Annotated in this window: 42 protein-coding genes and 1 pseudogene (1 of these 43 running past the window's edge); 19 read left to right on the forward strand and 24 right to left on the reverse strand. The window is 48.8% G+C overall.

Annotated elements, in window-relative coordinates; translation table 11 throughout:
- Nucleotides 1–581 precede the first annotated feature (581 nt).
- From Q5866_RS08865 to Q5866_RS08885, 5 genes are all read left to right on the forward strand, one after another.
- The gene (locus Q5866_RS08865; RefSeq protein ID WP_270543225.1) at nucleotides 582–1052 is read left to right on the forward strand and encodes a hypothetical protein; all 471 of its coding nucleotides are present in this window, start codon (nucleotides 582–584) and stop codon (nucleotides 1050–1052) included.
- A 516-nt stretch (nucleotides 1053–1568) separates the two neighbouring features.
- Nucleotides 1569–1703 (forward strand): hypothetical protein, encoded by a 135-nt coding sequence (locus Q5866_RS08870; RefSeq protein ID WP_255302031.1) that lies wholly within the window; start codon nucleotides 1569–1571, stop codon nucleotides 1701–1703.
- Between the two features lie 604 nt (nucleotides 1704–2307).
- A complete protein-coding gene (locus Q5866_RS08875; RefSeq protein ID WP_303179866.1) occupies nucleotides 2308–2922 on the forward strand; it encodes a DUF6266 family protein in 615 nt (204 codons plus the stop codon).
- Entirely contained in the window at nucleotides 2919–3350 is a 432-nt protein-coding gene (locus tag Q5866_RS08880; protein ID WP_303179867.1) for a hypothetical protein, read from the forward strand. The genes Q5866_RS08875 and Q5866_RS08880 overlap by 4 nt, the downstream gene beginning before the upstream one ends.
- A gap of 29 nt (nucleotides 3351–3379) precedes the next feature.
- Nucleotides 3380–4027: a hypothetical protein gene (locus Q5866_RS08885; RefSeq protein ID WP_303179868.1), complete on the forward strand. Its 648-nt coding sequence runs from the start codon at nucleotides 3380–3382 to the stop codon at nucleotides 4025–4027.
- A gap of 265 nt (nucleotides 4028–4292) precedes the next feature.
- On the opposite strand, the gene Q5866_RS08890 is transcribed toward Q5866_RS08885, so the two are convergent.
- From Q5866_RS08890 to Q5866_RS08900, 3 genes are all read right to left on the reverse strand, one after another.
- Complete coding sequence (locus Q5866_RS08890; RefSeq protein ID WP_303179908.1) at nucleotides 4293–4826, reverse strand: hypothetical protein; 534 nt, start codon at nucleotides 4824–4826, stop codon at nucleotides 4293–4295.
- 11 nt (nucleotides 4827–4837) lie between these two features.
- Complete coding sequence (locus tag Q5866_RS08895) at nucleotides 4838–5152, reverse strand: TIGR04076 family protein (RefSeq protein WP_099292564.1); 315 nt, start codon at nucleotides 5150–5152, stop codon at nucleotides 4838–4840.
- 212 nt (nucleotides 5153–5364) lie between these two features.
- Nucleotides 5365–6093, reverse strand: coding sequence for a hypothetical protein (locus tag Q5866_RS08900; protein WP_186975450.1), 729 nt, complete (start codon nucleotides 6091–6093; stop codon nucleotides 5365–5367).
- Nucleotides 6094–6539: 446 nt separating this feature from the next.
- On the opposite strand from Q5866_RS08900, the pseudogene Q5866_RS08905 reads away from it, so the two are divergent.
- The 4 genes and pseudogenes from Q5866_RS08905 to Q5866_RS08920 all read left to right on the forward strand — a co-directional run.
- A pseudogene (locus Q5866_RS08905) lies at nucleotides 6540–6653 on the forward strand (transcriptional regulator); the annotation flags it as partial.
- Between the two features lie 114 nt (nucleotides 6654–6767).
- Entirely contained in the window at nucleotides 6768–8141 is a 1374-nt protein-coding gene (locus tag Q5866_RS08910; protein ID WP_186975451.1) for an ATP-binding protein, read from the forward strand.
- A gap of 27 nt (nucleotides 8142–8168) precedes the next feature.
- Entirely contained in the window at nucleotides 8169–10052 is a 1884-nt protein-coding gene (locus Q5866_RS08915; RefSeq protein WP_303179869.1) for an AAA family ATPase, read from the forward strand.
- Nucleotides 10053–10135: 83 nt separating this feature from the next.
- Entirely contained in the window at nucleotides 10136–10267 is a 132-nt protein-coding gene (locus Q5866_RS08920) for a hypothetical protein (protein WP_303179870.1), read from the forward strand.
- Nucleotides 10268–10624: 357 nt separating this feature from the next.
- Here Q5866_RS08920 and mnmE read toward each other — a convergent pair whose 3' ends face one another.
- Entirely contained in the window at nucleotides 10625–12019 is a 1395-nt protein-coding gene (gene mnmE / locus Q5866_RS08925) for a tRNA uridine-5-carboxymethylaminomethyl(34) synthesis GTPase MnmE (RefSeq protein ID WP_303179871.1), read from the reverse strand.
- A 93-nt stretch (nucleotides 12020–12112) separates the two neighbouring features.
- A complete protein-coding gene (locus Q5866_RS08930) occupies nucleotides 12113–13021 on the reverse strand; it encodes a DUF5996 family protein (RefSeq protein WP_186975552.1) in 909 nt (302 codons plus the stop codon).
- Nucleotides 13022–13229: 208 nt separating this feature from the next.
- Here Q5866_RS08930 and Q5866_RS08935 point away from each other — a divergent pair, with 208 nt between their 5' ends.
- From Q5866_RS08935 to Q5866_RS08950, 4 genes are read left to right on the forward strand one after another with little or no spacing between them, the layout of a single operon-like run.
- Nucleotides 13230–14366, forward strand: coding sequence for a hypothetical protein (locus Q5866_RS08935; RefSeq protein ID WP_222621157.1), 1137 nt, complete (start codon nucleotides 13230–13232; stop codon nucleotides 14364–14366).
- An 18-nt stretch (nucleotides 14367–14384) separates the two neighbouring features.
- Entirely contained in the window at nucleotides 14385–15026 is a 642-nt protein-coding gene (locus Q5866_RS08940; RefSeq protein WP_186975553.1) for an ABC transporter permease, read from the forward strand.
- A complete protein-coding gene (locus tag Q5866_RS08945) occupies nucleotides 15023–15934 on the forward strand; it encodes a glycine betaine ABC transporter substrate-binding protein (RefSeq protein ID WP_303179872.1) in 912 nt (303 codons plus the stop codon). The genes Q5866_RS08940 and Q5866_RS08945 overlap by 4 nt, the downstream gene beginning before the upstream one ends.
- On the forward strand, nucleotides 15924–16655 hold the full coding sequence (locus Q5866_RS08950) for an ABC transporter ATP-binding protein (RefSeq protein WP_099292584.1): 732 nt from the start codon (nucleotides 15924–15926) through the stop codon (nucleotides 16653–16655). The genes Q5866_RS08945 and Q5866_RS08950 overlap by 11 nt, the downstream gene beginning before the upstream one ends.
- Nucleotides 16656–16658: 3 nt before the next feature.
- On the opposite strand, the gene Q5866_RS08955 is transcribed toward Q5866_RS08950, so the two are convergent.
- Nucleotides 16659–16808 (reverse strand): hypothetical protein, encoded by a 150-nt coding sequence (locus Q5866_RS08955; protein WP_176555077.1) that lies wholly within the window; start codon nucleotides 16806–16808, stop codon nucleotides 16659–16661.
- A 134-nt stretch (nucleotides 16809–16942) separates the two neighbouring features.
- Here Q5866_RS08955 and Q5866_RS08960 point away from each other — a divergent pair, with 134 nt between their 5' ends.
- Both Q5866_RS08960 and Q5866_RS08965 read left to right on the forward strand, forming a co-directional pair.
- On the forward strand, nucleotides 16943–18616 hold the full coding sequence (locus tag Q5866_RS08960) for a hypothetical protein (protein WP_292270347.1): 1674 nt from the start codon (nucleotides 16943–16945) through the stop codon (nucleotides 18614–18616).
- 11 nt (nucleotides 18617–18627) lie between these two features.
- Nucleotides 18628–19110: an N-acetyltransferase gene (locus tag Q5866_RS08965; protein WP_292270345.1), complete on the forward strand. Its 483-nt coding sequence runs from the start codon at nucleotides 18628–18630 to the stop codon at nucleotides 19108–19110.
- Between the two features lie 2 nt (nucleotides 19111–19112).
- Here the strand turns inward: Q5866_RS08965 and Q5866_RS08970 are convergent, their stop codons facing one another.
- The 14 genes from Q5866_RS08970 to Q5866_RS09035 all read right to left on the reverse strand — a co-directional run bounded on the left by Q5866_RS08970 (nucleotide 19113) and on the right by Q5866_RS09035 (nucleotide 45480).
- Complete coding sequence (locus Q5866_RS08970; protein ID WP_292270343.1) at nucleotides 19113–20381, reverse strand: DNA cytosine methyltransferase; 1269 nt, start codon at nucleotides 20379–20381, stop codon at nucleotides 19113–19115.
- 125 nt (nucleotides 20382–20506) lie between these two features.
- Entirely contained in the window at nucleotides 20507–20665 is a 159-nt protein-coding gene (locus tag Q5866_RS08975) for a hypothetical protein (protein ID WP_176555078.1), read from the reverse strand.
- 149 nt (nucleotides 20666–20814) lie between these two features.
- Nucleotides 20815–21372 (reverse strand): sigma-70 family RNA polymerase sigma factor, encoded by a 558-nt coding sequence (locus Q5866_RS08980; protein WP_099292588.1) that lies wholly within the window; start codon nucleotides 21370–21372, stop codon nucleotides 20815–20817.
- Nucleotides 21373–21780: 408 nt separating this feature from the next.
- Nucleotides 21781–24381, reverse strand: a complete 2601-nt coding sequence (locus Q5866_RS08985) for a zinc-dependent metalloprotease (protein ID WP_303179873.1) — start codon at nucleotides 24379–24381, stop codon at nucleotides 21781–21783.
- A 17-nt stretch (nucleotides 24382–24398) separates the two neighbouring features.
- Nucleotides 24399–27005 (reverse strand): zinc-dependent metalloprotease, encoded by a 2607-nt coding sequence (locus Q5866_RS08990; protein ID WP_303179874.1) that lies wholly within the window; start codon nucleotides 27003–27005, stop codon nucleotides 24399–24401.
- A gap of 20 nt (nucleotides 27006–27025) precedes the next feature.
- On the reverse strand, nucleotides 27026–29632 hold the full coding sequence (locus Q5866_RS08995; RefSeq protein ID WP_303179875.1) for a zinc-dependent metalloprotease: 2607 nt from the start codon (nucleotides 29630–29632) through the stop codon (nucleotides 27026–27028).
- A 20-nt stretch (nucleotides 29633–29652) separates the two neighbouring features.
- Nucleotides 29653–32268 (reverse strand): zinc-dependent metalloprotease, encoded by a 2616-nt coding sequence (locus tag Q5866_RS09000; RefSeq protein WP_303179876.1) that lies wholly within the window; start codon nucleotides 32266–32268, stop codon nucleotides 29653–29655.
- An 18-nt stretch (nucleotides 32269–32286) separates the two neighbouring features.
- The gene (locus Q5866_RS09005) at nucleotides 32287–34905 is read right to left on the reverse strand and encodes a zinc-dependent metalloprotease (protein WP_303179877.1); all 2619 of its coding nucleotides are present in this window, start codon (nucleotides 34903–34905) and stop codon (nucleotides 32287–32289) included.
- A 179-nt stretch (nucleotides 34906–35084) separates the two neighbouring features.
- Nucleotides 35085–36704 carry a PKD-like family lipoprotein gene (locus Q5866_RS09010; protein WP_303179878.1) on the reverse strand — a complete coding sequence of 540 codons (1620 nt, stop codon included), beginning with the start codon at nucleotides 36702–36704 and terminating at the stop codon, nucleotides 35085–35087.
- A 15-nt stretch (nucleotides 36705–36719) separates the two neighbouring features.
- On the reverse strand, nucleotides 36720–37409 hold the full coding sequence (locus Q5866_RS09015) for a DUF4843 domain-containing protein (protein ID WP_186975564.1): 690 nt from the start codon (nucleotides 37407–37409) through the stop codon (nucleotides 36720–36722).
- A 3-nt stretch (nucleotides 37410–37412) separates the two neighbouring features.
- Nucleotides 37413–38891, reverse strand: a complete 1479-nt coding sequence (locus tag Q5866_RS09020) for a RagB/SusD family nutrient uptake outer membrane protein (protein ID WP_186975565.1) — start codon at nucleotides 38889–38891, stop codon at nucleotides 37413–37415.
- Nucleotides 38892–38911: 20 nt separating this feature from the next.
- Nucleotides 38912–42274 (reverse strand): SusC/RagA family TonB-linked outer membrane protein, encoded by a 3363-nt coding sequence (locus tag Q5866_RS09025; RefSeq protein WP_186975566.1) that lies wholly within the window; start codon nucleotides 42272–42274, stop codon nucleotides 38912–38914.
- 203 nt (nucleotides 42275–42477) lie between these two features.
- Nucleotides 42478–43695: a FecR family protein gene (locus Q5866_RS09030; protein WP_186975567.1), complete on the reverse strand. Its 1218-nt coding sequence runs from the start codon at nucleotides 43693–43695 to the stop codon at nucleotides 42478–42480.
- Nucleotides 43696–44106: 411 nt separating this feature from the next.
- Entirely contained in the window at nucleotides 44107–45480 is a 1374-nt protein-coding gene (locus tag Q5866_RS09035; protein WP_303179879.1) for a hypothetical protein, read from the reverse strand.
- 697 nt (nucleotides 45481–46177) lie between these two features.
- Here Q5866_RS09035 and Q5866_RS09040 point away from each other — a divergent pair.
- The 3 genes from Q5866_RS09040 (at nucleotide 46178) to Q5866_RS09050 (ending at nucleotide 51414) form a co-directional block, all read left to right on the forward strand.
- Entirely contained in the window at nucleotides 46178–46846 is a 669-nt protein-coding gene (locus Q5866_RS09040; RefSeq protein WP_303179880.1) for a hypothetical protein, read from the forward strand.
- A gap of 178 nt (nucleotides 46847–47024) precedes the next feature.
- The gene (locus Q5866_RS09045; RefSeq protein ID WP_303179881.1) at nucleotides 47025–49973 is read left to right on the forward strand and encodes a PEP/pyruvate-binding domain-containing protein; all 2949 of its coding nucleotides are present in this window, start codon (nucleotides 47025–47027) and stop codon (nucleotides 49971–49973) included.
- A gap of 205 nt (nucleotides 49974–50178) precedes the next feature.
- Nucleotides 50179–51414 carry a mechanosensitive ion channel family protein gene (locus tag Q5866_RS09050; RefSeq protein WP_303179882.1) on the forward strand — a complete coding sequence of 412 codons (1236 nt, stop codon included), beginning with the start codon at nucleotides 50179–50181 and terminating at the stop codon, nucleotides 51412–51414.
- 233 nt (nucleotides 51415–51647) lie between these two features.
- Here Q5866_RS09050 and Q5866_RS09055 read toward each other — a convergent pair whose 3' ends face one another.
- On the reverse strand, nucleotides 51648–52658 hold the full coding sequence (locus tag Q5866_RS09055; protein WP_303179883.1) for a YwqG family protein: 1011 nt from the start codon (nucleotides 52656–52658) through the stop codon (nucleotides 51648–51650).
- Nucleotides 52659–52850: 192 nt separating this feature from the next.
- On the opposite strand from Q5866_RS09055, the gene Q5866_RS09060 reads away from it, so the two are divergent.
- Nucleotides 52851–54395: an ATP-binding protein gene (locus Q5866_RS09060; protein WP_303179884.1), complete on the forward strand. Its 1545-nt coding sequence runs from the start codon at nucleotides 52851–52853 to the stop codon at nucleotides 54393–54395.
- 9 nt (nucleotides 54396–54404) lie between these two features.
- Here the strand turns inward: Q5866_RS09060 and Q5866_RS09065 are convergent, their stop codons facing one another.
- The 3 genes in view from Q5866_RS09065 to Q5866_RS09075 are tightly spaced (at most 30 nt apart) and all read right to left on the reverse strand, a layout consistent with a single transcriptional unit that may run on beyond the window.
- Nucleotides 54405–55274, reverse strand: a complete 870-nt coding sequence (locus Q5866_RS09065) for a GNAT family N-acetyltransferase (protein WP_303179885.1) — start codon at nucleotides 55272–55274, stop codon at nucleotides 54405–54407.
- A complete protein-coding gene (locus Q5866_RS09070) occupies nucleotides 55271–56392 on the reverse strand; it encodes a VWA domain-containing protein (protein WP_099292602.1) in 1122 nt (373 codons plus the stop codon). Before Q5866_RS09070 ends, Q5866_RS09065 begins: the two co-directional genes overlap by 4 nt.
- Before the next feature lie 30 nt (nucleotides 56393–56422).
- Nucleotides 56423–57671, reverse strand: the 3' portion of a protein-coding gene (locus Q5866_RS09075; protein ID WP_303179886.1) for a DUF5682 family protein. The gene runs 1010 nt beyond the window's last position; only the last 1249 of its 2259 coding nucleotides appear in the window; its start codon lies beyond the right edge, outside the window; its stop codon occupies nucleotides 56423–56425.

Below are 57671 nucleotides of genomic sequence, written 5' to 3' on the forward strand. Positions count from 1 at the left end.
ACTTTTCTAGAAGAATTGAAAGATGCAAAAGTGTTTGGTGACAGGAAGTGCTACACAAGGCTAAAGAAGAAAATTATTGAAGTGGCAAACAAGGCAAGCGTTTCTATATCCGATGAAGATATAAAGGAACTTGATGATGAGATTAAGAATGTTGGAGCATACGTGTAAATTACAAGACCCTTATAATAAGTTGTATGTTGTTACCAAAAATTGGTAACAGGTAGAGACCCCAAGTGCAAGTTTTAGTGTATATCCCTAAAATTATAAAATGTCCTATATGGTTATGTAGTATTCTACAATAATACAGATTCAGCCCTTTTTCTTTGTCCTTTATTGACTTATACTTATCTTTGCCGTGTAAAATTTGGAAATATTAGCGTTAGCTATTATTCAATGGAGTAAAAAACGACCAATAAAAATTACAGACCGTTGAGTAATGAGTGAACGCCCGTGCTATGCGTGGGCTGTACTTATTATTGGTCTGTGGGTTACTTGGTCGTACCTTTACTCCGATAACGTGCAAGCCCACGTTATTTTTTACATGGTCTGTATTACGATTATCAATAAAAAACATACAGATTATGAGAAAGATTCTATTTTTATTCATAGTAGTAGTTTTCTTCTATGGATGTAGCAAGGACAATGAAGATAAATCAAATGATGCTTATCAAATTGAGTTTGTTAATGGAAAGGAATATACTCAAACTTTCTATTTTGGGAACCATTTTATTTATAGTGAAAATAATAAAGCAGGAACCGGGTGTAATATCATTTCTTCTTGTAATAGACTATCTTTCACAATCAAAGATAATGAAGTTGGTTTTTACGAGATTTGCCCTCCGGTTGATTTGAGAAATGAGGAAATAAAATTAAACGAAAACTTGGATAGTCAAAATTTTAGATATTACCTTATTGCAGATATACACTTTTCATATCCCATAACATCCACTTTAAATATGCAACTTAAAAGCCAATGGAAAATAGTGATTGGAAGGATGGAAGAATATGTTTATAATGGACAGATTTATAATCGTTTAATCATTGTAGAATAAGACTTTGTTTTTGAACACTAATAGAGGTTGGACATTTTTAATTAGGCTGTTTAATTTAGATTCAGTATATTTGTATCAGAAAAGCCCACAAGCCCAATAAAAAGGCTATTTTGTTACTGATTTGTTACCCACTTTCAAAACAAAGTGGGCTTTTTGTTTAAATATCAATCAATTACAGCAAAAACTATTGGTAATCGCCAAACACCTTTGCAGAAATAAACAGCTACCCCACGCTAAACCAAATATAGAGTAGATTTCTATATGGCAAGCATGAACGTTTGTACTGTTTACCCTTCTGCTTCGTAAATTGGCGATTTTCAAAACAAGGATAAAACTAAACGCTTCAAATATTTCACATTTTCATTACCCGGGTATTATCCCGAATAATTATACAAATGTAATCAATTTTCAGATTCCATCAAACGCTCATTGGGGTAGCCGTGTAACAAAAGTAGTAATTTATTGCAAAACCGCTGTCCTAGATGAACTTTCCGGTACTGTTTATAACGTTTCTAAGTGGAAGGACATAAAGAGAGCGTGAAACTGCTGACTCTTCCTACATTGCAAGGCTCTGGTAAACCTCTCACTACGAAAGCGAAAACAGTCCACGCCCAAACGGGGGTGGAACGTGATTCGGCTTATTATTCGTAGTAATTGAAAATGTACCAGATTTTGCAATGTAAAATAATATCCTGTTCGTTCTACTATATTTTCAAATTCAAATGTCTGTTTCTTCCTTCTTGACGTTTTGGTTTGACTTATTTATTAACGACACAATATTAGGAAAAATCCGGGATATTCCCAAATCAATCACGCGTATAATTCCCCGGAAAAACTCTTTACCACGATACGGACTTCGATGCACGTAATCAAATACTTCGACCTACTAGAAGGGAAATTGGAAAATTTATTTTTAAAATAATACCAGATTTTCTTTGCAATGTGATTATTTTTATTGATCTTTGCCACGTTGAAAAATACTCCATCAACATTGATTCATATTATTGAGTCAATACAAAATGCCCTTTTGCCTTTAGCAAAATACTTGGCGATTTACTACTGAAGACGATAACTGCTTATTGCGTGATATTAAAACGGTTTTTACTTTGTGCCGTTTGCTTGTCTTCAAAATTACTTAAATGGCGTTGAGGCTGTTTATCGTGAAAACAGTTTATCCGCTCTAAAGGAAATGAGTTATCACGGTAGTATTAATAGCTAAAATTTATTTATTATAGCTAAAATATTCACAGACCTTTTGGGTGCCATTATTGGCTCCGTAGGTAAAGTATCGTATTATATGCGATACAGCGATAATATCGCGAGAAGAAAAGGTGCGGAGAGGAAAAGTTCCGATTCTCCTGCCGCCGTTGAACAACGGAAAAGGTTCGGAATGTTAGTAGAATTAACACAAAATCTGCAACCGGCAATCGTTATCGGTTTTCCGCAGCGCAAAAGGGGACTTTTAGCGAGAAATGCATTCCATCACCTGAACAAGGACATTTGTACGGTGGAAGGCGATATAATCACGGTTGAGTACGAACACCTGCTCTGCGCAAATGGACAACTCGTGGTTCCGGATGTGACAGTTAGCTACCAAGCCGCGAATAGCAAACTTGCCTTCGTGCAAACAGCCATGGAGGAAGAGGTAAATTGCAACGCGAATGACCTCGTGTATGCTGTATTACTGGAGAAAGAAAAAGGTTTTTGCCGATTGGTGCAGCTTCGCGTTCGAGGTGAAGGTGGTTCCACTTCTGCAGCGTTACCGCAAGGGTGGAAGAAAGAAAACCTGATCGTGTACACGTTCGCGCTGAGTGCAAACAAAAAGAAAGCTTCCAAGTCACAGTTTTTAGAATTGGAGGAAGAAGCATGACGAATGTTGAAAAGGGAGTTCCGGAAACGGGACTCCCCTTCTCGTTCACGAATGTACTCCGGCAATCGGACGAGGATACGGTTATGGCTGACTACAAACGCCTGCTTCGCACGAATGGAACATTAGCAGTTCCGAATGTGACGCTTAGCTACAACAGCATGACAAACAAGCTTGTTTTCACGCAAACAGGAATGGAAGACGAGGAAAATGCTTACGCGGATGACTTGGTGTACGGCGTGTTGTTGGAAAAAGAATCAGGTGATTGGCAATTAATACAGCTTCGTAACCGGAAGGAATACGGTTCCGTGTTCATGACACTGCAATATGGGGTGAAGCGAGAAGACTTAGTCGTGTACACGTTCGCGACGAAGGCGGATAAAACGGAAGTTTCTCAAGCACAGTACTTGGAACCGGAGGAGGAAATATGAAGACAACTAACAAAATCAAGTATCTTATTATGAAAATATTCGATTTTTTTAACGGCAAAATCCGTGGCAGAAGAGGCAACATGATTTATTACACATGGAATGGCGAAACGCACGTCAAACGATATGCCATTCCCGGGAAAAAAAGGAAATGGGAAGTGGAAGGACACACGCCCAAGCAACAGGAGATAATCACCCGTTTCAAGGCAGTACAACTGTTTTACAAGGAATACATGAAACAGGTATCCCCTACCGTGTGGCGTACTGCCGCCAAGGCACAAGGGAAAATAGCCCCCAATTTGTTCAACTCGACCAATTTCCGTTGTTTTGACGGAACAGGCGAAATCACGGACTTCGAGGGATTCGTGTTCACCGTGGGGAAACTGGCATTGCCCCGTGATTTACAAATAAAGCAGGAAGGTAATCGTTTCCTCGTGACATGGGAAGAAGAAAGAGAGTGGAAAACCGCGGCGGCAACGGACAAAATGCAAGTCGGCGTCTTGTACGACAACTTGACACGATCACCCCGATTAGCCCCGGAAGTGAATGGCTGCCGGGGAGATTTGCAAGGGGAATTCACTCTTGACGAGTCTATCGGCTGCACGGCACACGTGTATATCTTTTTTGCCGGGGAAAATCAACTTGATTTTTCCGGTAGTTGGTACACGCACGTGGAGTGATTCGGTGATTTTACCACACTCGTTTACATTATAAATAAAGTCACTGAATGTCAGTGACTTTATTCTAGTTAGTTATATTCTTGTAAATTTATCGACTTAAATTGAGCTGACTTTGTCAAATTTTACTTGCATTTGAGCCGAAAAGGTTATCAATACTGATAACAGAACTATAATTAAGCACAAAAGCAATGAATGATATGTTCGTTCTTGAAAACGTTCCCTGATGACAATCACAAGATAATTAGCTTACTAACAAATTGCTCAATCAGAAAGTTTGCAAACTTTTCCCTCTCCCCATCGCTTTCAGCACATTCTTTCGAACAGTTCGCATAGATGGTAATGTATCAACTTCCATTATCGTAAGTGCCATTTTTAATTCTTGCATCAATTCAGGAATTGAAAGACATAATTCATAAGCCAATTTCATACAAAGCGATCTTACCCCCGGCAATTCCTGACACGACATCATTTTTTCCAAACAGAAATCAAGAAAATCCACCCTTGGCGGATTCATTAGTGGCATCTGATAGAGCAAACAAAGAATTACCCTCCGTTTTCCCCCATGTTTACAAGCTAATACTTCATCTATCAATTCATCCTGTTTCCCGTACAACCACTTTCTGTTTTCCGGTGAAAAATGAGTAAAAACCCACGCCGCATGGTAACCGATAACCCCATCATCACTGATAATCAAGTCATACAATCTCTGCTTTTGACCGTCATCACTCTCGACAAGAAAAAGAATCTCACGAATATCATCCATTCCGACACGCCGAGATAGTTTAGTTTTGAAATCCATTTGAATACCCCTCATTCGGCCTCTTCTTCCAATGCCTCAATCAAAAAACTAACAGGACGAAAACCGTCATTGCACGATATCATGGCTGATTTCTCATTTTTCATCCACCCGTTATAAAAATTACCTCCGCCATGCGCTAAAGTCATTACAAAAGAAGACATGCTCTCCCAAGCACTATCGCACATACCTTCGGGCTTCTTCCAACCATTAGCTATGAAAATTTGTCCTTCTTTCATATCACAAGCATGTTCCATAGGATTCTCATACTTTGCCATCAAATCTTGATAGCAAGCTATTCTCATAACGGTAATTTTACACTTTTTCATAACTGTAATATTTATGGTGATCGTTAATAATACGGGGTTATTTCCCGACGCAGCATTATATATATTGATTATCAATAGTTTACAATTTAAAAGATAGACGCTTCAAAAATTTACTTATTTTTTCGTCAAAAATCAAAGATTTAACGTTTTTAACCTTAGTTTATCTTCAAACGGAGGGGAAAAGAGAAAAATCGCCCTCTTTTCTCCCTCTGTTAGCATTTGAGTGATAAACAGTATTCACATCGTATTCGCTCTAACTCAGTTTTTAGATCATTTATTGATAAAACTGTTAGATAAACATTATCTAAATCTGTTATTTCATGTATTTGTGATAGTGAATATAATGGCTTTAAAAACTTTTTCACTTTCATTCGTTCTTTTCTTGCAGAATTAGTAGATTCTTTACACTTGGTTTCTCTCAGTAGTTGAGACGTTAAATCTTCGTCAGACCTATTGCCAAAATTGACAATAGCAATTATCTTAATATAATCTTTTGTGTCTTGAATACTTTTACTTGCCTTTATATGTCGAGATGATTCTAACCGTAATTTTCTAGCATCTTCAAGAATTGCATTGATTTGTGCAGCACCAAATTTTTTGTTGTGAATTAGAGAATTACATTTGACTTCTACTAATATTTTTACAGGAGAGTCAATTCTTATATCGAACCCATTCGTGTTTGGCTTTTGGTTATCAATAACATTAAATACCCGCTTTCTATCTTCATTTTTAAATGATAATATGTCTGATATCTTTGTCGCAATAGAACGAGTTGATATTAATGTCATGATGTTATTAATATCAGACAGTATTGATTTTAGTTCTATTAATTTATCTAGTGTAAGATTGTTCTCAATATCCTTGGTGTTAATAGACTTGATAAACTGTGTGTACTTATCTAATAAATTAATTGTTCTATTGTATGTTTTTGATGTTTCCATAATTTGTTTCTTTAGAGGACGAAAATATGAATAAAAGTTCATATATGAAATTTTGTCAGTCTTGTGAGTTGGAATTTCGGATTCTTTTGTAGCCAAAAGAGAAGGCTCAGGTATAGTTCGACTCGGGGTTAGCGAAGCCATCTCTTTCCCTCCCTCTGTTAGGTTTACTTTAATACTCGTACATATGAATATGGAGATAAAGTAAAGTTGCTTTTCATTTGAATAGCCAAACTAATCTTGAATATATGCTGTAAGGAGAAATTGTTTGCGCCCATATAACAAAATAACATATTGTTTGTTATACGGGTATATATGGTACTTACGAATAATATGATAGCTTTTGCATTTATCCAAAGCAAAATCACCTTGTTTTCCGCACTTTTCCAAATGCTTATTGATTTTAGCCACCTCTTCTAATTTTGAGATTTTCCCTTTTAATACATCATTATGCTTTACAGCTTGACGATGATATTCTGTGGCTGGCAAAAGAAGACAAGTTGGGAAAAGCTTTGCAAGATTTGAGTTTAAAAACAAGGAAAAGAGACTCGAAAAAAGGATAAAACTCATGTTTCCTACACATAAGTCGAGGGCTCTATTAGGATAAAAAACACAGCTTAAAATTTTGTGTTATGCGATAAAAACATTATGTTTGTATTGCATAATAAATAAGATACATGAAATTCGTTGATAGAATAGATGAAGCTGCACGGCTACAAGATGCTCTTGCGCGAGAGAAGTCCTCATTAGTCGTAATGTATGGTCGCAGACGATTGGGTAAGTCAACGCTTATCAAAAGGGTGTTGTCGGACACGGATGTTTATTTCCTTGCCGACCGTTCTGAAGGCCAACTCCAGAGGATATTGCTTGCAAAAGTAATTGCACAAGTGTTTCCGGATTTTGATAAGTTGACATATCCGGATTGGGAATCTATATTTCGTGCGGTCAATTATCGAACAGACAGATGTTTTACTCTATGCTTGGATGAATTTCCGTATCTTGTGGAGCAATCTCCAGAATTGCCGTCTGTATTACAGAAACTTGTTGACGAGAAGCAGTTGAAGTATAACCTTGTGCTTTGTGGTTCGTCGCAAAATATGATGTATGGGCTGTTCCTTGATTCTACTGCACCCCTCTATGGCCGTGCTGATGAGATAATGCGACTTACACCAATACGTTTACCGTATATTCAGGAGGCTTTGAACCTTGATGCGATGAGTGCCATTGAAGAGTATGCCGTATGGGGTGGTGTACCGCGTTATTGGGAACTGAGGGAAAACAGAAACTCGCTTGATGATGCCTTGTGGCACAATATCCTTTCTGTAAATGGAACTCTTTATGAAGAGCCGATAAAACTGTTTCAGGATGACGTTAAAGATATTGTCAAGACTTCAACGATAATGTCTTATATCGGTACTGGTGCAAATCGGCTTTCCGAGATTGCAGCACGATGTAATGAGCCGGCAACTAATCTGTCGCGTCCATTGAAGAAGCTTGTCGATCTCGGATTCTTGAAAAAAGATGTTCCATTCGGTATTGATGAAAAGAATGCGAAAAAGAGCCTCTACAAGATAGCCGATCCGTTTATAGCATTTTACTATCAGTTTGTTGTTCCTAATCGTTCGTTTATTGAGCTTGGCCGTCATTTACCCATAGAACAGGCTTTGACTGCTCATTTCTCTGAGTATGTGAGTATGCAATGGGAAAAACTGTGTCGGGATGCTGTCACAGGAAATCTTGTTAATGGAGTAGTTTATGGCAAGGCAAAACGCTGGTGGGGTTCTGTTCTCAATGAGGATAAAAAGCCGGAACAGGTCGAGTTCGATGTAATGGCCGAATCGCTTGATAAAAAGTATCTGTTAGTTGGCGAATGCAAATGGACAACTCAGGAGAATGGCAAACAGTTAACAGCCGAACTTCTCCGTAAAGCTAATCTGTTACCATTTGCCAAGAATTACACCATCGTTCCAATGCTGTTCCTTAAGAACGCTCCGAAAGATGATGTTGGGGATGCAATGCTTCCTGAAAATGTTGTCGAGTTGATAAGATAAGTTATCTCTGATAAGAGTGTGATATATATGGACAAGAAAGAGTTATTGGATTTGATTGATCAAGATTTGGCTTTCATGAAAGCGTTTCTAGATGAGTATAGACAAGATGGTGTTAATTTTGGTGCAGAAGATCGTTTGATGAACCTATTTGTTGATATGAAACAAAGTGTTGTGGAAGATCAGATACCGGAATCTTTATTTGACCGCTTAGCAAATTTAATACGAACTTTAGAAGTGGAGAAGCTGAGAACGCATCAAAATAAACTTCAGAAATTACACAACTTTGAGAAATACCGTGATTTGGCAGAGAACGTATTCGTTAAGAGCTTTTTTGTGAGTAAAACATTTTATTTACTTAAAGCGATTGGTTTTACAAGTTCTAATGTGGTTCTTATAGGAGCGAATGGCAGTGGAAAGACTACATTTGCAAATTCAATAAGAGAACAATTAGAAAAAACAGATAATGGTATTGTTATTCCAGCTCAAAAATTACTAGTGTTTCCGACATACAATAGTATTCCGACATATAAATCAGCTTTTGCTGATTATGAGAGTCGTCAGAAAGTTTGTTTAGATGATAAGCAAACTTTTAAGGCAGAAAAAAATGATGATTATCCTTATTCTTTATCAAAGCAATATAGTGAAGAACTAAGAATACTTGTTTCTGCATTAATTTCTGAGAGATTAGAAAGAAGAAATAATTTTTGTTCAAATGCGCAAGAAGGAGATATTATACATCTTAATGATTTTAAAAGTAATATAGATGAGGTTATTGAAATTTGGAACCATCTTATAGAACATAGAACTTTATTATGTGATAATTTAGGTAATCTTCAGATAGAGTGTGGAGACGAAAAATATCCTGCATATAAAATGAGCGATGGAGAACGTGTTATTTTTTATGTTGTCGGACGTGTCATGCTTGCTAAAGAATCATCTTTGATTATCGTTGACGAGCCTGAGATGCATTTGCATAAAGCGATACTTAATAAACTGTGGGATATATTGGAGGAAAAGCGTAAAGATTGTATGTTTATATATTTAACCCATGATATAGATTTTGCTTCTACGAGAATAGCTAACAAACGTTGGTTAAAATCCTACAGCAGTAGTACTTCTGGTATTTTTGAAAATTGGGAAATTGAACCAATTTTTGATTCTGAAATACCAGAAGCATTGTTGATGAAAATATTGGGTAGTCGAAAAAAAGTACTATTTTGCGAGGGCAAACAAGGCAGTTTGGATAGGCAAATAATAGAATTGTTGTTTCCGAATTTTACGATAACTCCACTTGCTTCGTGTAAAGATGTAATTAATTATACAAAAGCTTATAATAAAATAAGTAACAAATATGCTGTGGCATACGGTATTATAGATCGAGATTTTAGGACAAAAGAACAGTTAGATAAACTTGCAGCAGAGAATATTTATTCATATGATGTTGCAGAAATAGAAAATCTCTTTCTGATAGAGGATTTTATTAAAGGTTTTGCCGAATATAAACATGAAACCTGCGATATAGATAGCATTAAAACACAAATCTTAGCTTTATTAACTCGAAATAAAGAACAGCAAATTTCTTCGTATCTAATCCAAAGAATTAACTATAACTTTAATGAGTCTCATGTGCGGAATGGAAAAGACAAAACTGAAGTCGAGGTGAATTTTAATGAGTTCGTAAAACAAATCAAAATAGAAGAATGGTATAATATACGATTGCAGGAATTAGATGATGTGATTAAGACCAGCAATTATGCAAAAGTTATTATGCTATACAATAACAAAGGTCTTCATTCTATTATTGAAAAGGTATTAGGTATTTCATCTTATAATTTGAAAGCATTGGAATACTTAAGAAATTCTCAAAATGCTCGTGATGTATTGCATAATGTTTTTCCAAAATTAGAATAGAGCATTAGTTGACAACCTGAAAGTTGTGCTATCTCAATTATTTATAGTACCTTTACCTACCAAATAAGGCAAAGGTATTTTTGATGCATACAATGGCTGAAGAAAAGATAGACAACGCTTTAGGAGAAGGAAAGGAAAGGAAAGGAAACGATGGAAAACAAGAAATAGAAAATGCATTAGGTATCAGAATACTGCAAGTTGGAATAAATAAGTAATAATACCATAACAGGGCATATGAATATGTCAATACAGAGCGAAGCGGCATTGGAAGCTGGACTAATAACCACATTTAGGCAAATGGACTACGAGTATGTCCAGATTACCGAAGAAAATAATCTTTATGCCTGATTTTGTCAACACATGTAAACCACTGTCAACACACGTCAACTAATGCGTCACTGTGACATTCGGGTTAACCGTAAATCTCCGTCGCAGTAGAAATATGATAGAAAAATATGGATAAAATCCGTTACTTCCAAATACGGTTTGGGAAGTGTTAAAATAGAAAAGTCACTGATATACATCGACTTTATTCTAAATGGTTATAATTGGTTACGGCTGTTTCCAAGTCATCACTTGCCGACGCAGAAGTTCTTGAATATATTCCCCAGTACTTCATCCGTTGTAATTTGTCCGGTGATTTCGCCGAAGTAATGGAGGCATTCGCGGATGTCTTGGGAGATAAATTCACCGCTAAGGTGAGAGTCCAGACCGGAAATGACACGTTCGATAGCGGAGCGGGCGCGGGATAGGGCTTCGTAGTGGCGGGCGTTACTGACAATAACGTCGCCGGAGGAAAGGGCGTTGATGTTGACGGTAGCAACAAGCTGTTCCACTAGGTCGGGGATGTTGTACCCTGTCTTCGCGGAGATGGGCAGAATGGGTTCGCCGGAAGAGAGGGCGGCAATTTCAGCCACGAGGGAATCCGAGGTTTGGAAACAGTCGATTTTGTTGAGAAGGATCAGCAGGCGGGCATCGGTAGCCAAACGTTCTTTGACACGGGTATAATACGGGACAAAGTTCGAGATATCTTTGGTCGTATCGACAAGAAGTAGCACTACGCGGGCTTGTTCTATTTTGGAGAAAGTGCGCTCGATTCCCATGGATTCCACTTTATCGTCGGTATGGCGGATACCCGCGGTGTCGATAAAACGGAAGGTGATACCTTGCAGGTTGATCGTGTCCTCGATGACGTCACGGGTGGTTCCTTCGATATCGGAAACAATAGCCCGGTCTTCCCGAAGAAGGGCATTCAGCAAGGTACTTTTCCCCACGTTCGTGTTCCCGACGATAGCGACCGGAATACCATTCTTGAGCACGTTACCCAAAGAAAAGGAATCACACAAGCGGGAAATCAAGGTATCGATACCCACCGCAATGGAACGTAGTTCGGAGCGGTCGGCAAACTCGACATCCTCTTCCGAGAAATCGAGTTCCAATTCAAGCAATGAAGTAACACGCAAAAGTTCCATACGCAATTTCATCAATTCGTCGGAAAAGCCACCCCGCATCTGGTTTAGCGCCATTTTATGGGCGGCTGACGAGGACGAGGCAATCAGGTCTGCCACGGCTTCCGCTTGTGACAGATCCATTTTACCATTCAAGAATGCCCGTTGCGTAAATTCCCCGGGAGTGGCCAAACGGGCTCCGGAAGTAATCAGTAACTGCAACAGACGCTGTTGGATATAGACGGAACCATGACAGGATATCTCGATAGAATCTTCACCCGTGAAGGAGTGCGGGGCACGGAAAACAGTAACCAGAACTTCGTCGATCATCTCCTCTCCTTCCATGATTTTGCCGAAATGCACGGTATTCGGGCGTGCTGCCGCCAGTCGTTTCCCTGATGGCGAAACAAACAGCCGCTCACAGAGTTCAATACTACCTTTACCCGAAAGCCGGATCACAGCTAATGCTCCCATGCCGGGGGCGGTTGCTATTGCACATATCACGGATTGATCTATCATAAACGTACCTTTTCCGCGAAGGTAAACTTTTAATCCGGAACAAACAAAACCAATCTTTTCTCGTTACAAGAAAGGATTCCCTCGGGAAAAGAACTAATTAGCGTATGTTAGTGGTGTCGTTATCCAGTCCAAATGTTGCCACGGGTGAATCTTCTGCATGATATCGAAGCTCGATTGCAGGAATTGCCGCACGGCATCAAAGGGATCATCGTAGGCCAAAGCATCTTCCAGTGTCAAGAAAAATTCTTTCTTACCGGGTTTGAAGATTGCCATAGCAGGACGAATCAAATGATCGTTACCTCTCAAATCACTGATAAACGGGTAAGGCAAGCCGTAAAAAGCGGGACGGGGATAATTCGGATCACCCGGCCAGAAGCCGCACTCGAAATAACGTTCGTCGAAAGCATGATCGGAAATGGGTTTGTTCATACCGAAAGGAGCCGATTCGCCACTGTACACGATACCCGTGAGATCCATAGTACCGAAATAGTACGCCGGACCGTCCACTTTCCCCCGGAAACGGGACAGAAAGCCCCGTAATGCCTCGTGAGCGAAAAGGTGGTTCTGATGCCACAAATGTACCGCTTCCCTGTTGTAATGGTGGTGTTTCGTGTCCTTGTCGAAATCTACCGGATCGTAAAATTCCTGCGCCCTCACGTTGATCGTTGTCGGGGAACCAATCTCTTCCAGTGATTTCATAAACTGCTTATAAAATTCAGCCACGGAAAGCCCGTCGTGTAAATCAAAATGCACCGTTTTCCCGTTCCCGTTGCGGAAAATAATCATATGTTTCATGAAGTCAGCCTGTATCTCAAAAGGAGAATCGTCCCCGGGGATGATTCCCGTGGAAAGTCCTTCTATCGAGAGATATAAACGCACGTGTGCCCATTCCGGACGTTGGTGGCAGCGCACGAGTTTCACTTTACCCAACATTTGCAAGTACATGTGTACCGTGTCAGCTGTCTGTTGCCAATCCGTGTAATTCAAAAATTTCTTATCCATAATCTTCTATTTTATCTTAAAGTCACAGGTCATAAATTGTATTATTTCCCTCCCTGTTCTTGTTCCTTTAACGGGAATACCCTAAAATGGTTTTACTTTTCTGCTGTTTGGTTACCTTCACGAGTACTATGCAAACAAAGTATAATTTTAAGCAAACCTAATTCACTTAATTTCCGTTATACACCAAAAACGATAAAAGATGGGTGTAATGAAAAACAAAAAACTCTTACTGATAATATGGATACTGTTCAGTGCGGTTTCACTTCCCGCACAAGAAAAAGAAAGGGAACTCCCGAAATTCAAATTAGGCGGGGCTTTACGCTTTAACTACAATTTCTGTGACTGGAAAGCAGGACATCGTGACCGGGGCGGGGATTTCGGGTTTGACGTGTTATACCTCAAATTGACGGGTTCTTACCGTGATATTATTTTGAGTGCCGACTATCGCTTTTACAGCAAGGATTTCGGTGGTCCCATGCTGAAATACGGGTGGATCGGTTACCGGTTTAACGCAAATAACCAGATACAAGTCGGTCTGACAGGCGTACCTTTCGGGATACAACCCGTAGCCTCCCATAACTTCTTTTTGCAGATAGCCTATTATGTCGGTCTGGAAGATGATTCGGACATGGGTATCAAATATCTCCACACCAGCGAGCGTTGGGATCTCGCTTTTGCCTTTTTCAAGAATGCCGATGAATTGCTTTTCGGCTCGGACAACGAAACTTCGGACGACCGTTACGGTTATGACGTGGCAGGACGCAACAAAGAGATAAACCAGTTTAACGGGCAGGCATTCTATAAATTCGGGAAAAACTCCCGGCAACGACTGGGAGCGTCGGCAGAGTTCGGTCAACTCTACAACCTCGACAGACGGAAGAACGGCACGCACTACGCTCTCGCTTTGCATTACGAACTGCTATGGCAACAGGTAAGCCTGAAAGCGCAAGTAACGACCTACGCCATGCACCCTAAAAACGCCGCGGACGATGACGATGAGGTCATATCCATGACCGCCTACGGGGCACCCTACCTCGTTGCCGCAAAAGCAAACATCTACATGTTGAGTGCCGGATACACTTTCCCCATAAACCGCAAGTTTCTAAAGAAAATACAAGTATACAACGACTTCGGGTGCCTGCAAAAACAAAACAACGATTTCAAGGACAGTTTCCAGAATGTCACCGGGGGAATGTTGGACTGTAATCCCGTCATCATATACGTTGATTACGCCATGGGCAAGAATCACGGGTGGCTGGGACCCGATTGGGACGGTTTCAGTGCCGGAGATGCAAGTAACTCGTGGCACGCACGTTTTAACGTGAACGTGGGTTACTATTTTTAATAACAAAAACAAAACAGGATGATAAAAGAGATTTACACGTTATACGTCGAGCGCTGGCGTTTTTTCTTGAGCCTCACGGGAGAACACCTCCAGATATCACTGGTATCCATCGCGGTTGCCGCCATTATCGGGTTGGGGTTGGGTATATTGATCAGCCTTTACCGGAAAAGCTCGTCCACGGTACTGGGACTCACGAATTTTATTTACACGATACCGTCGATAGCCCTGTTCGGGTTTCTGATCCCGTTCTCGGGCATCGGCAACACGACAGCCATTATCGCTCTCTCGATATACGCCCTCCTGCCCATGGTACATAACACTTACACGGGCATCACGGGTATCGACCGGGAGATCATCGAGGCGGCACGGGGCATGGGAAGTACCACGTTCCAGATACTTTACAAGATACAGGTACCGTTGGCATTCCCCGTGATTTTGTCAGGGATACGCAACATGGTCGTCATGACGATTGCCCTCACGGGTATTGCCGCTTTTATCGGGGCGGGCGGATTGGGCGTTGCCATCTACCGGGGTATCACCACGAACAATTCCGCCATGACCATTGCCGGAAGTTTGCTCATCGCCCTGCTTGCCCTGTTGGCGGACTGGGGCGTGGGACGCTATGAAAAATATATAAAAAGAAAACGTAAACTAATATGAAAAGATACATGAAATATTATTCACTCGCGGTGATTATCGGGCTCGTGTTACCGTGGGGATGCGGGCAGAAAAAAGATACCATTCATATCGCCACGAAGCCCATGACCGAGCAATTCATTCTCGGGGAAATGCTCTCGCTGCTGATCGAAGAAAATTCCGACCTTCACGTGAAGATTACCAAAGGCGTGGGTGGCGGCACGAGCAACATTCACCCGGCGATGGTCAAGGGAGATTTCGACCTTTACCCGGAATACACGGGTACGGGATGGCTCGTGATTCTGAAAAAAGACACCCTGCTGCCACCGGACAAGCTATACGCCGAGCTGCAAAAAGAATACTCGCGGGAGTACGGGTTGAAATGGGTGGCTCCCTACGGCTTCAACAACGCTTATAGTCTGGCTGTCAGCAATGACGCGGCGGAGAAATATCACTTGAAAACCTTCTCCGATCTGGCACGTTATCCCGACCGGTTTATTTTCGGCGCGGAGTACGACTTTTACGAGATCAACGACGGTTACGCCGACCTCTGCGCTTATTATGACATAAAGTTCAAAAAGAATCTGGATATGGATATCGGGTTGAAATACGAGGCTATCAAGTCGGGCAACATCGATGTCATGAACATATTCACCACCGACGGTCAATTGAGTGGAGCCAACCTAACCGTGCTGGATGATGACAAACATTTCTTCCCCTCCTATTATTGCGCCACGGTGGTACGGGAAGAAACCCTGAAAGAACATCCCGAACTGGAAGGTATTTTAGAAAAAATGAAAGGTATACTGACCGATTCTGAAATGGCGGGTATGAACCACGAGGTGGACGTGAAACATCGTTCCGAACGGGAAGTTGCCGCCGAATTTCTGCAAAAGAAAGGTCTGCTAAAACAAGATAACCATGGGAAATGATATAGCTATTCGTTTTGAACACGTCACGAAGTCATACGGGGAACGGGAGATTCTGAATGACTTTAACATGGAAATCCGACGAGGTGAATTTCTGACCATTATCGGGAGCTCCGGTTCGGGGAAAACCACGGTTCTGAAACTAATCAACGGGTTGATATCTCCCACTTTCGGGATTATTTACGTGGACGGAAAGGATATCTCGAAAGAAGACCAGACTCTATTACGCCGCAACATCGGTTACGTGATACAGGGCATCGGACTGTTTCCCCACATGACTGTCCGTAAGAATATTGCCTATGTCCCCGGTCTGTTAAATCACCGGGACAAGGAAAAAACACGCCGTGCCGTGGAACGATTGATTGATGTCGTGGGACTTGAACAGGAAATGCTCGACCGATACCCGTCGGAACTCTCCGGCGGGCAACGCCAACGGGTGGGCATAGCCCGTGCCCTTGCCGCCAACCCGGACATATTGCTCATGGATGAACCGTTCGGTGCCGTCGATGAAATCACGCGCAAAATGCTTCAGAACGAGATACTTCGAATACACGAGCAACTGGGAGTTACTATCGTGTTCATCACTCACGATATAAAAGAAGCGTTAAAACTCGGCACACGGGTTATGGTTATGAACAAGGGACACGTCGAACAATTCGACACGCCCGACAATATTCGAAACCACCCGGCAACGCCTTTCGTGCAAGAACTGGTACAAGGCTGACGATTATTCGTCAGTCTTATTTCCTGTATCACTATTTTTCCGGATATATATCCGTAGAGCCAGATACGCGTTCCAACCCAAGATAATAAACCCGACGAATAGTGCCATATAAATCACGGTAATAAATATTCCGATTAAACCTCCTAGCATCATATTCATATATTTTATTCAACATCAAATCATTATATCTTAACAAAGTTAAGAAATTTAATCCTATCCCTCCTCCCGGTCATTATTATTTTTTCAAACAACAAGAAATAATTACATTTGCACGAAACCTAGGTGCTATGAAAAATTACAACCAATGTGAATGTGGACTTGTATATAACGAGTTTTCCATTATATTGATCCAGACCTTTACCTCTCCCGGGATCGAAATTCCCGATTCGGAGAAGCCTGAAGTCAAGTCTTTTATTAAAAAGGACAACGAGGGAAACTTTGACAATCAACTATTTACCAATACCTGCCCGCGCCACCCGTGGGACGAGGGTACACCCCACGATCGAATGCGCACGGGTCCCAAGATCGAACGCTATCGCTTGAAAGGTTTTGATATCTGTATCGATATCGGGGGATTGACACCCGCACGCTTGTGGGGACACGTGCATGTGCGGGCTACCGTCTTTTTCAACAAAACGGTAGAGATATCCTATCGCATTATCGTGACGAAAACGGGAAGAATCAACGGTTCCAAATTCTGTCAAACGGATGTTCCTTTCAACACCGATCAATTGATCGCCGTGGCAGGTATCGTGCAGCACGTGGAACACTGGGTGTACAACAAGAAATTGAAAGGACAGGAAATAGACGGTTCCTTGAAGATAGTCACCATCAGCGATCTACATCTGGACGAACGGTCAAACTTCCACCCGACAACCGTGAGGACAAAGGGAATTACCTTCGAGGAAGTGCAACGACGTTACCGCTATTTCTTTGACAGGCAACCGTGTAAAGACCACGACAAACCTAAGGAAGAGAAAGAATTCGAATACGGTGATCATAATTACATATTCCTCGACATTTGGGAATCCATTAGTCACTCCGGTCGTATCCGTTTCGACAGGATGCGAGAGGATCAGGTCATCGAACACATCGAACAATGTCACAAAGCGGAACTCGTGGGTCTGATGACGCTTTACCCGGAAGAATGGCCGTATCGCATGGACTCCAGTTACGAGGACGTGTGCGGCAAGAATATTGCCATCGACACGGACGATCTCGTGCTCGCGAACGAAACCATGAGCCTCGTGGTCGGCACGTACGGCAACCGGGGCAAAGAGGCTCCCACCGACTGGAAAAAGCATCTCGCCCGCCGGGACCGTTATCACGTCAGTTGGCCGGAATACCTCGTGTTGGTCGAAATCCTGCTGGCAAAGAAACACACGATCAATTACGTCCTCAACAAATACATCTTCAACTCCCGTCAAGCCATCAGGGAAAACAGTAGGACGGACTCCAAAGACGGACAACAGGGCTTCACCATTATCAATGACAAGATTCTGGACATGATCGAGCAAAACGCCCGCTTGAGTATCAGCCTGTCGGATATCATCCTGCAACTTGATTCGGTGCGTTACCTTCGCTACATGTCGCACAAGCACATGTACCATGAAACCAGTCGTCGATTGCGTATCGAGGATGACGAACGCCAATTAAAGGAAATTACCGAGCGGGTAGACAAATCCCTCACGAACGCCAACAATATCGCCGACCTCAAAGAAGCGAACAGCACGAAGAACATCCTTCTCTTTATCTCCATCGCCTCGCTTTTCGGCGTGTTGCTGGAAGGGAACGGGGAAGCACCCGTGTTCTCGATGATATCCAAGGAGTTCGGCGTATTTACCGCCGTGCTTCTCGTGATAATCACGTCTATCGGAATCTATTTTAGTATGAAAGTATTGATTCGGGTAATTATCCATTATTTAAGAAAGAAACGTATAAGTAAGAAATCAAGAAACTAAACACATCGTATATGATAAAAACGTACTCCACAGATTACAGGACACGCCTTTGCGAATTTTTTTCCCGCATTATCGAGAATCACAAGGCTTATATCTCACATGGTGAGTTACAAATGGGTATCGCACTCGACAGTAACGAGTTGGCTCCGGATTACAAGGAAATGTGGCTAAAATACCTCGACCGCCAAGTCGCGGATCCCGCCAACACGTTATTACTCTACTTGGAAGATGAAGATATTATCGGTTTTGTCCTCTTCGGTATCACGGACGACGGCGCGTTTCCTTACGGTGTGATTTTCGACCTCAGTGTCGATCCCGCGTACAGGGGAAAACGTATCGGTCAACAACTCCTGCGAGAAGCGACGGAGAACTTTAAAGCGAAAGGCATACGGGATTGCTATCTCGAATCGGGAGTGAATAACCACTCCGCCCACCGCTTTTTCGAGCATCACGGGTTTAAACAAGTTTCCGATATCTTCCGGTTGAAGTTGTAAAATCAAACAAGCGGCTCCTTCCCGAAGTAGAAATCCCACAAGCTCTCCACGCGTTTCCCGATATGGTATGCCAGCAAGGGGGGGACAGCGTTCCCGATGATTTTATACGCCGAAGAGGGGGATAATTTGTATTTACCCCCTCCCCCGTTAGGCACGACGAACTCGTAATCAGGGGGAAAGGTCTGTATCAACGCGCACTCGCGGGGAGTCAATCGACGCTCTTTCAAACCCGCCATCAACTCAGAATCAATGACTCCGCCATGCTCTTTCGAGAGCCGGCGGTATTCTATATTTCCATGATGCTCGGAACGGATCGTCGGGGCGATACTCGTGAGATCGACCTCTATCTGTCCTTGACAATGCCTGCCCAAGAATTTTGCCTTGGAGTAGTACATTTGCGACGGATCCGCACTCGCTTCCGGTTCTTCCAACCCGGCAAATACATTTGCGAGAGTCTGCGGGGGCATCAGCCCCTCTCCCGCGGCACGATAACCGTGACTCGGCAAAGGGTAAGGACAGTATTCTGCCGGAATCACTTCTCCCGACAAAATCTCCCGTGCCTCCGGAGTCAATGCCGATTTACGGATACCGATAAAAATCACGCGTTCGCGGGATTGCGGCACCCCGTAATCGGCGGCATGCAACACCCTCGGTTCCAATACCAGATACCCGTCACCATCCGCCCGCGCGAAATCGCGTTGAATAATCTCTTTCGCGTTCGCGAGGTTTACCAGTCCTTTCACGTTCTCGGCTATAAATATTTTGGGCTTCGTGATCTCGATCACTTCTTTCATCCACATGTACAACTTTCCCCGGGTTTCTTCCGAAGCGATCTCCCCGTTGATAACCTCTCCCCTATGGTCTTTATGGGAATTGAATCCACCTCGTTTCCCCGCCAGACTGAAATCCTGACAAGGGAATCCTCCCGTGACGACATCCACCTTTTCGGGGAATACCTTTTCCCCCGCGCGGTGGCGTTTCACGAGGTCTACAACACTCTCTTGGCGGTACACTTCCGCGGAATAACCATATTTGGCAAAATGACGTGTCCACGCCGTCCGGGCTTCCTTCAGTATATCATTGGCGAAAACAATCCGGAAACGGGTTGATTGTAACTTTACCCACCCGTTCCGTCCGTTCTTTTCTATAAAGTCGGGATTCATTTTTTGATTAATACAATCTCTATGAACTGAAAATCCGCCTTCCAGTCCCAAATCCATTCCCCCGCATCCAGAAAACAGCGATAATACCCGAATCATTTTAGAAGTCATCAATTGTTATTTTATTCATTTTCCGTCCCTACAAAAATAACAATAATCATCGGGTTATCGACACTCTTGTGAAAAATTAAGTACCATGTCTACCGGATCGTGTACCGGTTGTTCCTTGTTCCCCGTCACAAACCGAGTATTCTCACGGTAGTGAAGGACTCGTACGCCAGATGATCAAAATAATGAATGATCTCTGCTATCCCTATCCAAGTGTATACGACGATGCTCGTGATTACAACTAGTAGAAGGGCTACGATTACCATTTGATTCCATTTAGCTTTCATTCCGTCTTCATTTTAAAGTTACTAACTCAAACCAAACTCTCTTCCCTCATCTCTATCATCGTTCACTGTAAATATATAACATTATTTTTCATTTTCCAAACGAATCGTTAGAAAAATCTTAAATTTAACACTTTGTTTGCCGCGGCTCTTCAAAGGTCGAGTTCTCTCCCGCGATGCATAAGGCGATCACGAAGATATTTGATGCTTTTGTTCTTTTGGACTTTCACCGTGTTTACGCTGATACCTAGTTTCTCGGCAATCTCTTTACCGGAAAAACCGCTTATACTCAACTTGATAATCTGTTTTCTCATTCGGGGTAAATCACCGATATGCATGTAGAGCAGGCGTACTATTTCTTCCTGTACCGTATCCAAAAGGAAATCCGCGGCAAAATCCTCCTCTTCTTTTTCTTTGTCAATCTTATCCAGTATGGCGGCTCTTTTCTTCTTGTTGCGGATGTATAACAATGAATTGTGATACAGAGATTTGTACAGGTACCCCATTAACTCTTTCGAGGAAGCGAATTGCACATTGGAATGCCAGAGATTCACCAACAGATCCTGCACGATATCTTTCGCACAATCCATATCCTTGACGATCGATTCGACGTAAACGCACATCGCAGCGTAGCAAGAATTGTAAAGTTGTTCCCAACATCTTTCGTCCTTGCCGTTTATCCCCGGTAAAATAGATTCAAGGTTTACCATCTTTATTCTTGTTAAACTTCTCAGTTTTTCATAAAGTGTAAACAATCAATTGAAGACATAATGACAGTACCGGGGAACTGTCCGGTTGCAAAGCGCCGTACTTATTCCCTGCAAAATCTACCGGATAAATGCCGACAGATATTTTGATTCAGACTCTAATTTTTCCCTTGTCCCGTACTACTCGTTTGTCACAATTTGTTTGTTTATTACAGTTAGCTTCACTTACAATGCCACATCTCACGCTCATCCGTACAATAAATACATGAAACGAGGTTTGGTATTACTCTAAAAGCTGAATTTTTTTATTTTATATGATTTACAATCATAAATCACTAAATCATTAATCCCTCCTGTCCCGCCGCCGCGGAAAGTTTCCGACGGCGACGGAGAGGAACAAGGGAAAACTCATCACCTCATGGCTTGCTCCAGTTTATGGAGAAGAAATTTATAATGCTGTTGTGTATCCGCGGAACCGGAAGAGGCTTTTCCCTGCAACAGTTGGCGGGCACGTTTCATTAAATCGTAATAATAGGGAGCCATATCGGCTTGTTTGGGATCTATGTCAACGTAATAGCTGAATCCCTGTCGTTCGGCGAGCGGACGGGACAGATTAGAGAGAGCCCCGTAATAGGCTACGCTTTTCGCTTTTACCGCTTCCGGCACATCAATCAGCATCCGGAAACCTCCCCGGCTAGCGGATGTTTTCTCCACGTTTGCCCCGCCGATTACACGGGAAAGCAAGGCTAACTGCAACTTTTTCTCGGTTGCCGAGAGCGTGCGTCCCTGTATGGTCGGCGTGAATACAAAATCGTAAATATCATTCATGTACGCGTTCGGCGTGTAAGCTAGTTTCGCCGGGGCTTTATCGGCGTTGTAAGACACGGGCGCCAGACGTCCCAGAACGGCAGCGATGATTTTATCTTCCAATTCGCGGGAAACCATTCCCATGAGAGGCATCTCCTTCTGGAACGCGGGACTATCGAGCCATTGCACTTCTTTCACTTGGTTGAGCAGGAAACGAACGGCACGTTTCTGTTTCTCTCTCGGCACGAAAGCCTGATGAGGCAGTTTGTCCCCCTCGTAACGTTCGTTGAGATAAATGCCGCCGATGTTTGCCGCCACGTGATTCAGGTAACGCACGTACTGGCTGACAATCTCGTTGTACACCCGTTCGCGGAACGAGAAATCCGGATCGTCGTCACGTGTCCAATCATTCAAGTTAGCAAGCAGGTAGCGCAGGTTTTTCACCCCGTAGGTTGCCGATTTCACGGCATCGTCCCCCAAATCCTCTTCAAAGGACGAGGGATCATGATGAGCGTAGAATTGCTGTTTACCGTAACGATAAACCGGATCGCCGGAACGTTCGCTGATCCAGCTATCGAGTACAGGCACCTCGTCACGGGAAGTCACTGCGTCCGGTAGCGGGGTATACAACCAGCGAATAACGTAATAATCGTACAGTCCCAGTTCGGGCGGAGTCATCCGTACCCCGCGGGCAGCATCCCCCGGTTGCGCCACGTAATTAAAGCGGGCGTAATCCATGATCGAATGTGTGGTTCCATGCTTCCGCGTGAACGAGGGCGAGCGTAACGAATCGGTCGGAATAGCCGCCGACGCGGACATATTGTGCATCAAACCGAGGCAATGCCCTATCTCGTGGGCGATCACGTAACGGATACAGTCCCCGAGTGTTTTCTCGTCAAGATTCACACCCCGCACCGACGGGTCGGCGGGAGCCGTCTGTATGAAACGCCAATCCTGCACGAGGCGCACCATATTGTGGTACACGGAAACGTTCGCCTGCAATATCTCCCCGCTCCGGGGATCCGTCCACGACGGTCCCATGGCGTTCGCCACCGGAGAAGGGGAATAACGCACGCAGGAATAAGCGAGGTTCTCCGGGTCGAAAGCCGGATCATCGGCGGGAAAATCCCGTGCCACGATGGCGTTTTTAAAGCCTATTTTCTCGAAGGCAGCCTGCCATTCCTCGATACCCGCCTTCACGTGAGGTTTCCAGCTTTCCGGGAAAGCATCGTCCACGTAGAAAACGATAGGTTGTACCGGCTCCGTGAGGCGTCCTTGTCGGAATGCCGTCAAATCTTTGGGTTCCAGTCGCCAACGATGGGTATAGTAACGTACTTCCACGCCCCTCTCGTCCTCTTCGTACAGGTATTTTCCCCCGAAAAATACCCCGATACGCGGATCTGCCAACCGGGCACGCGCGGGAGTTTCCGGCAACAGCAGGAATGTTCTGGTCATCAAGGCGGTAAAAGGCATCTTGTATATCCAGTACCATTGCTGCGCCTGCACGCTCACGTCATAAGTCAGTGATGTCTGCACGCTGACGTTATTCTCGTACGCCGCGATCCGCCCGATTCGGGTAAACTCCCGTTTAAATTCTTTTTCAAGTTGTCCTTCCTCCCCGCCACCGTATTGCCATAAAATAGGCATCCACGGGGAAAAGGGATCAAGCGCCTCGTTCTCCCCGCCGGACAGGTAATCGGTCATGTCGATGACAATCGCCGTGCTGTCGGGTGACCACGCTTTGATCTCGAAGTTGTTCAACACGGCGGGATAGGCGTTTTTATCCACGTTTTTACGCATCCGCTCGTTGCCCGTGATGTGCAGTGCATTCGCTTCCAGCAGGTTGATTAACGAATCGGTACGGGTAAATACCACGTGCAACGGCTCGTGCGGCTTCTCTCCCACGCTGCCGAAGTAATGGCTGGTAGTTTCCGCTATCGTGGAACCGATCAGCATCTCCCTTCCCAGCAGGTCGAGCGGAATTTCAAAATAGACACGCCCGTCCGTCTTATGAAGCGTCATCAGCCCCTTCACGGTTTCGCGGGCTTTATCCTTGAACAGGTTGTCGTAAGCCGATTCCTTGGGAAGCGCGGGCATCTCGCTATTGACGTCGCGTTTGGTTTTCTTCCCCTTTCTGCCCTGCGCTTCCGCCAGAACCGGTAACAACAAAACAACCAACACTATGATTATCGAGGTTTGTTTCATAATATTCTCTTTTAGATTCATTTTTTACTCAACGCCTTCCCTATCCTGTACAGCAGATACTCGTAATGCTCGCGGGTATCGCCGGATGAAGAGGCGAGGTTCTGTTTCAACAAGTCCCGTACACGCAACAGCATACTGTAAAATTCAGGAGCCGCATTGTAGCCCTTTACCACGGCGTAATGCCCGTCAAAACCGCTGTATGGTGCAGTACCGGATAGGCGGGCTGCCGCCAGACGCTGTTCCTCGCGGTGCAGGGAACGGGTATCGGGCGACCATGACACGAGTTTCGTGTCAGCAATGAAAGGCATCCGGCGTTCGGGTTTCTCGAAAGCGAAAGCGGATTCCGCCACGGCAGAAGTAGCCATGATACCCGCCACGAAAGCCCTTTGCATAAAACGCTCGTCCTCGTCCAACGCCCGTTTCCCGATCGTACCGTCCCAGATATAAGTATAGAGGTCGTCCATCAATTCATCGGGCGTGTAGGCATCATCGGATTTCGCGGCACAAAGCCGTAAATCGCCCACCTTCCCGAGCAATCCGCCCAGTATCGTCAAGTACATCTCTTCACCGGGCAGGTTTCCCATGCCGATATTATAACGTTCCATGTAAGCCACGTCGTCCATCCAGTCGAAACTCTTCGCCAGTTCCAAGGCGTAGCGCACGATAGCACGCTGTTGTTCCCTCGGGACAACGGTATACGCGGGAATATCCTCGTCGGCGTGTACCTCGTTGATATACACACCGCCCACGTGTGAAAGCATCCGGTTAAGTTCCGCGGATACCGCATTCGTGAGCACGTTACGGAAATTGACACGGGCGGTCATTTCCTTGTCGTCCTCCCACGTGAGGCTCCCGTAATTCTCCATGATATATTTTATATTGTCAAGGCGATAGCGAAACGCCTTCACCGGATCGTCGCCCAAGTCGAAAGCCTGCATTCGCGGATCGTTGACCGGACGGTGCATCCCCCACACGAAACGCCCGAAACGGAAATAAGGATTACTTCTCGATTCCGCCACCCAGCGGTCTAGCACGGCAGTTTCCTCCCGCGGTGTAACCGCCCCGGGAACGGGACGATACAACCACTTCACGAGGAAATAGTCATACACGCCGATACCATGCTGCACCAGAGCCACCCCCCGCTCCATATCCCCCGGTCGGGCGATATAGTTTGCAGGCACGTGATCCATAATCGAGGGACTTAAACCGTATTCACGGGTAAAAGAAGGCGAACGCAAGGAATCCACGGGATAAGCGGACGAGGCAAGCTGATTCTCGGCAAACCCCAGACATTTTCCCATCTCCCTCGCCACGTCGTTTCTGATCTGTTCCCCGTAAATCTCCACGGGCAAATACTGTTCCCGCACCCGCGGGTCTGCCGCCAGCGTGTAGGCCTTATATGAAAAGCCGGGATCATACCCCACGGGAATAAAAATGGAAGCCGACAATATCTCACCCGTGCGGGGATCCGAATACATCTGGCTTTTCACCTCGTACATCTTCACCGGGGAAAATAATATCGTGGAATGACTCACGTCGGCAAGGTCAAAACCGGGTTCATCCCGCGGGTAATCCTTCACCTGTATGGCGTCCCGGAACCCGATAGCCTCAAAAGCCTTGTTCCATTCCAGCACTCCCGCCGCCACGTGCGGACGGTACGCCTCGGGGATAAGGGTATCCATGTAGAACACGATCGGTTTCAACGGCCGCACGAGTTCACCCCGGTGATACGCCACGGGATCGGACGGCTCCAAACGCCAACGGTAAGCGAGGTGAATCGGTTTCACCTCTTCCATCGAGGCATTGAGTGCGGAAGCCCGAAGCACTTCCGTACCTACCCGGTAATCGGCAAGACGGGGCATCATCGGTTGTTCCGGCAACAGCATCAGAATCCGGTTCGCCAGCACGGAAACTTTCATATCCTTCGCCATGAGGAACATACCGAAGAAGATATGATCCACATCATACCCCAAGTCACACGTGGCAACCACGTTATTCGCGTACGCTTTCACGCTGTGCAAGGAAGTGCGTTCCTCCTGAAACTTATGGTTCCGCATCACGAACCCGTAGAAAGAGTTTCCGGCATAGTCGGCGAAAGGAGTCGTGTAAATGCTATGCGTCATGAAAAGCGAACTCATATCCACCAGCATCGCCGCACCGTCGGGAGTAAACGCTTCTATCTTGTAATTACCGTACACGCCCGGCATACCGGAGCGTGCGATTGCCGGGTCAACCGACGCATCACCCGACAGGTTCAACAGGTCGCCCAACACCACCAGACGGGCTTGCAGCACGGAGTCCGCACGGGTGAAACGAACGGGCACACCTTGACCGGAGAACTCCCCCACGGCACTCTCGCCGCTGTCGCTGATTCCCTCTATCGTCGACGTGAAAAGCATCTCTTTGCCGAGCAGGGCGAGAGGAAATTCCACGTACACTTTATCGTCTATCTTGTGCAAAGTCATCAGCCCGCGGGCGGTCTGCACCTTCTTCCCGTCAAACACCTTCTCGTAGGCAGTAAGCTCTTTTTTCCTCTTGTCTTTCTTTTTCCGTCCGGCGGCAAAGGAATCATTGACACCCGCGGCGAGAGAAAGAAGAAGCAGTATATAGATTATTCTTCTCATAGTATTCAATTTTTACACGTTCAATTATCGAGGATATTCCCGATCTGACGGGCCATAAGTTTATAATACCGTTGCATTTCGGCACTCCCCGTGTTCTGTTTGCTTTTGACAAGAGTGTACACCCGTTGCAACATCTTGAAACATGCCGGTTCCGAGGGATAGGGACGATACCAGAGATTGACTTCGCCAAACCCGGACACCTCTCCCGCTGCGTTTATCGGCAGATACTCCGCGTTCGAGAAAACCCCCAACACGTCATGCCCCAACACGCCGTAACGTTCGCGGCTTTTCGCCTTTATACTCTCCGGCACACGTACCAACACCCCCGAACGGAAACGGAAAGGCTCCGCTCCCATGTCCTTTCTGTTGACCCCGGTTTCCTCGATCAAGCTGTTCACGAACTCCTGCAAAAAGGAACGTTCACTCTTCGTCAGCACCTTATTCTGCATGGTCGGTGCCATGACAAAGGCGTATATATCATTCATGTACTCGTCACGGGTGAAAGGTTTACTATCCGTGGTCAGCTTCTCGTTGATTGCCACCACCGGACCCGCGCGAAGCAATCCCCGCATCATCTCCTCTTGTATCTCCGCTCCCACGTCACGCCCCGGTGGCAAACCGGGCACGTTATCCAACCATGCCACGTCCTTCACCTGTTCCAACAGGAAGCGCAAAGCCTCTTTCTGCCTTTCACGGGACACCACACTGTAAGCGGGCAATTCGTCCCCCTCGTATATCTCGTTAAAATAGAATCCACCGATATTTCTCAGCACGTGGACGCAATACCTGAAGAACTGGAAACGAGCCTCGTTCAGCATATTGGTACGAAACTTATAGTCTTTATCCTCGTGCGCGACCCACGTGTTGAGATTCGCCAAGAGGTATTTCAAATTTTTCACGCCATAGGTGGCGGACTTCACCGGGTCGTCGCCCAAGTCTTCCTCTATGGAACTGGGGTCTAACACGTTCCAGAACTGTTGCTTGCCATAGCGATAAACGGGATCACCGGAACTTTCCGAAATAAAGCGGTCAAGCACGGGTATCTCGTCTTTCGCCGTGGGAATGTCGAGCAAAGGTTTGTACAACCACTCGATCACGTAATAATCGTAAAGCCCGAGATTAGGCGGCGTCATACGCACTCCCCTCTCGGCATCGCCCGGCTGCGCCACGTAATTGTTACGGGCGTAATCCATAATCGAGTGCGTGGTTCCGTACTTCCGGGTAAAGGACGGTGAACGCAGCGAATCGGTGGGTATTGCCGCCGATGCGGACATATTATGCATCAAACCGAGGCAGTGTCCCACCTCGTGGGCAATCACGTAACGCATACAATCGCCGAAAGTTTCCTCGTCCAGCTTCACCTTGCGCACCGACGGGTCGGCGGGAGCCGTGTGCAGGAAACGCCAGTCCTGTACCATCGCCACCAGATTGTGATACACATAGACCGAAGCGTTGATAATCTCGCCCGTGCGGGGATCCGTCCACGACGGTCCCATGGCGTTCGCCACCACGGAAGGGGAATAGCGGATACAGGAGTATTTCAAGTTCTCCGGGTCGAAATCCGGATCATCGGACGGGAAATCCCGCACCTGCATCACGTTTTTAAAGCCAATCCTCTCGAAAGCCTCGTTCCACGTGAGCACTCCCTGACGTATATAAGGCAACCAACTCGCGGGGAACGCGTCGTCCACGTAGAACACGATCGGTTTCACCGGTTCCACCAACTCGCCCCGACGGTAAGCCTCCTCGTCTTTCGGCTCAAGACGCCAGCGGTTGGCGTGATAGAACACGTCGATATTCTTTCTCGGGTGACCGATATCGTATTTCCCGTCAAAGAATACCCCGATGCGGGGATCGGCATAACGGGGACGAGCCGCATCCTCGGGCAAGAGGATAAAGTTGCGGGTTAGAACATTAGTTATCGGCTTGTTCTTGCAATAAGTTCCCATAAAGGTTTCCGCCGTCACCCGGTAAGCCAGTCGCGACTGCACGCTGACGTTATCTTCAAAGGCTTTTATTTCCAACACCTGCGACCCTTCCTGTATGAAATTCTTGTCAAGCCGTCCTTCCGTCATCGACACCACCGGCGACCACGGGAAGAACGGCGGAAGCATTTCATTGTCGCTCACGAGGAAATCCGTCATGTCAATCACCACTCCCGTGCTGTCCGGCGACCATGCCTGCACCTCGAAATTCTTGATTACCGCAGGCAAATTACCGCGCCGCATCCGTTCCCGGAGATTATCGTCGGTCGTGGTGTACACGGTCTGTATCTCGCCCAAACTCACCTTGTTGGAATCCTTCAGCGTGAACACCACCCGCAACGGGGTATGCGTGCGCTCACCCACCCCGCCCAGCAGGTTATCGGTGGAAGCGGCGATCGTCGAACCCAACAACATCTCCCGTCCCATCACCACCGTCGGTATCTCGAAATATATCTTTCCTTCCATTTTGTGGAGAGTTATCAGCCCCCGTTTCGTTTCGCGAGCCTTATCCTTGAACAACTGTTCGTAACGGCTCTCCGTTTTCCCGTCCTCCTTCGAGTCCTTCTTTTTCTTTCTGGCGAACCCGGAAGCGGGAAGCAGGAACACGATGATAAACAGGTATACTATCTTGTTTCGTTTCATAATATTCTCGTTAAATGAACTCATTTCTTTTCCAACGACTTCTTGATTTTGTGGAGCAGATACTCGTAATGCAACTTCGTATCGCCCGTGCTCGTCACCACCGCTTTATTCAGCAATCCCTGCACGCGAAGCACCATGCCGTAAAACTCGTGGGCATCGGGATTACCGGGGACTCTCACCCACCACGGCAGGTCGAAAGAGGCATTGTAAGATTGGGGATTTCTCGCTTCCGTGATTCCGCGATTAATAAAGTATAAGTTCGCGGGGCTGAAATCAGCAACACCGTCCCGCCGGGCGGACACCTGTAACGCGGAAGCCGATTCCCCCACGGTAGAAGATTGCAATATCATCGCCAGATAAGAAGTCTGGAATCCCATTTCCTCTTTCGTCAAGGAGCGGTTCTTCAGCGTACCTTCCCACACGAAACGGTAGATATCATCCAACAACTCGCTCGGTTTATAGGCATCGTCCGATTTGGCGGCGCACCATTTCAACCGATCGTAGCGGGAGAACAACACGTCCAGCACGGTTGCCCGCATCGCCTCTTTCATGGGCATACGTCCCGGACCCAGTTGCCGGAGCAAATCGAGGTCTTCCAACCAATCGAGGTCACGGGAGAAGTTCAACAGATATTGCACCATTTCCCGTTGCTGTTTCTTCGGTAGAAACTCGTATTGCCTGATCCCCTCGTCAGCATTCGCCGCATTCATCACGATACCTCCCACGTAAGTCGCCAACTGCGGCAACCGATTCGCACCCAACACGGAGCACAACCCCTCGTATATCCCTTGACGGACAACCATATCGCGGTCGTCTTCCCGGTACCACTCGAAGAAGTTCTTTAAAGAACCCTTCACGTTAGCCACGTGATACTCGAAGGCTTTCACCGGATCGTCCCCCAAGTCGTAGACCGCCACCAGAGGATCGAAAGCCCCCCAGTCGTCGAACAAGTGATAACGGCAGGCAGGATTCGCGCGCGACTCCTTGATCCAGCTGTCGAGCGTCGCTTTCTCATCCGCGGGCACATTCGCCCCCGCTATCGGCTTGTACAGCCATTGGATGGTAAAGTCGTCGTACGGTCCTACCCCTTTCGCCGTCATCCGCACGCCGCGTTCGGCATCACCCGGTTGAGCGATATAGTTGCAGGGTACAACGTCCATAATCGAAGGGCTCAACCCGTGTTCCCGCGTGAACGAAGGGGAACGCAGCGAATCCACCGGGTAAGCCGCGGAAGCGGAAGCGTTCAGGAACAAGCCCAAGTTCCACCCCATGCAGTTCGCCATATTCGCGCGAATCAACTCCCCCATCTGTTCCTCGCTCAGCTTCGCCCGCCGCACGGAAGGATCGGCATTCATTGTCATCAACACGCGGTCATTGTACAACATATTCGTGAAGTTGTCCGGTATACAGATCGACATACTCAATATCTCGCCCGTGCGCGGATCCGTGAGTTGATTCGTCATTGCCGAGTACCATAACACGGGAGAATAAAGAATCACGGAATGATTCACGTCAAAAGGATTGAACCCCGCGTCATCCCGCGGGAAATCCCGTACCTGCACCACGTTCCTGAACCCTATTTTCTCGAAAGCAGTATTCCACTCCTCCAGTCCCTCTTTTATATATTTCGCCCACGCGGCGGGCATAAGCGTGTCCATGTAAATAACGATCGGTTTCACGGGTTCCACCGCCTCACCTCTCTCGTGGGCAGCCTTGTCCGTCGGTTCCAGTCGCCACCGCCGCGTGTAGAACACGCGTTCCAGTCCTCGTAGCGGGTCGCTAAAATCCGCCTGCATGAAAGGACGTACCCCCACGCGGTAATCCGCCAAGCGGGGCATCATCGGTTCCTCCGGCAGCAACATCAGAATCTTGTCGCTCGTCACCGTCACTTTCACGTCCTTTGCCATCGGGAATCCCATCATGAAATAATCCACGTTAAACCCTTGCTCGCAAGTAACCGTGACATTATTGTCAAAAGCGGCGACATCCTTCAGCGTCGTCCACTCCTCGCGGATATCGTGCTTCCGGGAAACGAAACCGAACATGGCGTTCGGCGCGTAAGCGGCAAAAGGAGTCGTGTACGCCGAATAATTCGTGAACAACGACGTCATATCCACCACCACCGCCGTACTGTCCGGCGTCCATGCCTCTATCTTGTACGTCCCGAAGATACCCGGTCGCGAAGCCTTCTCCAAAGCTTTGTCTATCGCCCCGTCACCGCTACTGTTGAACGCCCGCAACGGCGGGTAGTCCACCTGCACCGTAATCCGGGCTTGCAACACCGAATCCCGTCGCGTGAAACGCAAGGCATTATCGCCGCCCACGAACTCGCCCACGGCACCCTCGCCGTTATCGGTAATACCCCGGATAACCGAAGCGTAGAGCATATCTTTATCCAGCAGGCGGAGCGGGAACTCCACGTATATTTTCTTGTCCGCCCGGTGTATAGTCATCAATCCTTTGGCGGTCTTCACCTTCTTGCCCTTGAACAATTCGCTGTAAGGAGTCGAGAGTTCGACATTCTCCGGTTCCCCGCCTTTCCTATCCTTTTTCTTTTTACGTCCCGACGCATCGGCTTCCGCGGAAGCGGGCAGCAGCAACGAAAGAAGAAACAGTATATATATTATATTCTTCATAATTACTCGTTTTACATGTTATTGTCCTAGTGCCTGTTCCACCTTGTAAAGCAACAGCGCGTAGTGACGCCGATTGGCATCCGAGCCTGTATCAGCCTTACTCTTCAACAGCGTGTGAGTCTTCTTCAACGTCGAGAGATAAAGCGGCTCCATGGGATAATTCATGATTGGCAATTCCACCCGCCAGCCGAATCCCCGCACCTTGGCAGAAGGACATGTTTCCGCCTGCCGCAGCCAACGGGCACGGGTCATCTCCGTGTCGAACTCTCCCACCAAACCGTACGCGGCGCGACTCTTCTCCGCGATCTCGCGGGGCACTGCTATCCGGTAGGCATCACTGATTCCCACGTTCCCGCCGCCCCCGATCTTACCGCTCTCGACTCCCGAACCGGAAATCAGTTCCGACAGCAGAGCCATTTGCAACTTCTTCTCCGCACCGGACAATTCTTTGCCCTCCCGCGTGGGAGCGAACACGAACCCGTGTATGTCCTCGAAATACTCCTCGGCGGTATAAGGACTCTCCTCCCCCGTGTATTTCGCACCGAACGCCACGAGAGCCGCCCGGTTGAAAATCGCTTTCAGGGCAATATCCTGCAACACCTGCGCGTACGTTCCCATGATCGGCATACGGGCTTGGAAATCCTTGTCGTCCACCCACTCCGCGTCCCGCGTCTGTTCCAGTATAAAACGCAGCGCCCGCCGCTGTTTCTCCTTCGGCACGATAGAGAAGTAAGGCAGACCGTCGCCGTCGTAACGCTCGTTCACGTGTATCCCGCCCACGTTCACCAACACGTGGTTCATGTAGCGGATATACTGGTACAGTAGCTCGTTATACATATTCCGGCGGAACGAGAAATCCTTGTCGTCCTCTCCCGTCCACTCGTGCAGGTTCGCCAACACGTATTTCAGATTCTTCACCCCGTAAGTGGCAGACTTCACGGCATCGTCCCCCAGATCTTCCTCGAACGACGAGGGATCGAGGTACCCGTAGAACTGTTGCTTGCCATAGCGGTACACGGGGTCGCCGGAACGTTCGGAAATCCACTTGTCCAGCACGGGTACTTCCTCCCGCGAACTCTTCGCATCCAACAGGGGCGTGTACGCCCACCGGATCAGGAAATAGTCATACACCCCCAGCGCGGGCGGGGTCACCCTCACGCCGCGCTCCGCGTCACCGGGTTGAGCCACGTAATTATTACGGGCGTAATCCATGATAGACATCGTCGTGCCGTATGTCCGGGTATATGAAGGAGAACGAAGCGAATCCGTCGGCACAGCCGCCGAAGCCGCCATATTATGCATGAATCCCAGCGTGTGCCCCACCTCGTGGGAAATCACGTAACGGATACAATCTCCCAGCATCTCCTCGTCCATCTCCACCTTCCGCGCAGCGGGATCGGCAGGCGACGTTTGCAGGAATCGCCAGTCACGCACCAGTTGTATCAGATTATGGTAGACCGAAATATTCGCCTGTATAATCTCCCCGCTCCGGGGATCCGTCCACGAGGGACCCATGGCATTCGCCACGGGCGAGGGAGAATAGCGCACGCAGGAATATTTCAGGTTATCGGGATCAAACTCCGGATCATCGGTCGGGAAGTCAACGGCAATAATCGCGTTCTTGAAACCGATGCGCTCGAAAGCCGCCTGCCATTCTTCCACGCCCTCGCGCACGTGCTTTTTCCAGCTCTCGGGGAACGCGTTGTCCACGTGAAAAACGATCGGCTTCACGGGTTCCACCAGTTCCCCCCGCCGATACGCCGCCTCGTCCTTGGGTTCCAAGCGCCAGCGGTTGATATGGTAATTAATTCTCGTCTTCTCTCCCTCGTCATAAGCGTATCTGCCGCCGATAAATATCCCGATACGGGGATCGGCAAACCGGGGGCGCATAGGCTCTTCGGGCAGAAGCACAAAACTCCGCGTCATCACTACCGTGAACGGCAACTTGTATAAATAATAAAACCAGTTGTCCCGCACGGACATCTCGTAAGTCAGGGAAGACTGCACGCTGAAATTATCATCAAACGCCTTCGCCGTCCCGATACGGGATTGCTGGTTTTTAAACTGTTTCTCCATCTTCATATCCCGGCTCATCGACAGTATCGGCATCCACGGCGTGAACGGCCCCAGCTCCTCCTTGTCGCTCATCAGGAAACGGGTGACGTCGATCACCACCGCCGTGCTGTCCGGCGAGTAAGCACTAACCTCGAAGCTCTCGATAATTCCGGGCACCGTACTCTCCTTGATTCGCTGCCGGTACCGCTCCGTGCTTGTCGAGTGAATCGCGTTCACCTGCCGCAAACTCACCTTTGCCGAATCGTCCTGCATGAAAACCACGTGCAGGGGTTCAAAAGGCTTCTCTCCCACGCTCCCGAACAGGTTGCTCGTGATCTCCGTGATCGTCGATCCCAACAGCATCTCCCGCCCGAACACCCCGAAAGGAATCTCGAAATATACCTTCTCGTCCACCCGGTGAATCGTGATAAGCCCTTTCATCGTTTCGGCGGCCTTATCCTTGAAAAGCCGCTCGTAAGGGGTATCCTCCTTCGCTTTCTTGTCCTCCCTCTTCTTCCTCGCCATCCCGACACAAGGCAGCAACAGAACGATAACCAGTAAATAAATCGTTTTGTTTCTCATACTTTTTTAAATAATAAATATCAAAAAATACAGTGATTCCGTGATTCTCAAAACTCCCTCCCGGCTTCACAACCACCTCCTCTGTTTATAGAGAAGGTGGTTGCGAAGCAGACGGAGGAGTTTATTGATTCGGTGATTTAGTGATTAATGAAGCGTTGCCCACGCAACAGCAATCACTGTTAATCCACAATCGATCCTTGACCGCCGAATCGATATTTTATATCGGCAATCCGTCCGAAAACCGGTTCCGTCTTATACGCGTACTCGATCGTTCCACCGGCAAAAATGCTCGTGGTACCTGCCGCGAAGAAATACACTTCGCCGGAATCCAACCCGACAACCAGATAACCGCCGGCATTGTTTCTCTGCGAGGCAAGCATCGACACGATTCCTCTTCCTTGGAAATCGTACAACAATTTCGCGTCCCCCCGTCCTCTCGCGTGCTGGTAAGCGTACAATTTATCGTGAGGCGCTCCCGCCACGGACGTCCCGTTGGAAGTAAAGAACAGGAACTCCCGCGAATCCGTCGTCAACTCGAACTTGTTCGTCCCGTCCAGCAAATCCTGATGCGGGAACGGCAATTCATATTGTGGAATCACCTTATACCCGTTCCACTCGTCATAATAGAAGAACTGCATGTAATACACCCCGTCCTCTCTATTCTTGAACACGCACCAGAACTTCCGATCCCCGTCCGTGTACCCGTCACAGAAATACATCTCCACGTTCCCCATGTTATTCAAGGGCGTCACCCCCTCCATCCTCTCCGGGAACACCGGCAGGATAGCCGCCGTGTTCGGGTCTGTCACCCACTCCCCGATCTCGTCGTCATAATACACGTTTCCGTCATTCACGGCCAAAAAACGGTGATTCTTGTTATCGTACACCAGTGTCGAGATACCGCTCCGCGTCTTGCACATCAGCGTCACCTCCAGTCCCTTCTCGTAATACGCCGGGAAATCGGGATACATACCCGAGTAAAATACCTCCTCGTCCGTCTTCCGCCTCACGAAAATATCCCCTGTCTTCGACATCAGAATATCCCCTTTATGGTGATACGCCGCCCCGACAAATACCTGTCCCGCGGGTAGCGCGCCCCCCGTGAACTCCTCGCCCAAGGAAATCGTTTTCTTGTAAGAACTACCGTCCACGTACACCGGACCTATTCCCCCCTCCTGCAATATCAGCACGTGGCTCGGCGAATCCCAATCCGCGAACACTTCCTGAAGGAAATAAGGCTTCCCGCCCAACCTCTGCCCGTCGTTCTCCAACGTGTAAAGATCCGCGTACACGTCAAGATAAGTGACATACTCTTGTGTCGCTTCATCCAATCTCCTGTCCAAATCCAACATCGTCAGCTCCGCCCCGTTATCCTTCTCATCCAAAACCAGCCACACGCCACTCGGGTAAGCCAGATTATCCATCACGTACTGCCGGGTAAGATCCACGCACTGCAACCCGTTCGTCGTGTCCGTGATTGTCAGCACGAACTGCAACCACCCGGCAGTATCCACCTCCCAGTTCAACACCTTCTCGTGTCCCAACGTCTTGTATTCCTTTTCCGAAGTCCTCAACTCCCAGCGGAACTTCAACGTCGTTATCTCCTCGTCCAAGCTGAATTTCAACACCGGAGTAATCTCCGCCATATCACCTTTATAAAACCGGGGATCCGCGTTCGTCAAATATTTCTCCACGGTGATCACATTTATATCCCCGTAATCGTAATTCCCTTTATCGTCATAACACCCGTACATGAAGATAAAGCAAATCACGGCGTATATCCAATTTTTCGTTCTCATAACATTCCTTTTAAATTAACCTTTTACCGGTACCGACATCTCCGCTTCCCCGTCCATAATCGTGTTCCCGTTATCTTTCTCTCGCTGCAAATGATACTTGAGCTTCAACGAATAATATCTCAATTCACTGGCCGTCTTATTCGACAGGTCGCTCACCCCCGTGGCAATAATCAACTGTTGATACTTCGCCTCGCTGTAAGCACCCAAGTACTCGTTCACGATACGCTCCGTCCACCACACCGGACGCACCGCCAGCGAAGTAAACACCACGCGGTAAAGAGCGTTCGACAACGGTCCCACCCGGAAATTATCATTCTCCTTTACCCTCAACGCCAACCGCACCACTTGATTGTCGAGTGCCGCCGTTTTATGCAACGTCACTCTCACTGTGTCCCGGTTCCGGTGCGCTTTCCACACCCTTTTCGTTTCCACCGAATAGTCCGCCCCGGAGGCAGTCGTCATACCCTCGTCGATCACCAACTCGTACTCAGTGTCCGTCGTGATAGGCCGTCCGGCGAAAGATATCTCGATCGGCACGTCCAACTCCGTCGCCCCGGGATAGAAGAAAAACGAGGTATTCACGCTGTCCTCCGCGTTCTTACCCGAGAAGTATATGTAACGGTCAGCCGTGTACGTATCCAACGAGTCCGTGGAACAAGCCCCGAACATCACAAACAGAACAATTATAACAATACAATATTTCATAACTTAAAGTATTACGGTTTCACTATCCGGGATAGGCAAATAAACCTTCGTCCCGTAATCAATATTCCCCACGCCGTCATTCAGCGGCAAGCCCAGACGCTTGTACATGTAGAAACACTGTCCCTCGCCGATAAACTCCCTGCGAGCCTCGTTCAACAGCGCGTTCATGTACTCCGCGCTATTCGTGATAGGAATCTCGCGATACTCCCCGCGTGCCTGTTGCACCATACGCAGTATCTCGATCGCCTTGTCCAAACCGCCCGGCGTTTCGCACAAGTATTCACCCATCATGTAACTCAACTCCGTGTGGCGGATGATCGGCAGAAGAAAAGCGGCTACCTGACTTCCCCCCGAATTTAACTTTCCCCGTATATTCTTGATCGACACCTCCGCACCGCCCTCGATATCCGTGATCAGGTAAACGTAACGGAAATCGTTCGTCATCTCTTTATCCTGAAACAAACTGTTCACGTTGCGTATCGCCAGATTACGATCCAACGTCAAGTAAGGCTCGTACAAATCGGCGCACTTCGAGTTGGCGAATCCCATCACCACGTCACTGTACATCTTCACGTCCCGGTTATAAATATCGCCCATCAAATCCCACTCGTCGGTAAACCGGTAAAGACTATTCCAAGCCGGACCGCCCCACTCGTCCGGTTCTTCACCCAGAATCTCCTTCGCCAGATCGTGCGCTTCCTTCTTCTGCCCGTTATACATGTAAGCGCGGGCTTGTATCGCCATCACCGCGTGCATATTCATGCGTACCCGCCGGGCTTGAAAGAACTTGGGCAGCCCGGAACCGCGGGCTTGGAAATTCCAGTTATCCCTGTCGCCATTCAACTCCATGGAGTCCGATACCGCCACCAACCGGCGCGCCTCGTCCAGATCGGCAAGGATACGTTCCATCGTTTCCTTCACCGTCAGCGGGGTATTCGTCACCGACTCGGAACTCGTCACGTAAGGAATCCACTTGCCGCTCTCGTTTGCCGCGGGAGCCGGGGCGAACAATCGCAATAGGTCGAGATGCATGAAAGCGCGTAATCCCAACGCTTCACCATGAATCAGCTTTCTCTCCCGGTCGCCCAACTCGAAGCGCGAGGAATCCTCCTTCACGACATGCTCTATCAGATTATTGGCATCCGCGATGGCGTGATACATATTATTCCATATCGTTTCTATCGTCGACTTCACCCCGGAAGTACCGTAAAGCAAATCATTCGCGTCCTGATACTTCTGCGGCATCTTCGACTTGCTGTAATACTGTCCCACCGCGTCCAGAAATCCCCACGACAACTCCTGCCCGTACAAATCCGCCTTCGACAGCGTCATGTAAATACCGTTCAATTGCATCCGGTACCCGTTTCCCGTCGAGTACAGGATATCGCTACTCAACTCCTCCTTCGGTTGCACGTCAAACCAATTCTCGCATGCCGAGAGCGTCACCGCAAGTAAACCCAATATATATATTATCCTTTTCATTTTTTCCTGTTTTAATAACATTAGAATTGCAACTTCAACGAGAAATTAACGGTACGGGCAAACGGGTAAGACGTACCGCGCTCCGTCTTGATCGTCGAGAAACGCACCAGATCATTCGCCCCCACTTCAAGGCGCGCCAACCTCAGTCCCATCTTCTTCCTCGCCCGCGTGAACTCGTACCCCACGTTCACCGAATTCCACGTCAACGTGTTATTCCGTTGCATAAAACGCGAGGTCGGCTGAGTCGTCACGTTACGATCCTTGATATCCTTCAGCGTGGTAATATCCCCCGGTTGGTACCAGCGTTGCGTCACCGCGCGTTTGTCCACGTTGCGTGCCATATCGGCATTTTCAACCTCGTTCACGAGAGTCGAATTATACATATCCCCCCCGAACTCGTACATGAAACTCGTGAACAGCGTGAAATTACGGTAGCGCAAATTCACCCCGAACGAACCTTGTGCTTTCGGCGTCTCGTCACCGATTTTCACCATCTCCGCGGCAGCCCAGTCGTAACTCACCGTCCCGTCGCGATAAATAAACAATTCCTTCCCGTTAGCGGGATCTATCCCGAGGGACTTCATCCCGTACTTGGCGGTCATGGACACCCCCTCCTCGTACTTCGTCAACACGCGGTCCAAATCATTATTCGCGTCATTATAATAATCGTTCACCCGCTCGTTGTACTCCTTCAACGCGTCCGACACCTTTTTCAACGTGTTCCTGTTGCCCGCCATATTACCGTAAACCGCCACGTACCAATCCTTATCCTGATACAACGTGCTTCTCAACTGGATAGAGAACCCCTCGTTCAACACCTCGCCCATGTTCGTCTTGTAAGTCTTGAACCCGGTCGACGCCTGCAACGTTACGTCCGTGATAGCCCCCTTCGTCACCTCGTAATAATAATTCCCCTCCACGTAAAGCAAACTGTTGAAAATATCAAATTCCAGACTGACATCCAACTTATCCGTGGTTTCCCACTTCAAATTCCGGTTCCCGCGCGTGTTCACCAGCGAGGCACCCGCCCCGGTCACGTACCACTCCTCGATATTAATCTCGTGCGTGGGTATCGCCTCGTAAGACTGGAAACCGGTCTTTCCCGTTCTCCCGTAAGACCCTCTCACCTTCAGCAACTGCACCCAACCCAAATCGGCGAAAATACTGTACTTGTGCAGGTTCACACCCACCCCGAACCCCCACATGGGAGCCCAACGCTTGTTAGACCCGAATTGCGACGACCCGTCATACCTGAACAGCACGTCCAGCAAATACGTGTTCTTGTACGAGTAGTTTCCCACTCCCAGTATACCGAACAAACGCTTCCGGCTCTCCCTTTCGGTAGGTTTCTCCACGATCTCCTTGGCGAAATTCACGGACACGAAGTCGCCGCCCGTCGGGAACCCCCGGTACCGCGCGTTCGCGCTATTATCCCGCGAAGTCACCATATTGACACCACCCGTGAAATTCACGTCGTGATCCCCCATTGACTGGCTGTACGAGTACGTCAGTTTCGCCTCCCACGACGTCGCTTTCCGCGTAGATTTCCCCAACGTCCCGGCATACAGGTTATCCTCGTTCATCTCCGTCCCCTTCTGCGTCTCGGAATCGGGATGCACGTACACTTCCCGTTCTTCCGTCGTGTGAGTCACGCCAACCTCCCCCTTCGCGTACATGTGCGGGGTAATATACCAGTTCAAGTTAAAATTATCCGTTAAATCCGTCATGTGCGTCCGGTCATAACTCCCGAGATTAGCCTCGTACAAGGGATTTACCAGACTCTCGCGTCCCGTCCAGTACGGCAACTCCTTCAAGTACTTCCCGTCCTCGTCCTTGTAAGTATCATAAGGCAATAGCTTCGTGTACTGGCTAAAATCCCCGTAAGGCGACTCCTTTGCCCTCGTTTCCCCGTAAGACACGTAATTACGCACTTCAATCTTACCGCCCGTGTACATGAACAGGAAACCGCCGCCGATACGGTCGCGGTACGATCCCTTCATCACCCCGTTGTCATTGTTGTATTGCAAGTCCAACGCGTAACGCATCACTTCCGTTCCCCCCTCGAACGAGAGGCTGTGCTTGTGATTGAATATCGAGCGTACCGGCTTCCCGATCCAGTACGTGTCTACCCCTCTCAGCACGTTCAACAACTTCCGGTTATACTCCTGATCCATATCGTGGCGCGTATCGTTATTCCCGACGGGAAGAAAAATCCCAGCCGGGATCTCCGCCGCCAACTTCCCGGCAGCGTGCATCAGGTTATAATCCGACAAATCGGGCATCGTCACGCTCCCCACGATCGTGTAATCGATCAGCACCTCTCCCACCTTCGGGGCTACCGTCGTCACCACCACCACGCCGTTCGCCGCCCGCGAACCGTACAGAGCCGTGGCTGCCGCGTCTTTCAAGATATACATCGTCTCGATCCGGTTGGGATCCATGTCATAAATCTTGTTGATGGCAACCTCGAAACCGTCAAGTATAAAAATCGGCAGGTTAGGGTTATTCTCCAGCGCCGACTTGGACAACGTGTTCTTGTCCAGATCCTTGATACCTATACTGGACTGCCCCCGTATCTGTATCTCGGGCAGCGCGTTCGGGTCAGACCCCCATTGATTGTTCGTCTTGACGCGGAAGGACGGGTCGTACACCTCCAGTGCCTTAATAACGTTCGTCTTCGACACTTGCAACAATTCCTCCCGCGTCACCACCACGGCGTTTCCCGTGAAGCTCGATTTCTTCACCGTCCCGAAACCCGTCACGATCACCTCCTCCATCTCGCGCGTGTCCGGCTGCATACGCACCACGATCTCCTTGTCAAATGTCGTCACCGCCACCTTGTTCGGTTGCATACCCATGAAAGTCACCACGAGATAAATCGTGTCCATCCGCGGCAGATTCAACGTGAATGTACCCTCTTCCCCGGCACTTACCCCGAGCGTGGTTCCTTCCACCACCACCGAGGCACCCGGCAACGCATCGCCCCGCTCGTCCAGCACCTTGCCGCGTATCGTCACGGGAGTCACCGTCCGCTGCCGCTTCTGTATCACGATCATGTTCTGGTAGAAACTGAACGTGTACTCCGTCCCCTCCAGACAAGCCCGCAGCACGTCCGACAACGGCACCGACTTGAAGCTGCGCGTCACCGCGGGAATCCGCTTCATCTCCTCGTTATTGTACAGGGGTTCGTACTTCGTGTGACGCTTGATGTAATCCAGCACCCCCGTGAAAGGAGTCTCTTTAAACTCCACGGTCAACCTCGGTTCGTCCGCCGATTGGGCGCGACAAACCCCGGTGTTAAAAGATTGAAGAAAGAGAACCAACATCAACACGATGCCCGTCTTCCTCTTCATCATCAATAGATTAGACTTCTTCTTTTTCATGTAGATTAGTTTTAGATTTCATAAAAGATGAAAACCCGCGCTCGCTCTCGTGTCCCATCACCTCGCTCGCGCGGGCTCCACCATCGTTTGTATGTCAGATTTGTAGAATAAGCATAGCATGCCCCCTTGGCCATTCATCGAATGCCATAACCTGTAACTTGCCGCCCCGCGGCAAATGCAACTTGTAACTTGTAACCCGCCGCTCACGGCGTATGTAACTTGCCGCTCGCGGCAACAACGATCACCCCGTCACTCAACGTGAATCGCATATCCGTCGTCGTGCTCAGCCACTCGAGAAACATCTCCAACGGGACATCGTACATCATCATCCCCGTGAAACGCCGTTCCCTCATGGCGGGTGTCTCGTAAAGCACCCGCACGTCGTACCATCGACACAATTTCCTCATCACCGCGTCCAACCTCTCCGCGTCGAAATTAATCTTTTTATCCACCCACGCCACGACAGCCTCCGCGTCCACCTCGCTCACCCGCGTATCGTGATCCGGCGTGATGGACACTTGCTCTCCCGGCTTCAATATTACCGTCCTGTCGCCCGACGACGCCCTGACCTTCCCTTCAAGCAGCGTCACCAGCGACACCGGTTCCTCGTCGTAACTCATCACGTTGAACACCGTCCCCAGCACGTCCACCTGAAAATCCTTGCCCGAAACCACGAAAGACCTCCCGCCGTCCCTAGCCACCTCAAACTTCGCCTCGCCCTCCACGTACACCTCCCGCGTCGAATCCGGGAACACGACCGGGTACTTCAGCATGGACATGGCGTTCACCACCACGCGCGAACCGTCGGAAAGAATCACGGACTGCATCTCCCCCCGCGGCACGATCAACGTGTGGTAGACCACCGTGTCCGTCAAAAGCTCTTTTTTCAACCGCGTGTAATCCAGCGTCGGCACACCCGCCGACCGCGAAACCCCGATCGAATCCAGACGCGAGATAGGGATAATCTCCGTCTTCTTCGACAAAGTGATTACTTGATTATCGGACAGCACCAGACGCACGCTGTTCCGGTCGGCGACTTGCCGCTCCACCACGCTCTCCGCCCTGAACCCGGGTGCAGCCTCTTCACCCGCCTCCCGCGACCACCACCATCCCGCGGCAACGCAAATAGCGGCGCAAGCCGCGCTAGCGATCACCCGCCGCCACCACGTGTTCGCGTGTCGCGACCTCTCCCTTCTCCTGACCTGTTTCAGGAAAAACGAGAAATCCGCCGCGGAATTATATTTCCCGTATTCCTTGAACCTCGCCATGATAAAACGGTCACTCTCCAGATTTCTTTTCAACCGCGCCCATCTCGGCTCCGCCAACAACGCCCCCAGCTCCTCCTCTTCCGCCCGATTTAGAGTCCCGTTCCAAGATTTAAGAAATAAATCCAATACTATATATATTCTATCTTTATCCATAACACCATAAGAATACCCGAACTATTCTTTGGTATTACTTTTTCATGAAAAAAATTTACCGGAAGCAGTTAAGCCGACGCGAAGGGAGAGATTTTTGATTTTAGATTTCAAATTTTAGATTGAAAAGTTTCCCGAAGCAAGGCGGTATTCCAGCTCTCCCTCTGTTTATAGAGGGAGTACGGCGAAGCCGGGAGGGAGTTTTTTGATTCCGTGATTCAATGATTGCCGATTCCGTGATTAACGAAGCGTTGCTAGTGCAGCTGGAATCATTCAATCTAAAATCACTCGATCACTTAATTAATAAACTCCTCCGTCGGCTACGCCGCCACCTCCTCTATAAACAGAGGAGGAGCTGAGTTACTCACCGTCTTCGGGAAACTTTTCAATCTAAAATTTAAAATCTAAAATCAATTAGTTCGCTTCCTTCGCCGCGCTCCTCCCGTCAGCCGTCACGGCGATGGCGAAGGAGAAACGGAAGCGGGGGTTCGATCCTTCCGCAACGGCGAGCGTGGCGGGTGTCTTAGCGTCGGCGGCGTGCATCGGCACGAGGTCGAGGCAGCGCGAGGAGGCGTCGAAGACGGCGGTGTACAGGTGCTCGACGGGGACGCCGGTGTCAATGCCCGCCGCGGCGAGGATCGACAGGTCGGTCACCTCCTCGCCATCGACCACGCGGATGGCGGGAGCCGGTTCCGGCGTGTCGTCAACGGCGAAGGCGAGCGACCCGTCGGCGGCGGTGACGGCGACGCGGGGAACGGCGAAATTACCCGCGGCGTTGAGGCACACGGGCGCGGACGCCCGCTTGTAGTCGTGCTCCACGACGAACGCGTAGAGGTACACGTGCATCGGGTCCCAGTCCTTGTCGATGGTCAGCTTCACCACCTTCTTGCGCTCGCGGGTACCCAGCGGCACGCACCGGTAGCGACCGGTGGAATCGTCCAGCAGGATAGCGTACACGCGGTCGCGGGGATGCGTGCATGGAGTGTGCCGCCGCTGCGCCCACTTGGTCAACTCGACGGTCACCTCCACGCGGGCGGGAACAGGGTTCCCCTTCCCGTCGGTCGTCGCGGCGATGTCCTCTTCCATCGCCTCGGCGGTCACCAGCGCGTCGTTCAGCGCATTGCCCGCGGGGTAAAGGCACACGGACTTCGACGACTTCTTGTCGTAGGCACTCGTGGTGAAAGCGTAAATAAACAGGTTCGACTTGTCCCACCCCGCCGGTATGGCGAACGAGGTCGAGCCGCTTTCCGACCGCTCGCGCAACCCCACCAGCTCCGCTTCCTCGTTCGTGCCGTCTAGCACCAGCGCGTGCGCCATGTCTTTCGGGCCCCTCGACGCCCCGGAGGGGGACTCTTCACCCGCCTGCTCGAACACGATCTTCCCCGTGTCGGGCGTCACGGAGGCGGTCACGGCGATAGGTCTGGTGCTACCGGCGGAAACCACCATCTCCTTGAAATCGTACACCCGTACAAGGGCTCCCTGTTCGTCGCGCACCGCGTCGCAAAGCGTCTTCGCGTTCGCTTTCATGAAATAGTTGCCCACCTGCTCCCAGTTCTCGCGGTCGCGGAAGCCTAGCACGAGGGCGTCCTTCACCACGGGGATAATATGCCCCGCCCCGCCGAAACCGGCGATACGCGTGTCGCGGGCTTCCTTCACTTCCGGGTCGGAAAAAGTCTGCGTGGAGGGTGACTGACTGACGATTGTCTTCCCGTTCGGCATCTTGCGGAAAATTTTGTCTTGAATCTTGCCACTCAACGAGAGGGCAAGCACGGATCTTAAATCTGCCATTGTAGAAAATTTTTATTGTTTTATTCCTTCTCGATTCATCCCGGGGACATTCGTCCGGGGGAAGTTAGTGCCATCCTCGCGGCGGGATAACCCTGCCGTTGATTTTGTAATAATACAACATTATAAAATATATTCCAAGAGAAAAATGAAATATTTTTATAATAATTTCACATTGAATTGTAATTATTACCATGTATAATGTTAAATATAGCTTCACAATAAGAAGTAAAAAGGGCAAAAAATGGGAAAAACACGGGTAGACGTTCTCATCGTAGTTAATAAAAGTTAATAAACTACAAACTCTAAACAATTATAACACAACGCATTAACAAGGGAACACGAGGGGTGTTCCGGTATTGTGTACCGGTAGTGTTCCGGTGGTGTACCGGTAGTTAACGGTATATACCGGTACACCACCAGTTTATGACGATTTAAACACTCGTTAACAACACAAGGATTCCCCTGACGTTCCCGTGGAATAATCCAATCACTCTATTACGGGAAGGTGGTAAAGTATCGTTAATTCACGCTTAATGATACGATAACTTCATAAATAGTGATGTTATCTGACAATTTTACAACCACTCGATTACTAATATTGAAAATAATGTAATATAATTTTTTATTTCTCGTAAATTATTTTATCTTTACATTTTACAATCCGAAACTCGCCACGGGCGAACTAATATTAACAATCATGGAAGCACGATTCGCGGCATTTCTTGCCGGAAAAATATCAAAAATAACCATAGACGGCATCACGTTCTACTGGTGGTGCGGGAAAATATGCACGTGCAAGGCGAAGCGTCCCGAGTGTTCGGGAAAAAACTACAAGTGGACCCCGGGACGGGTGGAGAACACCGGCAATTTCCAAGGCAAACAACGGCACGCCCAACACGTGGTGCGGGACGTGTACGACGTGTTGCCCGTGTGGGAATGCGCGTGGCGCGACCGCGGCAACAAGGGAATGACGTACGATAACTACCGCCATCAGGCGACCGCGGAATGCGTGGGAGCGAACGGGGTGGTGAAAGACTTCCGGCACTTCAAGGCTAGCGAGGGGCGGTTGTCCCTGCCCGCCGGTATGACCGCGACGAGGGGAAAGGAAGTCGTGTGGTTGTGGTGGAACGACACCCGGGATAAACCCGCGGCACGCCCCGATGACGTCCTGCACGTGCTGTTCTTCCGCGAGTCAGTGCCGGACGCCCTGCAATTCGCCGAGGTTTCCGCCTCTACCCGTGCCGACGGGTGGGCAACGTTCGCTATCTCCCTCGAGGAGAACGACACGCTGCACCTCTACCCCTTCTTCGGCACCGCCGACAATGACGGCTTTTCGCCGAATGAATATTTTAATTTTAGATTTTAGATTTTAAATTTTAGATTGTATGATTGAAAAACTTCCCGAAGACGGTGAGTAACTCAACACCTCCTCTGTTTATAGAGGAGGTGGCGGCGTAGCCGACGGAGGAGTTCAATCTAAAATCTAAAATTTAAAATCTAAAATTAAAATTACTTCTTATCTTTGTCTTATGGAAAAAATAAACTTGAACAAAATATACAAGCGGAAAAAGAGCGACCGTGACATCTTTCAAGAGCTCATGCCCTTCAAGGTAAAGGAAATCCTGCTCATCGCCAACTACTACGACTCGTACACCATCGAGCGCGAGGGACAATTCTCCGATAAGATATTCGGCGAATACCTGCAACTGAACCTCTACACCGCCCCCCGCTTCACCTCCGTGGCGAACGAGGAAGCGGCACTGCGCGCGTTGGCGAACAAGCATTTCGAGCTCATCATCATCATGGCGGGAATCGACAAGACGACACCCGTCGCCACGAGCCGCTCCATCAAACGCCTGTATCCCGACATCCACCAGTTGATGCTCGTGAACAACAACGCCGACCTCGCCCACTTCCGGCACGTGGAAGCGGAAACACGGGAATCCATCGAACGCGTGTTCGTGTGGAACGGGTCAACGAAAGTATTTCTCGCCATGGCGAAATACCTTGAAGACAAAATCAACCTCGACGTCGACACCCGCCTCGCCGACACGCGGGTGATTCTCGTGGTCGAGGACTCCGTCAAATACTACTCGCGCTACCTGCCGCTGCTCTACACCGAGGTCATGACGCAAACGCAGGCGATCATCAACGAGGAACCCTCGAACGACGAGATGGGCGTGATACTCAAGATGAGGGTACGCCCGAAAGTGATACTCGTCAGCACGTTCGAGGAAGCCGTCGATATCATAGACCGGTACCGGGACAACATCATCGGCGTTATCTCCGACGTCCGTTACCCCCGCGGCGGCGTGGAGGACGAGAACGCGGGCATCGAACTGATCCGCCACGTGCGCGCGTTCGATACCCACGTTCCCTGCCTGCTGCAAAGCCACGAACCCGAAAACCTACGCCGGGCCCAAGAAACAAAAGCCAATTTCATAGTCAAAAACTCCCCGACCCTTTCGAGGGATATCCGCAACTTCATTAAAGGGGAACTTGGGTTCGGCGATTTTATTTTCCGCGACGCCAACGGTCTGCCCATAGACCGGGCGACGAGCGTCGAGGAATTCCGGCGCAAACTGATGACCGTGCCGGACGAGTCGCTGGAATACCACGCCAAGCGCAACGGCATCTCCACGTGGCTCATGGCACGGGCGGAAATCAACCTCGCCAAAAAACTGCGCCGTTACAGTTTCAGCTATTTCAAAAACGCGGAGGAAACGCGCCGCTTCATCGCCAACGTCTTCGAGGCGTCGGAACTGAAAAAATTGCGGGGACGCATCATCAACTTCAACCCGTTGCTGGTAGACTCCAACCGCTACATCACCCGCCTCGGCAAAGGCTCGCTCGGCGGCAAGGGACGCGGGCTGGCGTTCCTCTCCAACTTCATCGAGAACGTGTACCTTAAAAAACTCATTCCCGACCTGCAAGTGATGATACCCAAAACGACGGTGATTGGCGTTGACGAATTTGACAACTTTATCGAGGAGAACGACCTTTACGACGTCCTCTACGCCGACAAGCAATACGACCACATCATCGACGCCTTCCGGACGGCACGATTGCCGGAGAAACTGCGGGCAAAACTGCGGGAATACCTCCGCGTGATGACCAAACCGCTGGCGGTACGCTCCTCCGGGTTGTTCGAGGACTCGCTTAACCAACCCTTTGCCGGCGTGTACTCCACCTACCTCCTGCCCAACAATCACCCGGACTTCGAGCGACGGGCGCGGGACGCGGAAGACGCTATCAAACTGGTGTACGCCTCCATCTTCTCGCCCGAGTCGCGGGCGTACTTCAACGCCATCGACTACATGATCGAGGAAGAGAAAATGGCGGTAATCCTGCAAGAAGTGGTCGGCAACGAGCATAACGGACGCTATTACCCGGAAATCAGCGGCGTGGCACAGTCGTACAACTTCTATCCCTTCTCCTACATCAAGCCGGAAGACGGGTTCGCCGTTACCGCCGTCGGGTTGGGTGCCTACGTGGTGGGCGGCGAGAAAACCCACCGCTTCAGCCCCGCGTACCCGAAACTGCAACTCGCTTCCATACAAGACAAAATAAAGGCATCGCAACGCTATTTCTACGCCATCGACCTCGAACGGCAGGAATACGACCTGTACCGCGACGGGGAAAACGCCGCCATAAAAGCGTATGACATGCCGGAGGCGGAACGGGACGGGACTCTGGAATACACGGCGTCCGTCTACGACTTCATGAATGACCGAATCACGTACGACTTCTCCACGAGAGGTCCCCGTGTCGTTGACTTCTCGAAGATACTGCAATACGACTATTTCCCGCTGGCACCCGCGCTGCAAATCCTGCTCGACATCTTCTCGCAGGCGATGGGTTCGCCCGTGGAAATCGAATTTTGCGTCAACTTCGAGGGCGGGAAACCCGTGTTCTACCTCTTGCAAATCAAACCGCTGATTAAAAACGAGTATAACATCGACATAGAAAACGACGCCATCGACGCCGAACACGTCCTACTGCGTGCCGACAAGGGCATGGGCAACGGGAAGTTGCAATATATACGGGACGTGGTGTACGTCGACCCGGAGAAATTCGACCGCCTGCGGACGGAAGAGATCGCCGAGGAAATCAAACGCCATAACGCCGACATCGCCCGCGAAGGCGAGAAATACCTGCTTATCGGTCCCGGTCGCTGGGGCACGCGCGACCCGCTGACGGGCATCCCCGTGCAGTGGTCGGATATCGCCAACGCCAAAGTCATCGTCGAACAGGGACTCCCCGACTTCCCGCTCGACGCGTCGCTCGGCTCCCACTTCTTCCACAACGTCACCTCGATGAACGTGGGCTACTTCGCCATCCCCTTCCAAGACGCGAACGCCTTCATCAACTTCGACGTGCTGGCACAACAGGAAGTGGTCGAGGAATTTAAATACTCCCGCCACGTCCGCTTCAAAGCCCCCCTCACCGTGTGGATGGACGGGAAGAAACAGACGTCGGTGGTGACGTATTAGTTTATAAAGTTTGTAAAGTTCATAAGGTTTATAAGGTTCATAAAGTAACGGGTGTCCTTCGGACGATATTATCGGCAGCTCAAGCTGCCGTGAACAAAGCGCCCCGCAGGGGTCCAAGAACTTTATAAACTTTATGAACTTTATAAACCTTATAAACTTATTCCTTATCTTTGCCCCCGTGCAAAACCAACTAAAACATATTAACATGACTATTAAAGAGTACATCGATGCCGGATTACAGCATCTACACGTCTATTCGGAAGGATTCTCAGACCTGCTTTACTTCCTCGCGCTGGTTATTATCATGGGTATCATCACGTGGATTGTCCATATACTTACCCGGCAATGGCTGGCGCGTATCGTGATGAAACTGACCAAACGGACATCGACCAACTGGGACGACCTGATGTTCGACCAACGATTCTTCAACCGCTTGGGGCTGCTAATCTCCCCGATTGTTACCCTAGTCGTTTTCAGGGCGTACGACTGGACGGGAATCAATATATTGATGATTTGTATCAATATCTGGATTACCATCTCTTTCCTGCTCATTATATCGAGCGTACTGGACGGTATCAACCGCATATACGAGAGTTACCCCGTGGCGAAAAACAGACCGATTAAAGTATTTATCCAAGTCATCAAGATATTCTTCTACTGTGCCACCACGATTATTATCATCAGTATCCTGCTCGACAAGAATCCCGCGACACTGCTCGCCGGACTAGGTGCCTTGTCCGCCGTGCTGATGTTGGTATTCAAGGATGCCATCCTCGGGTTCGTGGCGGGAATACAATTGATTTCCAACCGCATGGTGAATATCGGCGACTGGATAGTGATGCCCGGCAGCAACGCTGACGGTGACGTGATAGAGATTAACCTCACCACCGTGAAAGTGCAGAACTGGGATAAAACCATCTCCACCATACCGACTTACAAACTGGTGTCCGAATCGTTCACCAACTGGCGGGGAATGCAGGAAGCCGGGGGACGACGCATCAAACGTTCGGTAAACATCGACATCTACTCCGTGCATTACCTCTCGGACGAAGATTTGGAAAACCTGAAACAATCGTCCCTGCTGAAAAACTATATCGAGAATAAACAACGAGAAATCAACGAATACAACGCCCGAGTGGTCAACCCGCTGGATAAACGCCGCCTGACAAACCTCGGCACCTTCCGCGAATACATGGAAGCGTGGCTTACCGCCAACCCTGATATCAACTTGAACATGACACACATGGTACGCCAACTGCAACCCACGGCGACAGGTATCCCCTTGGAAATCTACTGCTTCACGGCAAGCACGCAATGGCTCGTCTACGAGAGAGCGCAAGCCGACGTGTTCGACCACCTGTTCGCTATCCTCCCGCTATTCAAACTGAAAGTATTCCAATACCCGACAAACATGGAATGGATGGAAGGGAAAGGGGCGTAAAGTCCATAAGGTCCATAAGGTCTATAAGGTCCATAAAGTCCGTAAAGTCTATAAGGTCCGTAAGGTCTATAAGGTCCATAAGGTCAGTAAAATCCATAAGGTAACGAGTGTCCTTCGGACAGAGTTAAAACGGCAGTTTGAGCTGCCGTTGATATAACGCCCCGCAGGGGTCTACTGACCTTATGGACCTTATAGACCTTACGGACCTTATGGACCTTATAGACTTTATAAACTCAATAGCAATCCCAATTATACAACACCCCGCTAAAATCCCGTTTCGCCAAATCATCCGGGCGGATAAAGAAGTTGCACACGCCATTGTCGCCCCATGCGATGCCGTTGTCACTGTCTGAATCCAGTTGGAAAAGCAGGACGGTATGCTCTTGGATACGCTCGTCATACTCTCTAGGGTCGAGCTGCGTGAAAGAAGGATAGCCGCCGACACGGTGTCCCCCCGCCTCCAGTTGGGCGTACACCTCGTCGAAAACGGACTCGTCCACCCGGTCTAAAGTAGGCACGGTAGCGTCCGGGTGAGTTTGATTGTAGACCTCCAGTAACAATTTTTCGAAACGGAAATCCCATGAAGTCATAGCCATAGACGCTTTCCGGAAGTTCAACTTTCTCTCTCCCGACAACGGGAAAGCATCCTCCATACCGGTCGTCGGCACCTCGGCGAGCAAACGGGAAGTATCCTCCGTCACCCGCTCGTGATAAATCACCCGAAAGCCCTTCTGGTCTGTCCGGTTCTCGAAGTTCAACCCGAGGGAATCCTCCCCGCTGATATAGAACTGCAATATTCCCTCCCGCGGGAACCCCTCCAACGCGGGCATCTCGGCAAAGTTCAACTGCCCGAGGAAACGCAACGGCTTCTTCTCCCGTTCGGCGGGTTCGGCAACCTCCGCTAGCGCCGTGTCCCCCGCGATAATCTCCGGGTTCTCCACCCGCGGTTGTCCGGTACCTCCCAGAAGAACATCCGAGGGAGCCGTTCGCGGCTGTGGCGCAACGCTTCCCTCCGCCTGTACCGTGTAATCCGTTTCGTCACACGGGTACACGAACCCCTCCGGCATATAAGGAATACCCCCTATCTTACTGTTCCACGGCATGGTCTGCTCGTCCGCGGGAACAACCTCCGCGTAGTCCATTGTCGTCCTCTCGCGAATAATCTTCAACATCCTATCCGCCGAACTCTCTTTCTTCTCCCCGCCATTACCGCCACCACCGAATATTTTACCTAAAAATCCCATAGTATACTGTTATTTAGTTTGCAAATTGTCATTCGCGAGTTACAGGTCGCGCATGACAAATATAGTAAAAGTTTGCAAATTACCATTTGCAACGTCACGTGTTCACACGTGACAAAATAATGAAAATATCTTTCCTGTTACCGTGATTTATACTATCTTTGTCATAGTCCGACACAATGAAATAAACAAGCCATGAAAAAACTATATCCTATCGGTATTCAGAATTTCGAGAGTCTACGCAATGATGATTATCTTTATATTGATAAAACAGCATTGGTTTATGAACTGGTATCGTCCGGACGTTATTATTTCCTAAGCCGCCCTCGCCGTTTTGGTAAGAGTCTGTTGATTTCAACACTGGAAGCATATTTCCAAGGGAGAAAAGAGCTTTTCACTGGGCTTGCCATGGAAAAACTGGAAAAGGAATGGAAAAGATATCCTATCCTGCACTTGGATTTGAATGCGCAAAAGTACGACAAACCCGATAGTCTGGATAACATATTAAACGACAGGTTAGCCGAATGGGAAGAATTGTACGGGAGCAGACCAACGGAGGTCAGTCCCTCGCTGCGTTTTAAAGGTATTATTCGCAGGGCTCGTGAAAAAGAGGGACAGGATGTAGTTATCCTGATTGACGAATACGACAAACCTATGCTGCAAGCGATTGGCAACGAGGAATTGCAGAATGCGTACCGTAACACGATGAAAGCCTTTTACGGTGTACTTAAAAGCATGGACGGGTATATCAAGTTTGCCTTACTGACAGGAGTGACGAAATTCGGCAAAGTGAGCGTGTTCAGTGACTTGAATAACCTCGAAGATATATCTATGGACAGGAAATACGTGAGCTTGTGCGGAATCACGGAAAACGAACTGCATACCGGTTTCGAGGAAGACCTGCACGAGTTGGCAGCCACGCAAGGCATGAGTTACGAGGAAACCAGCAAAGAGATGAAGGAACGTTACGACGGTTATCATTTCACGGCAAACTCGGAAGGTATCTATAACCCGTTCAGCCTGCTGAATACATTCAAAAAGATGCAATTCGGCAACTATTGGTTCGAAACGGGAACTCCCACGTATCTGGTGGAACTACTGAAACAGAATCGTTATAATCTGGAAAAGATAGAAAACGTGGAAACCAGTGCCGACGTGCTGAACAGTATTTACAACGACGGGAGTGCTATCCCGGTGATATACCAGAGCGGTTACTTAACCATCAAAGGATACGACAAGGTGTTCGGGCTCTACTCGTTAGGATTTCCCAACCGAGAGGTAGAAGAGGGGTTCATTCAATTCCTGCTTCCTTTCTACGCTAACACGAACGCGGTAGATTCACCTTTTGCCATCCGACAGTTTGTCGGCGAGATTTGCACGGGTAATTACGACGCATTCTTCCGACGCTTGCAAAGTTTCTTTGCCGACACACCTTATGAATTGGCGAAAGATGTTGAATTACACTACCAAAACGTACTTTTCATTGTCTTCAAATTGATAGGTTTCTATGTCAAAGCGGAATATCATACCAGTGAAGGACGTATCGATCTGGTTTTGCAGACAGACAAATATATCTACGTGATGGAATTTAAACTGGAAGGATCGGCGGAAGAGGCATTAAAGCAAATCAATGAAAAGCACTACGCCCTACCCTTTGAGGCTGATTCCCGCGAGTTATTTAAAATAGGAATCAACTTCTCCAAAAAGACGAGAAATATTGAAAAGTGGTTGGTAGAATAGGAAGCTATTCTACCGTATTTTCCGCTTGAGGTAGACCATGTCGACACATTGCCTGCCGTCCTCGATGATTGGTTCGGGGTAATTGTCCGTGAAGAAATTCTTTACCACGTGGTCGCACTCGAAACCGTATTGCTCGTAATACACCGTGCCGTAATCGCTGGTACCTACCCATAAATAATCGAAACGGTCTTTGTAGTGTTCAGCCAGTGCGGCCAGTATGTACCTACCGAAATACTGCCTCTGGTAGTCGGGATCGACGGCGAGGTTCTTTATTTCGCCCGCGGCATCCACTACCGCCTCACCGATTACCTGTCCGTCCCGTTCGAGAATGAACATCTCGCCGTCGGGCAGGTAACGATCGACCATTTCCTCCGAGGGATCGGCAAGCAAGAGCAAGGAAAGATAGGCTTTCTTGTCGCCCGTCACTTTTACCAATCGTTGGCGGGGATTCTTCAAGCGCATGTGCAAGAGCGGATAAGGAAAGCCGAACCCGTCGAGGGCGCTACGGCTTTGCACCTCGAAACCCAGTTTCAGGTAAAAACCGAGGGCTTGCTCGTTCTGCTCGTTGACGGTAAGCGTTTCGGCGTGGTATTCGTCTACCGCCCTCTGTACCAGTTTTCGCCCGATACCCTTTCCCCGGTAATCGGGATGCACGAACAGCATATCTATATACGTGGAATCCAAACCGAGGAACGCCACCACCTCGTCCCCCTCGTGATGCAACAAAAGGGGTAGATTGTCGCAATTCTGCCGCACGTAAGGACGGTAGAAGACGATATCGCTTTCCTTCACGAAATGGTGGGTTGCCCGTACTGCGGCCTCCCATATCTCCGCGCAACGCTCGATGAGCTCTATACTTTTCTTACCTTTAATCATCATGTGTTTTTTGATAACCATATACTTATATCTTGTTTCGCTAAAGCGGTCGCCATTAAATCCGGGAATTTATCCGGCGTACAGGCAAAAGCGGGAACTCCCAATTCGGCTAGGAATTGGGCATTTTCTTTATCGTAGAAAGGCGCCCCGTCGTCGTTCAATGCCAGCAAAACGATGAGTTGTACCCCGCTCTGCACGAGGGAAATCATCTTCTCGCGCATCTCTTTCTCGTTCCCGCCCTCGTAAAGGTCGGTAACCAAGACCAGCACCGTGTCGGACGGACGGGTAATAACCGTTTGACAGTACCCTAAAGCACGGTCGATATCCGTACCCCCGCCCAATTGTACACCGAACAACAAATCCACGGGGTCTTGCAAGTCATCGGTCAGATCGACCACGGACGTGTCAAAGACAACCATGCGGGTTTGCACCGCGGGAATGGAAGCCAGCACGGAACCGAATATCCCCGAATAAACGACCGAGGCACCCATGGAGCCACTCTGGTCGAGGCAAAGCACGATGTCTTTCAGCGCCCGCCGTTTCCGCCCGTAGCCGATACGCACCTCCGGGATAATTGTCTTGTACTCCGGTTGGTAGTTGCGCAGGTTCTTTTCTATCGTGGTTTTCCAGTCGATTTCGTTATAGCGGGGATTGCGACGCCTGCTGGAACGATTCAGCGCACCCGTCACCGCTTGCTGCATCGGCGCAGAGAGTTTCTTCATCAACTCGTCAACAACCTTACGCACCACGTCACGGGCTATCGCCTTGTTCTTCTCGGGGATTACCCGACTCAGGGACATAAGCGTCGCCACCAGATGCACGTCCGGCACAATGGACTGGAGCATCTCTTTCTCGGTAAGTAAAGAGGTGAGGTTTAACCGCTTGATAGCGTCTTTCTGTATCACCTGTACTACCGATTGCGGGAAGAATTCCCGGATATCACCCAACCAACGACTCACTTTAGGGGCAGAACCACCCAGACCTCCCCGCCGATCACTGTCGTACAAGGCGTGCAAAGCATCGTCCACGCGGGACTCTTCGGGACTTAACGAGATTCCCGTGCCGTCCGCCGCATCACCCCCGAGTATCAACCGCCATCTTTTTAAAAGGGTTTCTTCCATAATATTTACTTTAATAATTGAAAATACAGGTTACTTTATTCCCATTAGCTGCCACACCACAGGAATTACCTTTCTAGCGTCTTCCGCATTAAAAGCTTCGTCCTGCATGTTTACACGCTTCACGCCGGAAGTTCCTTTGGCCTTCTCCCCCAGTTTCCGGCGTTCCGGTACGCTATACTCGCTGAACGTCCTCCGCAATATGGGCAACAATTCCATGAAGGTTTCATCACCAAGGGAAGCCAGCCAACCATTCACGAGATCCCACAATTGCTCGTCCAATAAAAGGATAGTTCCCGATGATTTCAGGAATCCCTCGAACCAGAAAGCCGTTTCGGAAGCGGCATTCCCGCGGGAAGTATAGTATTGCAAGGTCTGTGCCGTTTCCTCGTATCCCAACACGTTTTTATCACGCAACAAACGGGTGGTATAACCGGATAACAAGGGATGACTGCTACGTGCCTCCCGAACCTTTTGCACGAGTTCCATCCACATAGACGTTAATTCCTGTTGGTTTGCCGTGGCAACGGCATAATCCACGGCGACAAACTTATCCATAAGGTCGGACGCCGCATCCTCGTCTATATTGGCACACGCCAGTACTCCCCCCGCCAATACTCTGGCCATCATGGCGTAGAGCATATCGTTCACCTTACCGTAATCCAGATTCCGCACGCTACCGTAACGCACCACCGTGACCATGCCGGGAATGGCTTTCATCATCTCGACGACATCCGTCACGGAAGCCGCCAGTACGTCCAGACGTCGCGTCATTTCCTCCACCAAATCGGGCAGGTCGGCGGGAATAACCCGTTGCAAGAGGTCTACCAATTCGGAAATGGAAGAGATATCTTTCGACAAGTGCACGTTATACGACACCACCGCTTCCGCCAGTGTATTCCCCCAAACGGCCTTCTCGATAATAGCCAATGTCTGTTCCGGTTCGTAATAAACAGACCAAGACTCTTTAAAAGTCCCTTTCCCGTCGGTCGCTATCGGTCGGGCTAAACGTATTCCCAACAAGTTCAAACGGTGGAAAACGATACTCCGTTCCAAATCGTTCGGCTTGCGCAAATCCAAGTTGTACTCTTTAATTTCCGTGCTTAAAGGTAAACGTAAACGCTTCAACAATTTCTCCACGTCCACGAGTAGAGGCACTTTAGGAACATCGTCGGGTACATTTCCCATGCGATTGCTGATTACCAAAGCCTCCCGGATGATTTGCAGGACGATGGGATCGCCAAAACCCATTACCGTGGTAACGGCATCGTTGTACTCCTCC

The sequence above is a fragment of the uncultured Butyricimonas sp. genome, from assembly GCF_959596855.1.
Classification (GTDB): domain Bacteria; phylum Bacteroidota; class Bacteroidia; order Bacteroidales; family Marinifilaceae; genus Butyricimonas; species Butyricimonas muris.

Bases quoted from the DNA above. Each gene is read 5' to 3' on its own strand.
- Q5866_RS08960 (WP_292270347.1), top strand. From the start codon at position 16,943: ATGAAAAATTACAACCAATGTGAATGTGGACTTGTATATAACGAGTTT.
- Q5866_RS08935 (WP_222621157.1), top strand. From the start codon at position 13,230: ATGAAAAACAAAAAACTCTTACTGATAATATGGATACTGTTCAGTGCG.
- Q5866_RS08965 (WP_292270345.1), top strand. From the start codon at position 18,628: ATGATAAAAACGTACTCCACAGATTACAGGACACGCCTTTGCGAATTT.
- Q5866_RS08900 (WP_186975450.1), bottom strand. From the start codon at position 6,093: ATGGAAACATCAAAAACATACAATAGAACAATTAATTTATTAGATAAG.
- Q5866_RS09000 (WP_303179876.1), bottom strand. From the start codon at position 32,268: ATGAAGAATATAATATATATACTGTTTCTTCTTTCGTTGCTGCTGCCC.
- Q5866_RS08880 (WP_303179867.1), top strand. From the start codon at position 2,919: ATGACGAATGTTGAAAAGGGAGTTCCGGAAACGGGACTCCCCTTCTCG.
- Q5866_RS09065 (WP_303179885.1), bottom strand. From the start codon at position 55,274: ATGATGATTAAAGGTAAGAAAAGTATAGAGCTCATCGAGCGTTGCGCG.
- Q5866_RS09020 (WP_186975565.1), bottom strand. From the start codon at position 38,891: ATGAAAAGGATAATATATATATTGGGTTTACTTGCGGTGACGCTCTCG.
- Q5866_RS08865 (WP_270543225.1), top strand. From the start codon at position 582: ATGAGAAAGATTCTATTTTTATTCATAGTAGTAGTTTTCTTCTATGGA.
- Q5866_RS09035 (WP_303179879.1), bottom strand. From the start codon at position 45,480: ATGGCAGATTTAAGATCCGTGCTTGCCCTCTCGTTGAGTGGCAAGATT.
- Q5866_RS08920 (WP_303179870.1), top strand. From the start codon at position 10,136: ATGCATACAATGGCTGAAGAAAAGATAGACAACGCTTTAGGAGAAGGA.
- Q5866_RS09030 (WP_186975567.1), bottom strand. From the start codon at position 43,695: ATGGATAAAGATAGAATATATATAGTATTGGATTTATTTCTTAAATCT.
- Q5866_RS09010 (WP_303179878.1), bottom strand. From the start codon at position 36,704: ATGAGAACGAAAAATTGGATATACGCCGTGATTTGCTTTATCTTCATG.
- Q5866_RS08910 (WP_186975451.1), top strand. From the start codon at position 6,768: ATGAAATTCGTTGATAGAATAGATGAAGCTGCACGGCTACAAGATGCT.
- Q5866_RS08950 (WP_099292584.1), top strand. From the start codon at position 15,924: ATGGGAAATGATATAGCTATTCGTTTTGAACACGTCACGAAGTCATAC.
- Q5866_RS09070 (WP_099292602.1), bottom strand. From the start codon at position 56,392: ATGGAAGAAACCCTTTTAAAAAGATGGCGGTTGATACTCGGGGGTGAT.
- Q5866_RS08970 (WP_292270343.1), bottom strand. From the start codon at position 20,381: ATGACTTCTAAAATGATTCGGGTATTATCGCTGTTTTCTGGATGCGGG.
- Q5866_RS08955 (WP_176555077.1), bottom strand. From the start codon at position 16,808: ATGATGCTAGGAGGTTTAATCGGAATATTTATTACCGTGATTTATATG.
- Q5866_RS08985 (WP_303179873.1), bottom strand. From the start codon at position 24,381: ATGAAACAAACCTCGATAATCATAGTGTTGGTTGTTTTGTTGTTACCG.
- Q5866_RS08915 (WP_303179869.1), top strand. From the start codon at position 8,169: ATGGACAAGAAAGAGTTATTGGATTTGATTGATCAAGATTTGGCTTTC.
- Q5866_RS09060 (WP_303179884.1), top strand. From the start codon at position 52,851: ATGAAAAAACTATATCCTATCGGTATTCAGAATTTCGAGAGTCTACGC.
- Q5866_RS09025 (WP_186975566.1), bottom strand. From the start codon at position 42,274: ATGAAAAAGAAGAAGTCTAATCTATTGATGATGAAGAGGAAGACGGGC.
- mnmE (WP_303179871.1), bottom strand. From the start codon at position 12,019: ATGATAGATCAATCCGTGATATGTGCAATAGCAACCGCCCCCGGCATG.
- Q5866_RS08885 (WP_303179868.1), top strand. From the start codon at position 3,380: ATGAAAATATTCGATTTTTTTAACGGCAAAATCCGTGGCAGAAGAGGC.
- Q5866_RS08975 (WP_176555078.1), bottom strand. From the start codon at position 20,665: ATGAAAGCTAAATGGAATCAAATGGTAATCGTAGCCCTTCTACTAGTT.
- Q5866_RS08945 (WP_303179872.1), top strand. From the start codon at position 15,023: ATGAAAAGATACATGAAATATTATTCACTCGCGGTGATTATCGGGCTC.
- Q5866_RS08890 (WP_303179908.1), bottom strand. From the start codon at position 4,826: ATGGATTTCAAAACTAAACTATCTCGGCGTGTCGGAATGGATGATATT.
- Q5866_RS08930 (WP_186975552.1), bottom strand. From the start codon at position 13,021: ATGGATAAGAAATTTTTGAATTACACGGATTGGCAACAGACAGCTGAC.
- Q5866_RS08940 (WP_186975553.1), top strand. From the start codon at position 14,385: ATGATAAAAGAGATTTACACGTTATACGTCGAGCGCTGGCGTTTTTTC.
- Q5866_RS09015 (WP_186975564.1), bottom strand. From the start codon at position 37,409: ATGAAATATTGTATTGTTATAATTGTTCTGTTTGTGATGTTCGGGGCT.
- Q5866_RS09050 (WP_303179882.1), top strand. From the start codon at position 50,179: ATGACTATTAAAGAGTACATCGATGCCGGATTACAGCATCTACACGTC.
- Q5866_RS09040 (WP_303179880.1), top strand. From the start codon at position 46,178: ATGGAAGCACGATTCGCGGCATTTCTTGCCGGAAAAATATCAAAAATA.
- Q5866_RS08990 (WP_303179874.1), bottom strand. From the start codon at position 27,005: ATGAGAAGAATAATCTATATACTGCTTCTTCTTTCTCTCGCCGCGGGT.
- Q5866_RS08995 (WP_303179875.1), bottom strand. From the start codon at position 29,632: ATGAAACGAAACAAGATAGTATACCTGTTTATCATCGTGTTCCTGCTT.
- Q5866_RS08980 (WP_099292588.1), bottom strand. From the start codon at position 21,372: ATGGTAAACCTTGAATCTATTTTACCGGGGATAAACGGCAAGGACGAA.
- Q5866_RS08895 (WP_099292564.1), bottom strand. From the start codon at position 5,152: ATGAAAAAGTGTAAAATTACCGTTATGAGAATAGCTTGCTATCAAGAT.
- Q5866_RS09005 (WP_303179877.1), bottom strand. From the start codon at position 34,905: ATGAGAAACAAAACGATTTATTTACTGGTTATCGTTCTGTTGCTGCCT.
- Q5866_RS09055 (WP_303179883.1), bottom strand. From the start codon at position 52,658: ATGGGATTTTTAGGTAAAATATTCGGTGGTGGCGGTAATGGCGGGGAG.